Source organism: Cellulomonas sp. HZM, assembly GCF_000708885.1.
Classification (GTDB): Bacteria; Actinomycetota; Actinomycetes; order Actinomycetales; family Cellulomonadaceae; genus Cellulomonas.
Genome location: NZ_JEOE01000014.1, coordinates 1 through 56174 on the forward strand (window position 1 = coordinate 1; position 56174 = coordinate 56174).

At 73.2% G+C, this 56174-nt stretch carries 53 protein-coding genes, 4 tRNA genes and 1 pseudogene (1 of these 58 running past the window's edge); 32 read left to right on the forward strand and 26 right to left on the reverse strand.

The window, feature by feature from the left end:
• From AW16_RS0109735 to AW16_RS0109720, 4 genes are all read left to right on the forward strand, one after another.
• On the forward strand, positions 1–478 hold a 478-nt coding region (locus AW16_RS0109735), incomplete at its 5' end, for a nitroreductase family deazaflavin-dependent oxidoreductase (RefSeq protein WP_231496000.1).
• Positions 475–1818, forward strand: coding sequence for a threonine/serine exporter ThrE family protein (locus AW16_RS0109730; RefSeq protein ID WP_051681825.1), 1344 nt, complete (start codon positions 475–477; stop codon positions 1816–1818). The genes AW16_RS0109735 and AW16_RS0109730, both read left to right, overlap by 4 nt.
• Before the next feature lie 215 nt (positions 1819–2033).
• Positions 2034–4190 carry a discoidin domain-containing protein gene (locus AW16_RS0109725; protein WP_231496001.1) on the forward strand — a complete coding sequence of 719 codons (2157 nt, stop codon included), beginning with the start codon at positions 2034–2036 and terminating at the stop codon, positions 4188–4190.
• 116 nt (positions 4191–4306) lie between these two features.
• Positions 4307–5350, forward strand: a complete 1044-nt coding sequence (locus tag AW16_RS0109720; RefSeq protein ID WP_051681826.1) for a LacI family DNA-binding transcriptional regulator — start codon at positions 4307–4309, stop codon at positions 5348–5350.
• A gap of 162 nt (positions 5351–5512) precedes the next feature.
• Here the strand turns inward: AW16_RS0109720 and AW16_RS0109715 are convergent, their stop codons facing one another.
• Together AW16_RS0109715 and AW16_RS0109710 are read right to left on the reverse strand one after the other, a co-directional pair.
• The gene (locus AW16_RS0109715) at positions 5513–7603 is read right to left on the reverse strand and encodes a glycosyl hydrolase family 28-related protein (RefSeq protein WP_231496002.1); all 2091 of its coding nucleotides are present in this window, start codon (positions 7601–7603) and stop codon (positions 5513–5515) included.
• A 508-nt stretch (positions 7604–8111) separates the two neighbouring features.
• Complete coding sequence (locus AW16_RS0109710; RefSeq protein ID WP_029289865.1) at positions 8112–9680, reverse strand: glycosyl hydrolase family 18 protein; 1569 nt, start codon at positions 9678–9680, stop codon at positions 8112–8114.
• A 433-nt stretch (positions 9681–10113) separates the two neighbouring features.
• Here AW16_RS0109710 and AW16_RS0109705 point away from each other — a divergent pair, with 433 nt between their 5' ends.
• The 6 genes and pseudogenes from AW16_RS0109705 to AW16_RS0109685 all read left to right on the forward strand — a co-directional run bounded on the left by AW16_RS0109705 (position 10114) and on the right by AW16_RS0109685 (position 15955).
• On the forward strand, positions 10114–11028 hold the full coding sequence (locus AW16_RS0109705; RefSeq protein WP_029289867.1) for a pseudouridine-5'-phosphate glycosidase: 915 nt from the start codon (positions 10114–10116) through the stop codon (positions 11026–11028).
• Positions 11028–11888: a carbohydrate kinase family protein gene (locus AW16_RS0109700; protein WP_029289869.1), complete on the forward strand. Its 861-nt coding sequence runs from the start codon at positions 11028–11030 to the stop codon at positions 11886–11888. Before AW16_RS0109705 ends, AW16_RS0109700 begins: the two co-directional genes overlap by 1 nt.
• Positions 11889–11928: 40 nt before the next feature.
• Entirely contained in the window at positions 11929–13032 is a 1104-nt protein-coding gene (locus AW16_RS0109695; protein WP_029289871.1) for a DNA glycosylase AlkZ-like family protein, read from the forward strand.
• Between the two features lie 95 nt (positions 13033–13127).
• A pseudogene (locus AW16_RS18910) lies at positions 13128–13232 on the forward strand (DUF2510 domain-containing protein); the annotation flags it as partial.
• Between the two features lie 186 nt (positions 13233–13418).
• Complete coding sequence (locus tag AW16_RS18780) at positions 13419–13871, forward strand: hypothetical protein (protein WP_231496006.1); 453 nt, start codon at positions 13419–13421, stop codon at positions 13869–13871.
• Positions 13872–13990: 119 nt separating this feature from the next.
• Entirely contained in the window at positions 13991–15955 is a 1965-nt protein-coding gene (locus tag AW16_RS0109685) for a carboxypeptidase-like regulatory domain-containing protein (protein WP_029289874.1), read from the forward strand.
• Between the two features lie 99 nt (positions 15956–16054).
• On the opposite strand, the gene dhaK is transcribed toward AW16_RS0109685, so the two are convergent.
• The 4 genes from dhaK to AW16_RS0109665 form a co-directional block, all read right to left on the reverse strand.
• Positions 16055–17050 (reverse strand): dihydroxyacetone kinase subunit DhaK, encoded by a 996-nt coding sequence (gene dhaK / locus AW16_RS0109680; RefSeq protein WP_029289875.1) that lies wholly within the window; start codon positions 17048–17050, stop codon positions 16055–16057.
• Between the two features lie 97 nt (positions 17051–17147).
• A complete protein-coding gene (gene dhaL, locus AW16_RS0109675; protein WP_231496003.1) occupies positions 17148–17768 on the reverse strand; it encodes a dihydroxyacetone kinase subunit DhaL in 621 nt (206 codons plus the stop codon).
• Positions 17765–18544 carry an HAD-IA family hydrolase gene (locus tag AW16_RS0109670; RefSeq protein ID WP_029289878.1) on the reverse strand — a complete coding sequence of 260 codons (780 nt, stop codon included), beginning with the start codon at positions 18542–18544 and terminating at the stop codon, positions 17765–17767. The genes dhaL and AW16_RS0109670 overlap by 4 nt, the downstream gene beginning before the upstream one ends.
• Positions 18541–19395, reverse strand: a complete 855-nt coding sequence (locus AW16_RS0109665) for a class II fructose-bisphosphate aldolase (RefSeq protein ID WP_051681828.1) — start codon at positions 19393–19395, stop codon at positions 18541–18543. The genes AW16_RS0109670 and AW16_RS0109665 overlap by 4 nt, the downstream gene beginning before the upstream one ends.
• Positions 19396–19521: 126 nt before the next feature.
• Between AW16_RS0109665 and AW16_RS0109660 the strand changes: the two genes are divergently transcribed.
• The 3 genes from AW16_RS0109660 (at position 19522) to AW16_RS0109650 (ending at position 22588) form a co-directional block, all read left to right on the forward strand.
• Entirely contained in the window at positions 19522–20256 is a 735-nt protein-coding gene (locus tag AW16_RS0109660; RefSeq protein ID WP_197021597.1) for a GntR family transcriptional regulator, read from the forward strand.
• Positions 20257–20382: 126 nt separating this feature from the next.
• Entirely contained in the window at positions 20383–22443 is a 2061-nt protein-coding gene (locus tag AW16_RS0109655) for a hypothetical protein (protein ID WP_029289884.1), read from the forward strand.
• 69 nt (positions 22444–22512) lie between these two features.
• A tRNA-Lys gene (locus AW16_RS0109650) sits at positions 22513–22588 on the forward strand.
• A gap of 8 nt (positions 22589–22596) precedes the next feature.
• On the opposite strand, the gene AW16_RS0109645 is transcribed toward AW16_RS0109650, so the two are convergent.
• From AW16_RS0109645 to AW16_RS0109635, 3 genes are all read right to left on the reverse strand, one after another.
• Complete coding sequence (locus tag AW16_RS0109645) at positions 22597–22980, reverse strand: barstar family protein (RefSeq protein WP_029289886.1); 384 nt, start codon at positions 22978–22980, stop codon at positions 22597–22599.
• Positions 22981–23013: 33 nt separating this feature from the next.
• Positions 23014–24456: a collagen binding domain-containing protein gene (locus tag AW16_RS0109640; protein ID WP_029289887.1), complete on the reverse strand. Its 1443-nt coding sequence runs from the start codon at positions 24454–24456 to the stop codon at positions 23014–23016.
• Between the two features lie 100 nt (positions 24457–24556).
• The gene (locus AW16_RS0109635; protein ID WP_231496004.1) at positions 24557–25624 is read right to left on the reverse strand and encodes a C4-dicarboxylate ABC transporter; all 1068 of its coding nucleotides are present in this window, start codon (positions 25622–25624) and stop codon (positions 24557–24559) included.
• 86 nt (positions 25625–25710) lie between these two features.
• Between AW16_RS0109635 and AW16_RS0109630 the strand changes: the two genes are divergently transcribed.
• On the forward strand, positions 25711–26637 hold the full coding sequence (locus AW16_RS0109630; RefSeq protein WP_051681829.1) for a LysR family transcriptional regulator: 927 nt from the start codon (positions 25711–25713) through the stop codon (positions 26635–26637).
• A gap of 8 nt (positions 26638–26645) precedes the next feature.
• On the opposite strand, the gene AW16_RS0109620 is transcribed toward AW16_RS0109630, so the two are convergent.
• Positions 26646–27251 carry a TetR family transcriptional regulator gene (locus tag AW16_RS0109620; RefSeq protein ID WP_029289893.1) on the reverse strand — a complete coding sequence of 202 codons (606 nt, stop codon included), beginning with the start codon at positions 27249–27251 and terminating at the stop codon, positions 26646–26648.
• A gap of 73 nt (positions 27252–27324) precedes the next feature.
• Between AW16_RS0109620 and AW16_RS0109615 the strand changes: the two genes are divergently transcribed.
• From AW16_RS0109615 to AW16_RS0109605, 3 genes are all read left to right on the forward strand, one after another.
• Entirely contained in the window at positions 27325–27744 is a 420-nt protein-coding gene (locus AW16_RS0109615; protein WP_029289895.1) for a hypothetical protein, read from the forward strand.
• An 81-nt stretch (positions 27745–27825) separates the two neighbouring features.
• Entirely contained in the window at positions 27826–28596 is a 771-nt protein-coding gene (locus AW16_RS17690; protein WP_051681830.1) for an STAS domain-containing protein, read from the forward strand.
• Between the two features lie 26 nt (positions 28597–28622).
• Positions 28623–29177 (forward strand): dihydrofolate reductase family protein, encoded by a 555-nt coding sequence (locus AW16_RS0109605; protein ID WP_029289899.1) that lies wholly within the window; start codon positions 28623–28625, stop codon positions 29175–29177.
• Here AW16_RS0109605 and AW16_RS0109600 read toward each other — a convergent pair.
• The 3 genes from AW16_RS0109600 to AW16_RS0109590 are packed head-to-tail and all read right to left on the reverse strand — an operon-like array spanning position 29174 to position 31381.
• Positions 29174–30070 (reverse strand): LLM class flavin-dependent oxidoreductase, encoded by an 897-nt coding sequence (locus AW16_RS0109600; protein ID WP_029289901.1) that lies wholly within the window; start codon positions 30068–30070, stop codon positions 29174–29176. The two genes, AW16_RS0109605 and AW16_RS0109600, sit on opposite strands and share 4 nt — an antisense overlap.
• A 34-nt stretch (positions 30071–30104) precedes the next feature.
• Complete coding sequence (locus AW16_RS0109595; RefSeq protein ID WP_029289902.1) at positions 30105–31037, reverse strand: cation diffusion facilitator family transporter; 933 nt, start codon at positions 31035–31037, stop codon at positions 30105–30107.
• Positions 31037–31381: a metallopeptidase family protein gene (locus AW16_RS0109590; RefSeq protein ID WP_029289925.1), complete on the reverse strand. Its 345-nt coding sequence runs from the start codon at positions 31379–31381 to the stop codon at positions 31037–31039. Before AW16_RS0109590 ends, AW16_RS0109595 begins: the two co-directional genes overlap by 1 nt.
• A gap of 143 nt (positions 31382–31524) precedes the next feature.
• On the opposite strand from AW16_RS0109590, the gene AW16_RS0109585 reads away from it, so the two are divergent.
• The 8 genes from AW16_RS0109585 to AW16_RS0109550 all read left to right on the forward strand — a co-directional run bounded on the left by AW16_RS0109585 (position 31525) and on the right by AW16_RS0109550 (position 36805).
• Positions 31525–31597, forward strand: a tRNA-Glu gene (locus tag AW16_RS0109585).
• A 44-nt stretch (positions 31598–31641) separates the two neighbouring features.
• Positions 31642–31715, forward strand: a tRNA-Asp gene (locus tag AW16_RS0109580).
• Positions 31716–31776: 61 nt separating this feature from the next.
• Positions 31777–31849, forward strand: a tRNA-Phe gene (locus AW16_RS0109575).
• A gap of 75 nt (positions 31850–31924) precedes the next feature.
• Complete coding sequence (locus AW16_RS0109570) at positions 31925–34252, forward strand: SpoIIE family protein phosphatase (protein ID WP_231496005.1); 2328 nt, start codon at positions 31925–31927, stop codon at positions 34250–34252.
• A gap of 65 nt (positions 34253–34317) precedes the next feature.
• On the forward strand, positions 34318–35520 hold the full coding sequence (locus AW16_RS0109565) for a cation:proton antiporter (RefSeq protein ID WP_034648631.1): 1203 nt from the start codon (positions 34318–34320) through the stop codon (positions 35518–35520).
• Between the two features lie 33 nt (positions 35521–35553).
• Positions 35554–35973 carry a phage holin family protein gene (locus AW16_RS0109560; RefSeq protein WP_029289906.1) on the forward strand — a complete coding sequence of 140 codons (420 nt, stop codon included), beginning with the start codon at positions 35554–35556 and terminating at the stop codon, positions 35971–35973.
• Between the two features lie 119 nt (positions 35974–36092).
• On the forward strand, positions 36093–36488 hold the full coding sequence (locus AW16_RS0109555) for a phage holin family protein (protein WP_029289907.1): 396 nt from the start codon (positions 36093–36095) through the stop codon (positions 36486–36488).
• On the forward strand, positions 36485–36805 hold the full coding sequence (locus tag AW16_RS0109550) for a DUF3618 domain-containing protein (RefSeq protein WP_051681831.1): 321 nt from the start codon (positions 36485–36487) through the stop codon (positions 36803–36805). Before AW16_RS0109555 ends, AW16_RS0109550 begins: the two co-directional genes overlap by 4 nt.
• A 132-nt stretch (positions 36806–36937) precedes the next feature.
• Here the strand turns inward: AW16_RS0109550 and AW16_RS0109545 are convergent, their stop codons facing one another.
• On the reverse strand, positions 36938–37144 hold the full coding sequence (locus AW16_RS0109545; RefSeq protein WP_029289909.1) for a BldC family transcriptional regulator: 207 nt from the start codon (positions 37142–37144) through the stop codon (positions 36938–36940).
• 648 nt (positions 37145–37792) lie between these two features.
• Between AW16_RS0109545 and AW16_RS0109540 the strand changes: the two genes are divergently transcribed.
• Entirely contained in the window at positions 37793–38002 is a 210-nt protein-coding gene (locus AW16_RS0109540) for a DUF3073 domain-containing protein (RefSeq protein ID WP_029289910.1), read from the forward strand.
• Between the two features lie 145 nt (positions 38003–38147).
• Here AW16_RS0109540 and purM (AW16_RS0109535) read toward each other — a convergent pair whose 3' ends face one another.
• The 6 genes from purM (AW16_RS0109535) to AW16_RS18890 all read right to left on the reverse strand — a co-directional run bounded on the left by purM (AW16_RS0109535) (position 38148) and on the right by AW16_RS18890 (position 44278).
• On the reverse strand, positions 38148–39302 hold the full coding sequence (gene purM, locus AW16_RS0109535; protein WP_051681832.1) for a phosphoribosylformylglycinamidine cyclo-ligase: 1155 nt from the start codon (positions 39300–39302) through the stop codon (positions 38148–38150).
• Positions 39299–40852: an amidophosphoribosyltransferase gene (gene purF / locus AW16_RS0109530; protein ID WP_029289912.1), complete on the reverse strand. Its 1554-nt coding sequence runs from the start codon at positions 40850–40852 to the stop codon at positions 39299–39301. The genes purM (AW16_RS0109535) and purF (AW16_RS0109530) overlap by 4 nt, the downstream gene beginning before the upstream one ends.
• Positions 40853–40922: 70 nt before the next feature.
• Positions 40923–41420: a histidine kinase gene (locus tag AW16_RS0109525; RefSeq protein WP_197021598.1), complete on the reverse strand. Its 498-nt coding sequence runs from the start codon at positions 41418–41420 to the stop codon at positions 40923–40925.
• 45 nt (positions 41421–41465) lie between these two features.
• Positions 41466–41846, reverse strand: coding sequence for a sterol carrier family protein (locus AW16_RS0109520; protein ID WP_029289914.1), 381 nt, complete (start codon positions 41844–41846; stop codon positions 41466–41468).
• A gap of 17 nt (positions 41847–41863) precedes the next feature.
• Positions 41864–42955 carry a ribosome small subunit-dependent GTPase A gene (gene rsgA, locus AW16_RS0109515; RefSeq protein WP_081861576.1) on the reverse strand — a complete coding sequence of 364 codons (1092 nt, stop codon included), beginning with the start codon at positions 42953–42955 and terminating at the stop codon, positions 41864–41866.
• A 912-nt stretch (positions 42956–43867) separates the two neighbouring features.
• A complete protein-coding gene (locus tag AW16_RS18890; RefSeq protein WP_029289918.1) occupies positions 43868–44278 on the reverse strand; it encodes a hypothetical protein in 411 nt (136 codons plus the stop codon).
• Between the two features lie 925 nt (positions 44279–45203).
• Here AW16_RS18890 and rsgA (AW16_RS0109495) point away from each other — a divergent pair.
• The 5 genes from rsgA (AW16_RS0109495) (at position 45204) to purM (AW16_RS0109475) (ending at position 50011) form a co-directional block, all read left to right on the forward strand.
• On the forward strand, positions 45204–46295 hold the full coding sequence (rsgA, locus tag AW16_RS0109495; RefSeq protein ID WP_081861576.1) for a ribosome small subunit-dependent GTPase A: 1092 nt from the start codon (positions 45204–45206) through the stop codon (positions 46293–46295).
• Between the two features lie 17 nt (positions 46296–46312).
• A complete protein-coding gene (locus tag AW16_RS0109490) occupies positions 46313–46693 on the forward strand; it encodes a sterol carrier family protein (RefSeq protein WP_029289914.1) in 381 nt (126 codons plus the stop codon).
• 45 nt (positions 46694–46738) lie between these two features.
• Entirely contained in the window at positions 46739–47236 is a 498-nt protein-coding gene (locus AW16_RS0109485; protein WP_197021598.1) for a histidine kinase, read from the forward strand.
• A gap of 70 nt (positions 47237–47306) precedes the next feature.
• The gene (gene purF, locus AW16_RS0109480) at positions 47307–48860 is read left to right on the forward strand and encodes an amidophosphoribosyltransferase (RefSeq protein WP_029289912.1); all 1554 of its coding nucleotides are present in this window, start codon (positions 47307–47309) and stop codon (positions 48858–48860) included.
• On the forward strand, positions 48857–50011 hold the full coding sequence (gene purM, locus AW16_RS0109475) for a phosphoribosylformylglycinamidine cyclo-ligase (protein ID WP_051681832.1): 1155 nt from the start codon (positions 48857–48859) through the stop codon (positions 50009–50011). Before purF (AW16_RS0109480) ends, purM (AW16_RS0109475) begins: the two co-directional genes overlap by 4 nt.
• Before the next feature lie 145 nt (positions 50012–50156).
• On the opposite strand, the gene AW16_RS0109470 is transcribed toward purM (AW16_RS0109475), so the two are convergent.
• Positions 50157–50366, reverse strand: a complete 210-nt coding sequence (locus AW16_RS0109470; RefSeq protein WP_029289910.1) for a DUF3073 domain-containing protein — start codon at positions 50364–50366, stop codon at positions 50157–50159.
• 648 nt (positions 50367–51014) lie between these two features.
• Here AW16_RS0109470 and AW16_RS0109465 point away from each other — a divergent pair.
• Positions 51015–51221, forward strand: coding sequence for a BldC family transcriptional regulator (locus AW16_RS0109465; RefSeq protein WP_029289909.1), 207 nt, complete (start codon positions 51015–51017; stop codon positions 51219–51221).
• A 132-nt stretch (positions 51222–51353) separates the two neighbouring features.
• On the opposite strand, the gene AW16_RS0109460 is transcribed toward AW16_RS0109465, so the two are convergent.
• The 5 genes from AW16_RS0109460 to AW16_RS0109440 all read right to left on the reverse strand — a co-directional run.
• Positions 51354–51674, reverse strand: a complete 321-nt coding sequence (locus AW16_RS0109460; protein WP_051681831.1) for a DUF3618 domain-containing protein — start codon at positions 51672–51674, stop codon at positions 51354–51356.
• Entirely contained in the window at positions 51671–52066 is a 396-nt protein-coding gene (locus AW16_RS0109455) for a phage holin family protein (protein ID WP_029289907.1), read from the reverse strand. The genes AW16_RS0109460 and AW16_RS0109455 overlap by 4 nt, the downstream gene beginning before the upstream one ends.
• Before the next feature lie 119 nt (positions 52067–52185).
• Complete coding sequence (locus tag AW16_RS0109450; protein ID WP_029289906.1) at positions 52186–52605, reverse strand: phage holin family protein; 420 nt, start codon at positions 52603–52605, stop codon at positions 52186–52188.
• Positions 52606–52638: 33 nt separating this feature from the next.
• Complete coding sequence (locus AW16_RS0109445) at positions 52639–53841, reverse strand: cation:proton antiporter (protein WP_034648631.1); 1203 nt, start codon at positions 53839–53841, stop codon at positions 52639–52641.
• Between the two features lie 65 nt (positions 53842–53906).
• Positions 53907–56174, reverse strand: partial view of a SpoIIE family protein phosphatase gene (locus tag AW16_RS0109440; RefSeq protein WP_231496005.1) — the 3' portion only. It continues 60 nt past the right edge of the window; the window shows 2268 of its 2328 coding nt (coding positions 61–2328); its start codon lies off the right edge, out of view; the stop codon is at positions 53907–53909.

A 56174-nucleotide genomic window follows, 5' to 3' on the forward strand; every position in this document is an offset into this window, starting at 1 on the left:
GTACGGCGCGGGCGGGGATAGCGTCGACGGCATGGTCGCGCCGTACTGGGTGACGCGGGTGAACCTGCGGTTCACCAACAAGGTCATGGGTCTGCTGTCCGACGACGTGCCGCCGCTCGCGACCCTGCACCACGTGGGCCGGACCTCGGGGCGGCGCTTCCGCACGCCCGTGATGGCGTTCCCCACGCCGCGCGGGTTCGCGATCGCGCTGACCTACGGGCCGGACGTGCAGTGGCTGCACAACATCGAGGCCGGCGGCGAGACCCGGCTGGTGCGCGCTCGGCACGTGCACCGGCTGAGCGACCCGGTCCTGCTGCACGGCGACGAGGGGCTCCGGCTCCTGCCCGCGTGGACCCGCCGGTCGCTGCGGGTGCTGCGCGTGCCGGACGTCGTCGACCTCGCGTCGTCGACCCCTGGCACGACGACACCCGACGACGAGGCGGTCTCCCGCCGGATCCCGCCGCGCGGCGGACGATGAGGCTGCGCGACCGGCTGCGTCGCGCGGCGCACGCGCTCACGGCCCCGCCGGTGGCGCCCGCGGCCGACGAGCCCCCACCGCCGCCACCGGTCCCGGACGACCTCGTCCCGCTGCTGCGCGAGCTCGGCTCGGCGCTGCTGTCGTCGGGGCAGTCGGTGATGGACACCGAGCACCAGCTCACCGCGGTCGCCGACGCGTACGGCGCGGACCAGGTGCGCGTGCTCGTGCTGCCGACGGGCGTGGTGCTGCAGGTCGAGACCGAGCGCGGTCCGGTGTCCGACGTGACCGGCCCCGGCTCGTCCGGCGCGCTGAGGCTGCACCAGGTCGGTGCGGTCGACTCGCTCGTGTCCGAGCTGGTCGCGGGCGACGTGGACCTCGCCGACGCGCGCTCGCGGCTGCGCACCGCGCTCGCGACCCCGCCGCGGTTCGGCCCGTTGCTCGTCGTGCTCGGCCACGCGCTGCTGACGTTCGCGTTCGGCCTGATCCTGTACCCGGTCCCCGAGGCGCTGTGGCTGTACCTCGCGATGGGCGCCGCGGTGGGCGCGCTGCGGCTCGTCGCGACGCGGTGGCAGACCCTCGACGCCGTGCTGCCCGTGGTCGCGGCGTTCCTCGTCACGTGGCTGTGCGTCGACGCCGTCGGGCCGTGGCTCGGCGGTGACCCGTTGCGCCTGCTCACACCCGCGCTCGTGAGCTTCCTGCCCGGTGCGGTGCTCACGGTCGCCGCGATGGAGCTCACCAGCAACCAGGTGGTCGCGGGCGGGTCCCGCATGGTGTTCGGCATCGCCCAGCTGCTGCTGCTCGCGTTCGGTGTCGTCGCAGGGGTCGCGGTGAGCGGCGGGTTCGTCGTCGCGGCGTCGGCGCCTCTGCTCGGCTGGTGGAGCGCCTGGGTGGGAGTGCTCCTCGTCGCCGTGGGGCACCGGTACTTCTCGTCGCCGCCCGCGCACTCGTTCTGGTGGATCGTCCTCGCGCTGTACGCGACGTTCGCCGCGCAGCAGCTCGGTGCGACGTTCCTGCCGAGCGAGCTCGCGGGGTTCGTCGGCGGGCTCGTCATCGCCCCGGTGTCGCTGCTCATCGCGCGGGCCAGGACGGGTCCACCGGTGCTGGTGACGACCCTGCCGGCGTTCTGGCTGCTGGTGCCGGGCGCGCTCGCGTTCCGCGGGCTGTCGGAGATCGCGACCGGCGAGTCCTTCGGCGCTGCGGACCTGGTGAGCACGGCCCTCGCGCTGTTCTCGATCGCGCTCGGCGTGCTCGTCGGGACGTCGTTGACGCGCGACGTGCGGCAGGTGAGCTCGGTGGTGGGTCGCCGCGTCGGGCTCCGGACGGGACGACGAGCGGGCTGACGACCGGACTGACGAGCGAGGCGACGAACGGGTTGGCTCACAGCCCGGCCGTCGGCCGTCGGCCGATGAGATCTCGCGCCGACCCATTCAAGGGAGCGCTCCCCCGCGGTATTGACAGCGGGAATGTCCGGGTTCAAGGTATTCCCTCAGAGAGCGCTCCCTCGCGTTCTCCAGCCCGCCACCCGTGTCAATGACGACCTCTGGGGGTAGTCCGCATGTCCATCACCACGCACCACCCGGCTCGCACCGTGCGCCGGTCCCGCCCCGCCGGCCGCATGGCCGTCGCGGCGCTCACCGCGCTCGCCGCGGCCCTCGCGTTCGCGGCGGTCCGCGCCGACGACGCGCACGCCGCGGCGCCCGTCGTCCTCTCGCAGGGCAAGCCGACGACCGCGTCGTCGTCCGAGTCCGCCGCGACCCCCGCGAGCGCGGCGACCGACGGCGACGCCGGCACCCGCTGGTCGAGCGGCTTCTCCGACAACCAGTGGATCCAGGTCGACCTCGGCTCGGCACAGGCGATCTCCGAGGTCGACCTCACGTGGGAGGCCGCGTACGCGAAGACGTACACGATCCAGACGTCGAACGACGGCACCACGTGGACCAAGGTGCTCGACGGGACCGCGTCGTCGGCCGCCAAGCAGCAGCTCGCCGTCAGCGCGAACGCCCGCTACGTGCGCCTCACCGGGACGTCCCGCGCGACGCAGTACGGGATCTCGCTGTGGGAGCTGCAGGTGCTCGGATCCACCGCACCCGTCACGTCGACGCTCCTGTCGCAGGGGAAGCCGACGACCGCGTCGTCCGCCGAGTCCGCGGCGACGCCCGCGACCGCAGCGACCGACGGCGACGCAGGCACCCGCTGGTCGAGCGCGTTCTCCGACCCGCAGTGGATCCAGGTGGACCTGGGCTCGTCGAAGACGCTCAGCCGCGTGGACCTCAACTGGGAGGCCGCGTACTCCAAGGCGTTCCAGATCCAGGCGTCGTCGGACGGCAGCACGTGGACGACGCTCGCGACGAGCGCCGCGACCGGCGCCGGCAAGCAGTCCGTGAACGTCTCGGGCAGCGGCCGCTACGTGCGCCTCTACTCGACGGCGCGTGCGACCGGCTACGGCGTGTCGCTGTGGGAGCTGCAGGTCTTCGGCTCGGACGGCACGACGACGCCGACCGACCCGCCCACCACCACCCCGCCGACCGGCTCCGCGGTGCTGCTCTCGTACAAGAAGCCGGCGACGGCCTCGTCGTTCCAGGACGACGCGCAGTGCCCCGGCTGCACGCCGGACAAGGCCGTCGACTACGACACCGCGACCCGTTGGGCCGTCAACGCCACGACCGGCTGGACCGATGCCGGCTGGTACCAGGTGGACCTCGGCGCGACCGCGCACGTCTCCCAGGTGGTCCTGCAGTGGGACCCCGCCTACGCGACGGGCTACCAGATCCAGGTCTCGCCGAACGCCAGCACGTGGACGACGATCTACACGACGACCACCGGCAAGGGGCTCAAGGAGACGCTGAACGTCTCGGGCGACGGTCGCTACGTCCGCATCAACATGACGAAGCGCTCGGGCCCGTACGGGTACTCGCTGTACTCGTTCGACGTCTACGGCACCGGTGGCAACCCGGTCCAGCCGCCGACGAGCACGGTCCCCGCCCCGAACTTCACGCGCCTCGCGTGGAGCGACGAGTTCAACGGCGCCGCAGGCACCGGCCCGGACACCTCGAAGTGGACCGTCGACGCGGGCACCGGCCAGAACGGCGAGCAGGAGTACTACACGCCGAGCGGCAACCTCAACATGGACGGCCAGGGGCACCTCGTGATCGAGGCTCGCAAGCAGTCCGCGGGCGGCCGCGACTACACGTCGGGCCGCATGAACACGGGCGGGAAGTTCACGTTCCAGTACGGCCGCGTCGAGGCGCGGATCAAGGTGCCCGCCGGGCAGGGCTACTGGCCCGCGTTCTGGATGATGGGTGCGAACTTCCTCACCGGCACGCCGTGGCCCGCCAACGGCGAGGTCGACATCATGGAGGTGCTCGGCAAGGACACGACCACGTCGTACTCGACGCTGCACGCCCCGGCGTACAACGGCGCCGGCGGGTACGGCGGCTCCTACAAGCTGCCCGACGGCTCGCAGCTGTCGAACGACTTCCACACCTGGGCAGCCGAGTGGGACGCGAACGGCATCCGCTACTACCTCGACAACCGCCTGGTGTTCACGGCCGACAAGGCGACCGTGGAGTCGACCCGCGGCCCGTGGATCTACGACCACGACTTCTACGTGATCCTCAACCTCGCGGTGGGCGGTGACTGGCCGGGCAACGTCGACGCGACGACGCCGTTCCCCGCCAAGATGCTCGTGGACTACGTGCGCGTCTACCGCTGATCCGCACCGGACCCGCTGCACTTGTGACAGGAGCTGCCTCCCGGGAGCTCCGGAGAGTCCCACCAGGCTCACCAGTCACAAGTGCAGCGGGTTGCGTCGGTGCTATAAGAGGGACCATGGCCAGCACGCCCACCGGATCCGGCGCGTCGACGATCGAGGAGGTCGCTCGGCGCGCCGGCGTCTCCCGCTCCACCGTCTCGCGCGTGCTCAACGGCGTCGCCACGGTGGACCCCCGCATGCGGCGGGCGGTCGACGAGGCCGTGCGCGCCACGGGCTACGTCCCGAACCTGGCGGCGCGCTCGCTGGTCACGCGCCGCACCGACTCGGTCGCGCTCGTCATCTCCGAGCCCGCGACCGGATCCGCGGGCGCCGAGTTCCTGCAGCGGATCTTCTCCGACCCGTACTTCGGCCGCGTCACCGCGGGCGCCCAGCAGGTGCTGCAGGCAGTCGGCGTGCACCTCGTCGTCGTGCCCGCCGACCGCGACGCGCACGACTTCGTGCTCTCCTACCTGCGTCAGGGCCACGTCGACGGCGTGCTGTTCCTGTCCGGCGGCGACGAGGCCGGGCTGCCCACCGCGCTGTCCGCCATGAACGTGCCCCTCGTGCTCTCGCACCAGCCGCGGACGTCGCTCGCCGTGAGCTGGGTGGACGCCGACCAGACGATCGGCGGGCGGCTCGCGGCCGAGCACCTCGCGCGTACCGGACGCCGCCGTTGCGCTGTGCTCGCCGGGCCGGCAGAGGTCGCCGCGGCGCGCGACCGCCTCGCGGGCTTCCGGGCAGCGGCCGACGAGGCGGGCATGACGGTCGTCGTCGAGGAGGGCGACTTCAGCGCGCGTTCCGGGACACGGGCCGCGCGGGCCGTGCTCGAGCAGCACCCCGACGTCGACGCGGTGTTCGCCGCGAACGACCTGGTCGCCGACGCGGCCGTGCGCGTCCTGCTCGACGCCGGCCGGCGCGTCCCGGACGACGTGGCCGTGATCGGGTTCGACGACTCCGCGGCCGCGCGCGAGTCGACGCCCGCGCTGACCACCGTGCGTCAGCCCGTCGAGGACATGGCGGGTGAGATGGCGCGCCTGCTGCTCGACCGGATCCGCACGCCCGCGCAGCCCCCGCGCGGCGTGATGTTCACGCCCACGCTCGTCGTGCGCGAGACGGCCTGACGCCGACCTGCCGCACGCAGCACGAGAGGGGCCCGGCGACGCGCGCCGGGCCCCTCTCGTCGTCCCACACCCCGGGACCTCCCCTCCCGCGTCCTGCACGAGGACGCAGGGAGGACGCTCGCGCCCGGCTCGCACCAGGGCCGGGCGCGAGCGCCGTTCAGCTCACCAGGTCGACGGGGCCGGCGGCGTCACGACCGGCGGGGCGTCGTTGCAGGTGATCGCGTTGGGCACGAACGGCGTGAGCCAATTGGTGCCCGGGTGCCACGGGTTGTTGTCCGTGCCGTCGTTGCCGCCGAGGTCCACCAGGGAGAACTCGGAGCCGGTCGACGCGAAGTGGAACGACCCGCAGTTGTTGACGCCGGCCCAGCCGACGTTGCGGACGTCGACGTTCTCGAACGTCGCCGACCCGAAGGCGCGGGCAGACACCACGGACGTCCCCGCGCCGTCGACCTGCACGTCCTTGAAGTGCATGTCGTCGATGCCGTACTGGTCCTTCACGCCCCACTCGGACACCAGCATGATCGCGTTGTACCCGTTGTCGAGGTAGTGGTCCCCCGTGACGTCGATGCCCTGCACCGAGCCCTCGAGCGCGTAGACCCACAGCGCGCCGAGCCCGATCTTCCAGTTGAGGTCGAGCGTGCTGGCGCGCACGGTCGTGTTGTCCTGGAAGGTGGTGCGGCCGGCGAACGGCGTGGAGCCGAAGCGCTGGCCGGCGTGCAGGCCGCTGCCCTCGCGCACGGGGTCGGCGACGACGTTGGCGACGACCTTGTTGTCGTGGCCGCCGTAGATCGCGATGCCGTTGGCGAGCGTCGGGTTGAGCACCGTGTTGTGGGAGAACACGTTGTCGTGGTCCGCATCGGCGGTGGCGGACGTGACCTGGTTCGACCACATGGCCAGCGCGTCGTCGCCCGTGTTCCGGATGAAGTTGTTGGTCACCGTGGCGTGCGAGATGCCGCGGCGCAGGTTCAGCCCGTCGGCGATCTGGTCGACGATGACGTTGTCCTTCACCGTGAGCCCGTCGAACGGCCCGTCGAACCACATGCCGACCTTGGTGTGCTGGATGTACAGCCGCTCCACGGTGGAACCGCCGCCCAGCGCGCCGCCGATGCCGTTGACCTGGTCGTCGTCGACCCGCTCGCGGACGTCGCCGACGATCGCGAAGTCGGACAGGTGCACGCGCTTCGAGCCGCCGTCCTCGACGTACTTGCCGTAGACGCCGACGCCGTCACCGGTGAGCGTCGTCCACCAGCTCCCCGCCCCCTGGATGGTCACGTCGTCGACCACCAGGTGACGGTCGACCTTGTACCGCCCCGGCGGGATGTACAGCGCGACGCCACGCTTCTTGGCCGCGGCGATCGCCTTGTCGAGCGCGTCCGCCGAGCTGCGCCGGCCCGTGGGGTCGGCGCCGTAGAGCCACGCGTTGACCGCACCGCGCGGGGGCGCCTTGGGCAGCCCGACCTGCTCGAAGTCGGCGAGGTCGATCGTCGCCGACGGGAGCTTGCTGCCCGCCGGCAGGGACACCTTGACGGTGTCACCCTTCTTCAGCGGCAGCACCAGCGGGATGCGCAGCTCGCTGTAGAAGTGGAATGGCCGGAACGGCTTGGCGAACACCGGCGCGGGCGTCGTCGCCGAGGGCACGCAGCCGCACTCGGTGAGCCACCAGTCCTGGTTCGGGTCGGCCTGGGGGTCGTTCGAGAACGGGTACGTGCCGTATAGCCACGAGAACTGCGACGTGAGCGTCGCGCTCGTCAGCTTGTGCCCGTTCACCGAGATGTCGACCGGTCCGGTCAGGCCGCCGCCGGTGGCCGAGTCGGGGATCGAGTAGCGCAGCGTCATCGCGTTGGCCGGCCTGGTCAGCGTGAACTGCACGTAGTCCTTGGCGCCCTTGAGCGTCACCGCGCTGCGGCCGGACGCCTCGCTCGCGAGCGTGTACGGCGTGCGGTCGGGGCCGACGAGCGTGCCCTGGTAGGTCGCGTTCTCGGCCTCCTGCTCGACGAACGGGACGCTCGCTCCGCGGCCTGCGGTCAGGGCCGGGGAGATGCCGGCGACGGTCTCGACGCCCGGCTTGGGCTGCTGCGCGGCGAGACCCGGCTGGGCGACGGCGAGCGTCGCGACGAGGGCGAGCGCGCCGGTGGCGGCGACGCGGGACGTGATCCGCGCTCGGTTCGCTGGGGCGTTGCCGCGGGTGTTCTCGCGGGTGTTCTCGCGGGGGTTCTCGCGGGTGATCTCGCGGGTACGGACGATGTTCCTCACGGAGGCGCCTCCTTGCGCACCGGGGGCCGACGCCGGGGGTACGCGGCGTCGCATGACGGACACACGGTACGGATCGGGACAATCACGCGGCAAGACTGAATGGCAAACTGGAAGAACTTACGTCTGCGATGCAAGTTGGCATCATCGTTCGATGCAAACCCCCGCGAACAGCACAACACCCCCAGCCGTCCACGCCCCCACCCGGGTGACACCGTCGCCCCGGCACCGACCACCCCGCCGTCCGGACCGCGTGGAACGTCGACTCACCCCGAGCCACATCCCACCCGCTCGCACCGAGGGCCGCGTGGGGCGCAGCGACGGGGTGTGTGCCGGGGACCCGTGAGCCGTGGCCCGCGACGGGTGCGCGGTGACGCGGCGGGGGCCGGGACGGCCGCAGTGCCGTCCCGGCCCCCGGCCGTCGTGCAGGTGCACCCGGGCACGCCCGGTGCACGCGAACCGCCGGACCCCCGTCCGCCACGCACTGCCGACGGGGGCCCGGCGGTGGTCGTCAGCTCAGACCGCTCTTCATCGCGGAGATGAGCTCACCGTTCGAGGTGTCGCCGGACAGCTCCCAGAAGAAGCTGCCGCCGAGACCCTTGTTCTTCGCCCAGGCCATCTTGCTGCCGATGGTCGCGGGGGTGTCGTAGCTCCACCACTCGCTGCCGCACTTGGCGTAGGCCGTGCCGCCGACGGTCCCCGTCGCAGGGCACTTGTTCTTGAGGACCTTGTAGTCTTCGATGCCCTGCTCGTAGGTGCCGGGGGCTGCGCCGGTGGCCGCCCCGCCGGGGGCCGACTGCGTGACGCCGGTCCAGCCGCGACCGTAGAACCCGACGCCCAGCAGGATCTTGTTGGCGGGCACGCCCTTGGCGATGAACTTGTTGATCGCGTCCTCGGCGTTGAAGCCGGCCTGCGGGATGCCGGGGTACGACGTGAGCGGCGCGTTCGGGGCCGTCGGGCCCTGCGGGTTCCACGCGCCGAAGTAGTCGTACGTCATGGGCATCAGCCAGGACAGCTTCTGGGTCGCCGTGGCGTAGTCGGTGGCGTCGATCTTGCCGCCGTTGCTGCCGTCGGCCGTGACCGCCGCGGTGACCAGGAAGCTGGAGCCGAACTTGTTGCGCAGTGCCGTGATGACGTTGTTGAACGCGTTCGGGCCGCTCGAGTCGCACGACAGGCCGCAGGCGTTCGGGTACTCCCAGTCGATGTCGATGCCGTCCCACAGGCCGGCCCAGCGCGGGTCGTTGAGCAGGTCGTAGCACGACTGCGCGAAGGCGGTCGGGTTGGCCGCGGCCTGCGTGAAGCCGGACGACCAGGTCCAACCACCGAACGACCAGAGGACCTTGAGGTTCGGGTTGGCCGCCTTGAGCTTCTTGAGCTGGTTGAAGTTGCCGCGCAGCGGCTGGTCCCAGGTGTCGGCGACGCCGTCGACGCTCTGGTCGGCCGTGTACGCCTTGTCGTAGTCGGCGTACGAGTCGCCGATCGAGCACTTGCCGCCCGTGGTGTTCCCGAACGCGTACAGGATGTGCGTCAGCTTCGACGCGCTGCCCGAGGTCTTGATGTTGTTGACCTGGTAGTTGCGTCCGTAGACACCCCACTCGGCGAAGTAGCCGACGAGCTTCTTGCCGCTCGGGTCGACCGTCGGCGTGACCGTCGGGGTCACGGTCGGCGTGACCGTCGGGGTCACGGTGGGCGTCGTCGTCGGCGTCGTGGTGGTCGTCGGGCTGGTCGTCACGGTGCCGCCGGTACAGGTGGCGCCGTTGATGGTGCACCCGGTGGGCTGCTTGAACGGGCCGGAGCCCACCCAGCCCCACGTCTGCGAGGCACCCGGCGCGAACGGCCCGGCCCAGCTCTTGGACGTGACCTTGTAGTGGTTCCCGGTCTTGACGACGTCGGCGTCCCACGAGCTGGTGACGGCTGTGCCGGCCGGCAGGTCGAACTCGAGGGTCCAGCTCGCAGCGGACTGCGACGAGCCGTTGGTCACCGTGATGGACGCCTGGTGGCCGGAGCCCCAGTCGCCCGCGGCGGCGAAGCTCGCGGTGAAGGTGCCGGCCGCGTCGGCCGACGAGGGGAGCGCCGCCATGACGGCGACGACGAGCCCACCGGCGACGGTGGACGCGAGGGCAGCGGCACGTCGTCGTGACCGCTGGCGGGGCTGTGCGGGGGTGGTTCCAGCCGGTGTCCCGGCTCGTCTCGCGAAGTGCATCGGTGCCTCCGTGGTGACGCATTTGGAAAGGGGGTTTAGTAAGGATCGGTAACTAATCCTCGTTCCACGAACCTATCCGCACCGGGTGAAATCGGTCAACGATTCCGACAACATCCGGCGAAACGGATTGCAAGCGATCGACAACCCGTTTCGGGCGAACGTCACGTGAACCTGTGCCTGACCTGTGCGAACGCCGTAGCCCGGGTCGGAGGGCCCGGACCGGGACGCACGGGTCACGTAGGTTGGTCCCGACGGCGCTCGTCGCCGTCCTCCGTGACCCGGTACCCCCGCACGAAAGGCGCGCACGACGATGCCCACCCCCGCCATCCACGTCTCCGACGAGGTCTCCTCCGCCGTCCGCGAGGGCCGCCCCGTCCTGGCCCTCGAGTCGACGATCTTCACGCACGGGCTCCCCCGTCCGCGCAACCTCGACGTAGCCCTCGAGGCGGAGGCCGGCCTGCGCGAGCAGGGCGTCGTGCCCGCGACGATCGGCGTCTACCAGGGCGTCCCCACGGTCGGGCTGAGCACCGAGCAGATCACCGACCTCGCCGGCACCGACGGCATCGCCAAGGTCAGCCTGCGCGACCTGCCGGTCGCCTCGGCGCTGGGCCTGCACGGCGGCACGACCGTCGCCGCGACGGCGTTCCTCGCGCACCGCGCGGGCGTGCGCGTCTTCTCGACCGGCGGCCTGGGCGGCGTGCACCGGGGGGCCGCGGAGTCGTTCGACGAGTCCGCCGACCTCACCGTCCTCGCGCGCACCCCGATCCTCGTGATCAGCGCCGGTGTGAAGTCGATCCTCGACGTCGCCGCGACGCTCGAGCGCTTCGAGACCCTCAACATCCCGGTGCTGGGCTACCGCACCACCGCGTACCCGGGCTTCTACGTGTCCGACTCGGGCTTCGAGGTGAACTTCGCGGTGGACTCCCCCGAGCAGACCGCGGACGTCATCTCCGCGCGCGACGAGCTGGGCCTCGAGCAGGCGATCCTGCTGGCCAACCCCGTCGCGGCGGACAAGCAGCTGCCGCCCGAGGAGCTCGACGCGATCCTCCAGCGCGCGTGGACCGAGGCGGACGCCCAGGGGGTGCACGGCAACGCGATCACGCCGTTCCTGCTCGACTTCATCCAGCGGGACACCGGCGGCCGCAGCCTCGACGTCAACGTCGAGGTGTACCGCGGCAACGTCGCGCTCGGGGGCCAGGTCGCCGCCGCGCTCGTCGCGCGCTGATGCTCGCCGTCCTCGGTGACCTGGTCGAGGACGTCGTCGTCTGGCTCGACGAGGACCTGCGGACCGGTACCGACACCAGCTCGCGCGTGTTCCGCACCCGCGGCGGCTCGGGTGCGAACGTCGCCGCGTTCGCGGCCGCCGCGGGCACGCCGACGCGGTTCCTCGGATGCGTCGGCGACGACCGCCTGGGTGCGGCGCTCGTGGACGGGATGACGGTGCTCGGCGTGGACGTCCGCGTCGAGCGCCGCGGTTCGACGGGCACTGTCGTCGTGCTCATCGACGCGTCGAGCGAGCGGACGATGCTGCCCGACCGCGCGGCCGCACGCGAGCTGCGCACGGTGCCCGACGAATGGCTCGACGACGTGTCCCTGCTGCACGTGTCGGGCTACGCGTTCGCGGACGGCCCCGCCGCGGCGGCGGCCCTCGACGCCGCGCGTCGCGCACGTGCGCGCGGAGCGCTGACCAGCGTCGACGTCGCCTCGACGGGGATGATGGAGCACTACGGTGTCGACGAGTTCCATCGCCTGCTCGTCGACCTCGCGCCCGACGTCCTGCTCGCCAACGCCGACGAGGCCGCGTGCCTGGGGCTGCTCGGCCCGGGGCGCGGGGGGCTCGACGCGACGACGGTCGTCGTCAAGGCCGGTGCCGACCCGACGACGGTGCTCGCGCCGGGCGCCGATCCGCTCGTCGTGCCGGTGCCGCCCGTGGCCGACGTCCGCGACTCCACGGGGGCGGGCGACGCGTTCGCCGCCGGGTTCCTCGGCGCGCTCATCGACGGCGCGGACCTGCGCGGGGCGTGCGAGCGCGCGCACGCGAGCGCGGCACGGGTGCTGGCCAACCCAGGGGCGACGCACGCCTGACCCCGGCGCGTGTCAGTGGGCGCGCGTAGGGTCGCGCCGCATGGGACCGCTGGAGCTCAGCCGCGCCGACGCGCGCCGTGTCGCGGTGCGTGCGCAGGCCCTCACGGCGGACCGACCGGACGGCCTGCTCGACGCGGTGGACCGCGTCTCGCTCCTGCAGCTCAACCCCACCGCAGCGATCGCGCCGAGCGCCGACCTGGTGCTGTGGAGCCGGCTCGGCTCGTCCTACGACCCACGCGACCTCGAGGACGCGGTCGCGACGCACCGCCTCTTCGACCTGCGCAACACCCTGCGCCCGGCGACCGACCTGCCGCTCTACCGGGCCGAGATGGCCGAGTGGCCGGGTCCGCCCGAGGGACGCGGCTGGCAGGTCGCGAACGCGCGCTGGCTGCACGACAACCGTCGCTGTCGAGACGACATCCTCGACACCCTGCGCGCCGACGGCCCGCTGCCCGCGGGCGAGCTCCCGGACACGTGCGTGCGCCCGTGGCGCTCGTCGGGATGGAACAACAGCCGCAACGTCACGATGATGCTGGACCTGCTGACGCAGACCGGCGACGTCGCGGTCGCGGGCTGGGACGGGCGCACGCGGCTGTGGGATCTCGCCGACCGCGTCTACCCGTTCCAGGCGTACCCGGACGTCGTCGAGGCGCGGCGACTGCGCGACGAGCGGCGGCTGCATGCGCTCGGCATCGCCCGCAGCCGGGGGCCGCAGTGCCCGGTCGAGCCGCTCGACGTCGGCGAGGCCGGCGAGCCCGCGGTCATCGAGGGCGTGCGCGGCTCGTGGCGCGTGGACCCGGTGTGGCTCGATGCCGGCCCCGCGCGGCCGCGGGTCGCGCTCCTGTCGCCGTTCGACCGCCTGCTGCACGACCGCAAGCGCATGACCGAGATCTTCGAGTTCGAGTACGCGCTGGAGATGTTCAAGCCGGCGGCCGCGAGACGCTGGGGCTACTACGCGCTCCCGGTGCTCGTCGGCGACCGCCTCGTCGGCAAGCTCGACGCGACCGCGGACTCCGCGCGCGGCGTGCTGCGCGTGGACGCCCTGCACCTGGACACGGACCTCACGGCCGACGAGCAACGGGCGGTCGACGACGAGATCACCGACCTCGCGCGGTGGCTCGACCTTCGCATCGAGCGCGCGTGACCTCGGCCTCGGAGTCGGTGCGTCGTTGGTCCGTGCGGGCGGTCCACAGGCGCGCACGGTGACCTGCCGCGTCCGCGTCTGGCACGATCCGACCCGTGGACGACGGACCGGCACCTGGGTGGTACCCCGACGGCGTGACGCCCGGGGTGCTGCGTTGGTTCGACGGGACGGGGTGGACGGAGCACACCGCGCCCGTCGCGCCTGCTGCTCCGGTCGCTCCGGTCGCGCCCGCTGTTCCGGTCGCTCCGGTCGCGGAGCCGCCCGTGCGCGCCGCGTCGCAGTCGTGGGCACCGCAACCGACGAGCTCGCAGGCCGCCGTGTCCCCACCGTGGGCGTCGCAGCCCGACTGGGCGACCGGCGCGACTCAGGCCGGCGGATCGCCGTACGTGCCTGATCCCCGTTTCGACCCCGCTGCGGCCGCAGGCTCCGCGGGCTCGCCCTCGCTGTTCGACCGTCGCAGCGTGGTCGACCAGGTCGAGTCGAGTCCCGAGTTCGCCCGCCACCGGCTCGCGGACGCGCGGCGCCGCCGACGGCGGGCGGTCGGGCTCTACTGCACCGCGGTGGGACTGATGCTGCTCGTCGGCGGGCTGGACGTGCTCATGCGCGGACCGGGCACCGAGTGGTACCTGGCGTGCCTCGGTGTCGTCGTGCTGCTGTCCAAGGCGTCGCGCGACTACCAGCGCGGGGTGTTCCGCGGGGCTCCCCCCTTCTCTGCGCTCACCTGGGTGGTCGCCGTGCTCCTGCTCCTGGCGGGGCTGGCCGCGATGAGCGCTCCGTGGTTCGCGGTGAAGAACGACGTCGACGAGATCAGCCGACTGGTCGACCAGCAGGTCGGCTGACGGTCACGACTCACGACCGGACTCCGACTGAAGGCGCCGTCGGCACGGATCAACGGGCTTTGTCGCAGCAGCTCCGAGAACACGCCCGCAGCCGCGGCCGTGCGCGTATCGTCACGCGAATGACGAGGACCACGCAGGTGGAGCTCGACCGAGCGGTGCGGACGAGGCGCGGGGGGTGGTTGGCGGCCGGCCTCGCCGCCGTGCTCGCCCTCGTCGCGTTCGGGGCCGCACCCGCCGACGCCGCCACCACCGGCACCGCGACCGTGACGGTCCGAGCGACGACTGCCGGCGGCGTGCCGATCCCGGACGCGGCGATCCGGCTCACCGCTCCGGACGGCTCGGCGACGCCAGGCATCCTTGCGGACAGCACCGGGGCCGACGGCACCGTGACCTTCACCGACGTCCCGCTCGGCAGCTACCGGGTGTGGGGCGAGGTCGACTTCGATGCCTCGGACCGGGACGCCGACCGCGCGCTCACCGTCGCGGGCGACACGTCCGTGTCGCTCGCAGTCCCCGGGGTCCAGGCCATCACGGGCACCGTCACCGACGCGGCGACCCGGGCGCCCGTCGCCGGTGCCTACGTCCTGGCCGAGGCTACGCACGCGACCGAGGACTACACCAACTACGCCGGCGCGCAGACCTCGGCGACGGGCACCTACGCGCTCATCGTGCTGCCGGACTCGTACCGGGTGTCCGCGTCCACAGCGCACGCCAGTCCGGTCTACTACCGGAACACGGACCGGACGCTCGCAACGCTCTCGGTCGTCTGGGACAAGGACCGCACCGGCATCGATCTGGCAGTCGCCGCCGACTCGGTCGTGACCGGCAAGGTCACCGGTCAGGGCAAGGCGGTCCGCGGCGCGACCGTGGACCTGCCGCCGATCAGCGAGTCCACGACGAGCTCGTCGGGCGTGTTCACGACGAAGGTCCAGCCTGGCGCCTTCACCGCTCGCGTGTCGACACCTGCCTCGCGCGGCTTCCTGACGACGTACTCCGGCGGCACCGTCCGTGCGCCGGACGCGCGTCCGTTCACGACGTACTCCGGCGCCACCACCAGGCTCGACGTCGCACTCGTGGCGTCCGCTGCCCTGACGGGCAAGGTCGTGACGGCCTCGGGCAAGCCGTTGCGCAACGTGTCCGTCGCAGCGACCAACGGGGACCGAACCGGGAGCGCCCAGGCGATGACCGACAAGCACGGCGTGTACGTGCTCCGCGGGCTCGCCACCGGGAAGGTGCACGTCACGTTCGCGCGCCTCGATCGCAAGATCCCGAGTGCCACCGTCAGCGTGAAGCAGGGCACGACCACCAGGCTCACGACCAGGGTCGCTGCGTGGTCGCCGTTCGTCGTCGTGACGGGCAAGGTCACAGGGCGCGCCGTCGACGACCAGGCGGTCGAGCTGATCAGCTCGTCGCACCGCGTCGTCGCGTCCGCCACACCCGACAGGAGCGGGCGCGTCACGTTCTCCCTCGTTCCCGCCGGCACGTACCACGTGGTCGTCGTCGGCACGAACCTGAGCAAGAAGGTCGTCGTCACGGCGGGCAAGCAGGCGTCCTTCGGCACGATCGCGCGCGGCACGCTGCACAAGATCTCCGGCGTCGTGCGATCGGCCTCCGGCGCGCCGGTCGTCGGCGCGACGGTCACGATCACCGACGCGTCCGGCACACGGACCGATCCCGCCGAGACCGACGCGCACGGCCGGTTCTCGGTGGTCGGCGTCGTGACCGGCACGTACACGGTGCGCGCCAAGAGCAGGAGCACGGCCGACGGAACCGCGACCGTGAAGGTCCTCGTGCACCGTGGCAAGGACCGCACGGGCGTCTCGGTCCGGCTGCCGCGCGCCGCGACCCTTCAGGGCGTGGTCAGGAACAGCCACGGGAAGGTCGTCGCGGGCATCACCGTGAAGGTCGACGGTCGCACGACCACGACCGACGCCCGCGGCCGCTGGGTGCTGCACGGCGTCACGCCGGGTACGCGGACCGTGGCGTTCACCGATCGGTACACGGGCGGCTACCACTCGACGTCGCGCACCGTGAAGGGCACGGCGGCCAAGACGACCACGATGTCGACGGTCCACGTGCACTGACCGGCCGGCTCGTGGACCCGCCGGCGGCGTCGACCATCGTGCCGGGCCGCGCTGATGGGCTGACCTCGCGCGGCCCGGCACGTGTGCACGAAGCGGGGGTCAGAACACCCGGATCGCGATCTCCGCGGGCGCCTCGAGCAGCCGGGCGATCTCGTCGTCCATCTTCACCAGCGTGAGGCTCGCGCCCGCCATGTCCAGCGAGGTGCAGTACTCACCGACGTACGACCGCCAGACCTTGATGCCCTTCTCCTCGAGCTTGCGGTGGGCGATCCCGTAGAGGATGTAGAGCTCGCTGATCGGGGTGCCGCCCAGGCCGTTGATCATGAGCGCGACCTCGTCGCCCGACTCGTACGGCAGGTCCGGCACCACCGCGCCGAGCAGCTCGTCGACGATCTCGTCGGCACTCACCAGCTTCGCGCGGCGCCGCCCCGGCTCGCCGTGGATGCCGACGCCGACCTCCATCTCGTCGTCCCCGAGCTCGAACAGCGGCGAGCCCTTCGCGGGCGGCGTGCACGGCGTGAGCGCGATGCCCATCGTCCGGGTCACGGAGTTGACCTTCTCGCCGATCCGGACGATCTCGTCCAGCTCCGCACCCTCCTCGGCCGCTGCACCGACCGCCTTCATGACGAAGAAGTTGCCCGCGACGCCGCGCCGGCCGACCGTCCACGTCGAGTCCTGCACCGCGACGTCGTCGTTGATGAACAGCGTCTTGACGTTCATGCCCTCGGCCTCGGCGAGCTCCTGGGCCATCTCGAACGCCATCTTGTCGCCTGTGTAGTTGTTCACCAGGAGCAGGACGCCCTTGTCGGAGCGCAGCAGCTTCGCCGTCTCGAGCACGTACTCCATGGGCGGTGCGGCGAACACGTCCCCGGGGCACGCGCCGTCGAGCATCCCCTTGCCGACGACCATGACGTGGGCGGGCTCGTGACCCGATCCGGAGCCCTGGATGATCGACACCTTGTCCTGCCGGGGTGCGTCGGCCCGCATGATGAGGTTGTAGTCGGGCACGTAGGTGAGGGTGTCGGGGTTCGCGAGCGCGATGCCGGTGAGCATCTCGGGCACGAAGTTCCGCGGGTCGTTGACGAACTTCTTCATCGCTGGCTGCCTTTCCGCACGTCGTCGTGGGTCTGCTGCTTGGATCGCGCTCCGTGCCTGCCCCTGCACGCCCTGCACCCGCCTCGTCGGGCGACGATCACCACCCCTCGGCGATCTTCTCCGCGAGCACGGCCACGGCCGTCGCCCCCGGGTCGACCGAGCCGATGCTGCGCTCGCCCGTGTACGCGGCCCGGCCGCGGCGCGCCTGCAGCTCCTTGGTCGCGTCGGCCGCCGTACGTGCGGCGGTCGCCGCAGCCCGCGCGACGTCGGCGGGCGACGAACCCGCGGCGAGCTCCCGCTCGATCGCATCGGTCATCGGCACGAGCGCGTCGATGAGGGTCTTGTCCCCCAGGTCCGCGCCGCCGCGCGCCTTGATCCCCTCGACCGCGGCGCGCAGCATCGCGACGACGTCGTCGCCCGAGACGTCGTGCTTGCCCTTGACCACTCCCGCGGCCCGCAGCACTGCGGTCCCCCAGATCGGCCCCGACGTGCCGCCGATGCGGCCGCTCATCGTCACCGCGACCTTCTGCAGGAAGGTCCCGGCGTCCGCGCGGTCGAACCCGTCCCACTGGTCGCGCACGTTCTCGAATCCGCGCGCGAGCGAGTAGCCGAAGTCGCCGTCGCCCGCGACGGAGTCGAGGTCGCTGAAGTACCGCTCGTTCTCGATGCACTGGTCCGTGATGGTGCGCATCACGTACTCCACGCGTTCCTGGGTCACGCGAGCTCCTTCGTCCGGGCGGTGAGCAGTGCGGTGAGGGTGGCGAGATCGACCCGGCCTGCGGGTTCGACGCCGTACGGGTCGGCGAGCACCGTCGTCGGATCCGCGGGCGGGTCGCCGAGCGAGTCGACGACGAGCGCGGCACCCGTGAAGTCCTCGTCGGCCGTGTAGCTGCTGACCGTGACGACCGTGGTGAGCCCGCCGGCCGCGAGCGCCGCGCGCAGCCCGTTCGAGCTGTCCTCGACCACCACCGTCTCGGCCGGCCCGACGCCGAGCTCGCGCAGGGCCAGGTCGTAGATGTCGGGCGCCGGCTTCTTGGCGGGGACCACGTCCCCCGCGAACACCGCGAAGTCCCGCGCCCGCTCGACCCCGACCGCGTGCTCGAGCACCGCGCGGACCGACGCCTCGGCGGACGTGGACGCCACCGCGAGCGCCCAGCCCGCGGCGGCCGCCTCCTCGACGATCCGCGCGATCCCCGGCCTGGCGGGCAGCACCCCGTCGGCGACCATCCGTGTGTAGATCTCGGTCTTCGTGCGGTGCCAGCGTGCGACCAGCTCGCGGCGCTCGTCGGGGTCGGTGGGCATCCCCGGCGCGTCGTCGAGCACCGTCGCCAGCCGCTCCTTTCCCCCGCCGATCGCCAGCAGCTCGCCGTACCTCTCCTGCGTCCAGCGCACGGGCACCCCGAGCCGCTCGAACATGGCGTTGAACGCGGGCAGGTGCCCGTCGCGCTCGGTGTCGGCCAGCACGCCGTCGCAGTCGAACACGAGCGCGTTCATGCCCGACCTGCCGAGCCGAACTCCTCGATGTGACCCGCGACCGCGGCCTGCACCGCTGCCGAGATGTCGCGGAACATGCTGGGCGGGTCCCACCTCCCGCTCGCCCGGGCGCCCGCCAGGTGCTCCTCCGCCGAGCGCATGTACGACGTCTTCACGGCCGTGGAGATGTTGATCTTCGAGCAGCCCGCGTCGATGAACGCCCTGAAGTCCTCCGCCCGCAGCCCCGTGCCGCCGTGCAGCACGATCGGCCGGTCGGTGAGCGCCGCCAGCTCGCGCGCGCGGTCCGGCCGCAGCACCGGCGCGGCCTTGTACTCGCCGTGCGCGGTGCCCAGCTGGGGCGCGACCAGGTCGACGCCCGTCCGCTGCGCCACGTCCGCGAGCTCCTGCACCGAGTACGCGTGCAGCGCGACGTCCGACCCGACGCCGTCCTCGACGCCGATGATGTTCTCGATCTCCGACTCCACCTCGACGCCCGCGGCGTGCGCCTGCGCGACCACCTCCGCGGTCTCGCGCTCAGCGGTCGCGAGGCCGCGGTCGGACGCGTCGAACAGCACCGACGACCACCCCGCGGCGACCACGTCGGAGATGACCGCGCGGTCCGGGCAGTGGTCGAGGTGCAGCGCGACGGGTACCGGCGCGTCCTTCGTCGCCAGCCGGAACATCGTCGTCATGAGCTCGGTGCCCACGGACCGCACCGTCTTCACCGAGACCTGCACGATCAACGGCGAGCGAGCCGCGACAGCGGCCTCGACCACCGCCCGCAGGCTCAGGTCGTCGAGCACATTGACCGCCGGCACGGCGTACCCGTGCTCCCGGCCGGCCCGGGCGAGCTCCAGCGTCGATGCGAGCACGCGACCCCCTCGTCCGTCTCGTCGTTTGCATCCCGATCCGGCGGCAGTCTATACAGGTGCAGTCAGGTGCGGTCAACGGGTCGGATGGTCCGGCTACGATGCGGGGACGACGAAGGGGGCGGACGCGTGACCGAGGTGCTGGAACGAGACTCCGCGGTGCCCCTGTACGTCCAGCTCGAGCAGATCCTGCACGCCAAGATCGTCGACGGGCAGTGGCTGCCCAACCAGCGCATCCCGTCCGAGAACGAGCTCAACCGCATGTACGGCCTGAGCCGCATGACGGTCCGCGGCGTCCTGACCAAGCTAGTCAACGACGGCCTGCTCGTGCGCGTCCCCGGCAAGGGCACGTACGTCGCGCCGCAGAAGATCGACACCCTCTCCCCCGCCTACGGCGGCGTGCGCGAGCAGCTCGAGGGCCTCGGCTACCCCACCACCACGCGCCTCGTGTCGTTCGATCTCGAGAGCCCGTCGTCGGGCGTGCGGTCCGAGCTGGGGCTGGGCGAGGGCGAGCAGGTCTGGACGATCGTGCGCGTGCGGTCCGTGCAGGACGAGCCCGTCAGCCTGCACCGCTCGCACGTCCCGGCCACGCTCGCACCTGACCTCGACCGCCACGACGTCGTGTCCGAGCAGCTGTGCGTCGTGCTCGAGACGAACTACGGGCTGCCGATGAAGCACGTCAACGAGCACCTCGAGGCGCACGCCGTGAGCCCGATCGAGGCGAAGCTGCTCGAGATGCGGCGCGGCGAGCCGGCCCTGCTGCTGCACGACGTGATCTCCGACGGGCGGTCGGCGCCGTTCGAGTACTCGTCGATCGTGTTCCGCGGGGACAAGATGCGGCTCCGGTTCGACTACGAGCGCTAGTCGCACCGCTCCGCCCGATGCTGTCTGAGGGCAGACGTCAAGGCACAATGACGCGCTGCCGATGACATCGGTACCCCGATCGACAGGACGACAGTGCCCTCCACCCGCCGCGCTCCGCGCACTCTGTTGACCCTCGCGCTCGCGATCCTCGCTTCCACCGGCGCGATCAGCCCGACCGTCGCCGACGACACGACGACCGACCGGCTCACCTGGGCCGTGACCGTGCCGGACGGTCTCGACTCGATCGACGCACGCGTCACCGACTCCGACGGCACACAATGGGGATACCCCACCGTGCGCACGCTCGACGGTGTCGCGACGTTCACGCTCGACTGGCCGCGCGTCGGCCCGCACGGGGATCCCGTGGTGCAGGTCCTGGTGAGCACCGACGACTACGTCGGCGGCTACGTCGGCGACGGAGCACTCGTCGGACCTCGCGAGCGCGCGGTCCCCGTCCACGCGCCGGCCGACCTCGGCACGTTCTCGCTGCGTGCTGCCGGGACGATCACGGTTCGCACGCCCGCGGGCTCCGATCCCGCTCAGGTCGGGGTCAGCGCGATCGGGCCCGACGGCAACTCGGGCTTCTCGTATCCGATGGCCGACGACGGCACCTACCGCGTCCGGCGCCTCGACCCCGAGCTCACCTACCGCCTCCAGGTCACGACCGGCCCCGCCTCGACAGTCGTCGGCGGGTGGGTGACGTCCGACGGACGGACCTCGGACCTGGCGACCGACGCCGGCGCGTTCACGGCGGGGTCCGACGTGGACGTCGTGCCGGACCCAGCGGCGACGATCTCCGGCACCCTGCGCCACGCGGACCGCCCCCTGAGCGCCGGGGTGCGCTGGACCGTGCTCACGACCGCCTCGTACGGCGGCCGCGTGTCCAGCAGCACGGTCGCATCCGACGGCACGTGGTCGGTCGGCGGTCTGCGCGCAGGCGCCCGGTACACCGTCTGCTTCCGCGGCTGGGAGAGCAGCGACAACGGATGTGTCGGCGAGGTCGGCGCGCGCGTCACGACCCTCGGGACCGAGCTCGCGGCGCCGGCGTCGGGTGTCGACGCCGTCGTCTGGCAGTCGATCAACATCGCGGGCTCACACCCCGCGATGGTGGGTGATCTCGTCGTCGACGGAGTGCTCTCCGTCGCGGCCCCGACCTGGGACACACCAGAAGCCACGACGAGCTACACGTGGTACTCAGACGGGCGCGTCGCTCACGGCACCGTCACGTCCGACGCTTCGGGGTCGTCTTACCGCGTGGCACCCGACGATGTCGGGCACATCGTCTGGGTCACCGCGACCGCGACCGCTCCAGAGCACCTCGACGGCAGCTATACCCCCGCCTCGTGGTGGACGGTCAGCGCGGGCGCGTCTCCGAGCGGACTCGTCGACATCTCCGGCGAGCCGCGCGTCGGGTCCCGGATCACGGCAGCGCCCAGCGGCTGGGACGCTGGAACCGCACTCACCTACACCTGGTCGATCGATGGCCGAACCGTCGGCACCGGTGCGACGTTCACGCCCACGCCCGCCCAGCTGGGCAAGCTCGTCGAACTCAAGGCGACCGGCACCCGCCCGGGCCACGATGTCGGGGGCGCGACCGCAGCCTTCGGCGTCCTCGAGGGCAAAGCCCCGCGCGCGCTCGTCGCGCCCCGGTTCGTCGGCACCGCTCGTTCTGGGTCCACGATCACCGTCTCGCCGGGCACCTGGGACTCGCCCGACGTCCGCTTCGCCTACTCCTGGAAGTCCGGCAACGTCACCAGCTCGGACAACCACTCGGCCAAGAAGCTGATCGACCTGTCCGACGTGGGCCGCAAGATCCATGCGCACGTGGTCGTCTCCCGCCCGGGGTACGCGTCGACGTCGTTCGACCTCACGTCGGTCACCATCCCGAAGGTGCGACCGACCGTCACCGCAAAGCTCGCCGACCGCACCGTACGCACGTCGTCGCGCGCCAAGGTGGTCGTCAAGGTCACCGGCAGGATCTGGTCGAGCGGCACCGTCAAGGTCCGGTACGGATCGCACTCGGTGACGGCGAAGATGACGAGCGCGTCGAAGAACAAGGTCACCGTGACGCTCCCCCGCCTCAAGCACGGGACGTACAAGGTCTCCGCGTCGTTCACCCCGTCCGGGACGACGGCCAAGGTGCTCACGTCCGGCAACTCGGCGACGACGAAGCTCGCGGTGCGCTGACCGCGACCGAGGCGAGCGCCACGCGGCGGCGTCCTCACGGGCCGGGAGGTAGTTACGCTCGCCTGGTCAGGGCCTCTAGCTCAATCGGCAGAGCAGCGGACTTTTAATCCGCGGGTTGTGGGTTCGATCCCCACGGGGCCCACCACCGCACGGCTACTCCAGCCGCAGCTCGATCTCCGGGTACTCCCCGAAGATCTCCAGCACGATGTCGAAGTACGTCCGCCCGCCGCGCTCGAGCTCGTCGAGGTCCGCCTGCAGCCGTGCTGGGTCGTACCCAGGGCGGGACGCGCGCGACGCGATCCACCCCCGCGTCGCCTGGACCCCGAGGGCGGCCCGGCTGGCGGGGTGATCGCGCCACACGACGACCGGCGCGGGATCGTCGAGCAGCGCCCCGAACCCGCCGTGCAGCATGTCCGCGAGCGCGTCGAGGCTCTGCCCGAGGCGCCAGTCTTCGTCTGCCATGAATACCCGGTTGAGCTCGTCGTAGAACGTGCGGATGTCGCGGACGTGCGACCCCTCGATCGTGTGCACGGCCATCGCCCGAGTCTCACAGGTGGGTGAGGGCGTCGCTCAGTGCAGCGTGACCGACAGCGTCGTCGTCTTCCCGGCGGTGACCGTCGCGGACCGCGAGGCGTTCCGGTAACCGCCCGGGTACCAGTCCTCGAAGCCGACGGTCCACTTCCCCTTGCCGAGACCCGTCAGCGTCCAGCGTCCGTGGTCGTCCGTCTGCACCTGGAGCGTGCGGTCGGTCGCGCTCGCGGCCCGGACGTAGACACCCTCGACGGGTTCGCCATGGGCGTTCTTCACGACGCCGCTGACGGTCCCGCCCGTGTGCGTGGAGACGACGACACCGGTGACGTCCTGGTGGCCGGTCGCCTTGACGGTCTTCGTGCCGGTGGCGTAGCCGGCGGAGGGGCGCGAGGCAGTGACCGTGTACGTCCCGCCGAGCACCCAGATGACCGAGAAGCGCCCCTTCGAGTCGGTCGTCGCGGTTCCGGATCTCGTTCCGTACGCGTCCGTCACTGCGACGTCCGCGTGCGCCAGGGGCTTGCCGGAGGGCGTGCGCACGGTGCCGGAGAGCTTCTTGCGGTTCGCGCGCTCGATCGTCCCGAAGGAGGCGGTGCTGCTCGCCGAGACGACGACCCGCTTGCTGACGTTCGTCCCACTCAGGACGACGCGGTACGCGCCGTGCGGGAGCCCTGTGAACCGGACGTTCCCCGAGCGGTCCGGGGTCCCCGTGCGGACCTGGCGCCACTTCGTGTCGAGGAGCACGACCTTCTGGTCGTACGGACGGGTCGCCTTGATCCGGCCCGTGATCGTCGAACCCTGGTGGATCGAGATGCGGCCGACCTGCACGGTCGAGCCCTGCACCGCGGTAACGGTCCTGGTCGACGTGACGGTCTGCGCGCCCGGTGCCGAGACGACGACCGGGCCCGCGGGCAGACCATCAAGCTCGTACGCGCCGGTCGCGTCGGTGGTGCCCGCGACCTCACCGACGCGGTCGAGGTTGCTCGCCACGACGTTCGCACCCTTGACGGGCTTGCCATGGTCGTCGACGACCGTTCCGGCGACCGAGGCACCGGCGATCAGCTCCACGTCGGCGGTCACGGCCGAGCCGGGCGTGACCTTCAGCAGACGCGCGTCCCAGTCGCGGACGGTCCCGCCGTAGAACGTCCAGAGCGAGGACTCGGGCGTGCCGCCCGTCGCGCCCACGGTGTACGTGTGCGGGTACGCCCCTGAGTCCACCTCGATCGCGTAGTGCCCGTCGGCGTCCGCACTTCCGTGCGCCACCGTCTCCCACACGTCGTCGTCGGTGTACCAGTCCATCACCTCGACGTCGGCACCGGGCACGGGGCTGCCGTGCATCGTGATGGTGCCCGAGACGGTGACGGTCGGCGTGTCGGCGGCAAGGGCCGGCGCGGTCCCGCTCAGGCCGAGGACGAGCGCCCCGACCGCGACGGCCGCCGCGGTCGCCGTCGCCTGGTGTCGCACCGACAGGTCTCGCACCTTCATGGTTGCCCCCCGCAGTCGTCGTCGTCAGGCTGACGGTACCGCGGCCGGGAGCCCACCGGTGGCGCTCATGTGCAGGAGCTGTGGGGCCACCGTGGACGCTTCACGCCGGCAGCAGCACGCGCGTCACGACGACGCCCCGCCAGGTGCGCGCCGCCACCGTCGCCCAGACCACGACGAGCACGAGGTACGCCGCGAGCGCGACGTCGGCGAGCGGGCGCGCCCCCGTCCGCACCGCGAGCGCCGAGAGCCCCGTGACGCACGTCCCGACGGGGAACGTGAACGACCACCACGGCAGCCCGAACGGCGGACGGGCGGCGAGCGTCAGCCGCAGCGCGACACATGCCCACACCGCGGCGGCGGTCAGCACGACGACGCCGAACGCGACCGCGACACCGCGCGCGAGCCGGGCGGCGGACGGGTCGACGAGCGCCGCGTCGCCGGCCATGAGGTTGGCCGCGGTCACCGACTGGCCGAGCGGGCCGAGCACGATCCACAGCGTCGGCACGAGCGCCACGGTCCCGAGGTGGCCGCCCCGGACGGCGCGCACCACCCCGGGCAGCACGAGGAGCGTCCCGACGAGCCCCGCGACGAACAGCACGACGAGCGCCACCCCGAACGGCCCGCGCTGGTGGGGCGGGACGTGCGGCAGGAGCACCGCGCCGGTGGCCGCGGAGACCATGGGCGGGACGACGGGCATGAGCCTGCCGGCGAACGGCGGGTGCGGCTCGTGCCGGGTCGCGGCGACGACGGGGACGACGACGGCGGTCGCGAGCCCGAGCACGGTGCCGACCGACCACAGCGCGGCGTCGACGAGCACTGCCGTACGAGCGCCGAGCAGCGGTGGGCCGACGACGAGCGCACCCGCCCCGACCGTCATGATCGCCATCGGCGGCGCGCCGTAGAAGTGGGCCATCACCGGGTCGAGCACGTGGGCGCGCGCGGCGTCGCGGTGCCGCACCCAGTGCACCGCGGTCGCGACGACGAGCACGAGCAGCAACGTCGCGGCGAGCACCCACACTGTCGTCGCGAACGGTCGCACGCCAGGGAGCGCGCGCGGGAGGCCGGCGCCGGCGGTCGCGACGATGCCCGTGCCCATGACGGAGGCGAACCAGTTGGGTCCGAGCCGGCGGACGCCGATCCGAGGGCGCGTGGGGAGCTGCTGGAGCACGTGCTCAGCCTGGTCGGGCGCCGAGGCGGCCGGTAGACGAGAGACGTTGTCCGGGCACAAGCGTTACTTGTGACACCCTGGGCGCCATGACGGACCTGACGGCGATGCGCGTGCTGGTCGCGGTGGACGAGCAGGGCAGCATCTCGGCTGCGGCGCGGGCACTCGGGATGAGCCAGCAGGCGGTCAGCCAGCGCGTCCGGGCCACCGAGCGAGAGGTCGGCGCGCGGCTCGTCGACCGGTCCGCGCGCGGGTCCGAGCTGACGACGACCGGACGCGTCGTGGCGTCGTGGGCCGCCGAGGTCGTCGAGGCCGCGACCCGCTTCGACGTCGCGGTCGCCAGCCTGCGCGGCGAGGGTGCGGCGGCGCTGCGGGTCGCCGCGAGCCTGACCGTCGCGGAGCACCTGCTGCCCGCGTGGCTCGTGCGCCTGCGCGCGACCGGCGTTCCCGGGACGCAGGACGTCGAGCTCACCGCGGCGAACAGCGCTCGCGTGCTCGAGCTCGTGCGCGACGGCGCGTGCGACATCGGCTTCGTCGAGACCCCGCACGTCCCGGACGACGTCCGCTCGCGCGTCGTCGCACGCGACGAGCTCGTCGTGGTCGTCGCGCCCGACCACCCCTGGGCCTCGCGCGATGCGATCACCGGCGCCGAGCTGTCTGCCGCGCCCCTCGTCGCACGCGAGGCGGGTTCGGGCACGCGCGCCGCGTTCGAGGCGGCGCTCGCCGGAGCTCTCGGCGCCGACGCCGTCCGCACCCCCGCCGCGCAGCTCCCGACGACCGCCGCGGTCCGCGCCACGGTCGCCGCCGGCAGCGGCCCGGCGGTGCTGAGCCGGCTCGCCGTCCGCGAGGCGCTCGCCGCCGGCAGCCTCGTCGAGGTCTCGGTCACCGACGTCGCGCTGGACCGCCCGCTGACGCTCGTCTGGTCCCGGTCGCTCCCCCGCGTCCCGGACTCGGCCCGCGCGCTCGCCCGCATCGTCGACGAGGCCCACGGCCCGTCCACCGGCGGGCGGCTCTGACCGGGCACTCAGCGCAGGATCAGGTGCAGCCCGGCGTCGAACGCGTCGTCCGGCGTCGCGCCTGACGACACCGCCAGCGCGAGCAGCCGCGCCACGGCGGGGTACCGCTCGTGGAACGACGCCGCCGTCTCGTCGTCCATCCGCCCGACAGCGGCCGAGTCCTGCTCCTCGATGACGTGGCCGAACGTGTAGTGCAGCGAGGTGTAGACGCGCACGGCCGCGTCGAGGAGGTCGAGGCCCGCGACCTCGGCGGCCGCGAGACCGTCGTCGACGAGCCGCTCGAGGGTCGGAACCCGCAGGGGCGTGGCGCCCGTGACGAGCCGGGCGCCGTCCGGGTAGGCGAGCATCGCTGCGCGCAGCGCCCGGAGCCGGTCCGCCCACCACGGCGCCCACGGCTGCACCCCGTCGAACGGCGGGAGGCCGGGCACGCGCTCGGCGAGCACCGACTCCGCGACTGCGTCCAGCAGCTCTCGCTTGCCCGCGAAGCGCCAGTACACGGCGGGCGCCTGCACGCCGAGGCGCGTCGTGAGCGCGCGCACCGTGACGGCATCGAGCCCTCCCTCGCGCAGGAGGTCGAGGGCCGCGTCGAGGATCTGCTCGGTGTCGATCGCCATGTCGGGGTTGACTCTATAACACCGCTATACCTATCGTCGGCATCGTTGCTATAACACCGCTATAGGAGGAACGATGACGACGCTCGTGGACGCCATGCAGGACTACCTCGACGCCGGGGTAACGATGGACCTCGCGCGGCTCGACGCGGTGTACGACGACGAGTTCGAGAACCTGCGGATCGACCAGGCCGGTCAGGTCGTGCGGATCACCAAGCCCCAGCTCATGGCGCGGTTCGGCCAGCTCGCGGCGCAGGGCCTCACGATGGAGCCGGCGGACGACGCGTCGTTCCCGACGACGACGGTCGTGGGCGACACCGGCATCGTCGTCATGCGCCGCGTGAAGGACGGGCGTCCGGTGCTCTACGCGTTCGTCTGGCGCATGCGTGACGACCGCCCGACGACGATGCTGCGCGAGCTCACGTTCGAGGAGGACCTCACGGCCCTCGTCCGGATGATCGAGGAGGCGACCCGCGCCGCGGGCGCGACCGCCTGACGGACCCGCGAGGACGCGCGCCGGCGCTCGCCACGACGTACGCTCGGCGGGCCGCCCCCCTCCACCCCGGGAGTACCTCCGGTGCCGATCGACGTGACCGAGACCGACGACGACCTGCCCATGGCACGGCCGCCCGCGGGGTACACGCTGCTCGACGAGTGGACGCTCGGCTCGGCCGACGAGCTCGCGTCGCTCCGGTCGGACCTCGGCCGTCGGCTGGAGGCCGAGGGCGCGTCGCCCACGGAGTCGCTCGACGACACCCCCAGCAAGATCGTGCTCATCGCGTCCGAGCTCGCGACGAACGCGCTGCACCACGGCCTGCCCCCGACGCTCGTGCGGCTGCACCGGCGGGCCGGGTCGTACCTGCTCGAGGTGGCCGACCACGACGTGGCGGTCACGCCGGTGTTCGCCGGCCGCCGGGTGCTGGGAGCCGGCGGGCTCGGGCTGCACCTCGCGCGCGAACTGTCGCTCGACGTGGGCTGGTTCGCCGACGCCAGCTCGAAGACGGTGTGGGCGGTCTTCGACGAGGCACCCGACGCAGCGATGCGCCAGGCCGGGTCGGTGAGCGTGCGCGACGACGGCGTCGTCGTGCTCGTCGGCGAGATCGACGCCGCGCTGAGCGAGCGCCTCGAGGACGTCGCGCACGGCGCCGAGGACGGACACCTGCGGCCCGCGCTGACGATCGACGCGTCGGACGTGACGTTCGTCGACTCGACGGTCGTGCGCTTCATCGCGCTCACGTACCGGTCGTCGGGCGAACGCGTGCGGATCGTGGGCGCGCCCGAGCGCCTGCGCTTCCTCGTCGAGGTCATGGGCGTGCGCGACCTCGTCGACCTCGTCGACCAGCCCTGAGCCGTTCCGAGCGCAGGAGAGCCCGCATGCTGACCTACTCCGCGATCACCTCGCTCGACGGGTACGTGAACGACGCGTCCGGCGGGTTCGGCTGGGCCGCACCCGACGACGAGGTGCACCGGTTCGTCAACGACCTCGAGCGCACCGCCACCACCTACCTCTACGGCCGGCGCATGTACGAGGTCATGGCGGTGTGGCAGACGATCGGCGACGACGACCCGACGACCGCCGACTACGCACGCATCTGGCGCGACGCGGACAAGGTCGTCTTCTCCTCGACGCTCGCCGCGACGACGACCCCGCGCACGCGGCTCGAGCGCCGCTTCGACCCGGACGCGGTGCGGGCCATCCCCGGCCACGTCACCGTCGGCGGCCCCACGATCGCGGCGCACGCCCTGCGGGCGGGGATCGTCGACGAGATCCGGCTGTTCCTGCACCCGGTGGTCGTCGGCGGCGGCACCCGCGCTCTGGCCGACGACCTGCACGCCAGACTCACGCTCGTCGACGAGCGCCGGTTCGGCAGCGGGGTGGTGCACGTGCGCTACCGCGTGGACCGCGACGATCGCGACGGCGAGAGCTAGGCCGCCCGGATCGACGGCAGCCGCGACGCGAGCTCCTCCAGCACGCGCTCGGAACCCGCGTACACGCCCTCGGCGCGCGGCCAGTGCACGACGACGTCGTCGAACCCGAGCGCCGCCGCCCGCTCGATGCCCTCGAGCACGAGGTCGGTCGAGGTGAGCGAGTAGATCGGCGCGCCGTCGAGAGACAGGTAGCGCCGCAGCGGCACGTCCCGCCCCACGGACGCCTCGATCGCGCTGACCTGCGACGACACCTCCGCGAGCCCGCTCCACCACGCCTCCTGCGCCGCGGCGGGGTCGTCCTGCTCGTCGGGTCCGAAGCTCGGTCCGTAGGTCACCCACCCGTCGCCGAGCCGCGCCGCGAGCGTCATGGTCCGCGGGCCGGCGGCGGCGACGACGAACGGCGGTCGCCGCTCGGGCACCGGGATCATCCGCGCCTCGTCGGCCGTGTAGAACTCGCCCGCATGGCTCGTCACGGGCTGCGTGAGCAGCTGGTCGAGCACGCCGACGAACTCCTCGAACCGGCGCGTGCGCTCGCCGCGCGTCGGCGCGGGCCCGAGCACGCGCGCGTCGAACCCCTCACCCCCGGCTCCGAGCCCGAGCAGGAACCGGCCGCCCGACACGTCGTCGAGCCCGAGCACGTCCTTGGCGAACGGGACCGGGTGGCGAAAGTTGGGGGACGCGACGAACGTGCCCAGATCGATGCGCTCGGTGACGGCCGCCGCGGCCGCGAGCAGCGGCACGGTCGCGAACCACGGCTCGTCGGCGAGCGAGCGCCACGCCAGGTGGTCGTAGCTCCAGGCGTGGTCGAAGCCCCACTCCTCGACCTGGCGCCACCGGTCACGCGCGACCGACCAGCGCTCCTGCGGGAGCAGCACCACCCCGACCCTCACCATGCGACCGACCCTAGCGAGCGGGTCCGACACCCGCTCACGCGTGCGTGCGCTGCTCCTCGCCGGCCGACGGCGGCTCGAGCTGGAACGTGCAGTGGTCCACGTCGAAGTGCCCCGCGAGGCAGCCGCGCAGGTCGTCGAGCACGCGGCCGGCCTCGCCACGCTCGAGGACCTCGTCGGGCACCTCGACGTGCGCGGAGAGCACCGGCACACCCGACGTGATGGTCCACGCGTGCAGGTCGTGCACGCCGACGACGCCGCGGACCCCGCAGATGTGCGCGCGCACCGCGCCCAGGTCGACCCCGGCGGGCGTGGCCTCGAGCAGCACGAGCGCGACCTGCCGCAGCAGCCCGACCGCGCGCGGCAGGATCATCACGCCGATCGCGACGGACGCGATGCCGTCGGCTCGCTCGAACCCCGTGGCGAGCAGCACGAGCGCCGCGACGATGACCGCCGCGGACCCCAGCAGGTCGCCGAGCACCTCGAGGTACGCGCCGCGCAGGTTCAGCGAGTCGCGCTGCCCGGGGACCAGCAGCACGAGGCCCACGGCGTTGGCGGCGAGGCCCACCGCGGCGACGACGAGCATGAGACCGCCCTCGACGGGCTCGGGGGCCACGATGCGCCGCACGCCCCCGACGAGCACGAGCACGCCGACGACCGCGATGAGCAGCCCGTTGACCAGCGCCGCCAGCATCTCGGCGCGCTGCCACCCGAACGTGCGCGTCTCGGTCGCGGGCCGCGCGGCCAGCACGGTCGCTCCGAGCGCGAGCGCGACGCCCGCGGCGTCGGTGAGCATGTGTCCCGCGTCGGCGACGAGCGCGAACGAGCCCGAGACCACGCCGCCAACGACCTCGACCGCCATCACGACGAGCGTGAGCGCGAGCACGGCCACGAGTCGCCCGCGGTGCGCGTGCGCGGCGGTCACGTGGTCGTGCGCGTGGGAGTGGCCGCTGCCGTGCGCGTGGCCCATCAGTCCCACCCCAGCTCGTGCAGGCGGTCGTCGTCGATGCCGAAGTGGTGCGCGATCTCGTGGACCACGGTGATCGCGACCTCCTCGACGACGTCGTCGCGCGTCTCGCAGATCTCGAGCGTCGGCAGCCGGTAGATCGTGATCCGGTCGGGCAGCGAGCCCGCGGCGTAGAAGGAGGTGCGCTCGGTGAGCGGGATGCCCTCGTACAGCCCGAGCAGCGTCGGGTCGTCGGCGGGCGCGTGGTCCTCGACGAGCACGACGACGTTGTCCATGAGCGCGGTCAGCTCGGGCGGGACCTCGTCCAGCGCGTCACGGACCGCGTCCTCGAACTCGGCGCGCGGCATCTCGAACACGGCACCATCCTGCCTGGTCGGCCGGGTGCGAACGAGGGTGGCGCAGGCCACGTCGACCTCGCTTTGGAGATCGGGCGCGCGACCCCGTATGCTCTACCACGGTCATCCGGCGCCTCGACGTCAGGGGCGGACTCGCCCTCATCGTCTAGCGGCCTAGGACCCCGCCCTTTCACGGCGGTAGCACGGGTTCGAATCCCGTTGGGGGTACGAGCAGTTCAGCAGTACAGCAAGAAGGTCTTGATTCACACCAAGGCCCCGTAGCGCAGTTGGTTAGCGCGCCGCCCTGTCACGGCGGAGGTCGCGGGTTCAAGTCCCGTCGGGGTCGCTCGAAGCGCCGGTCCTCGGACCGGCGTTCTCGTTCCGGGGGTCCGGCACAGGTCCCCCACGGCTCTGTAGCTCAGTTGGTAGAGCGTTCGACTGAAAATCGAAAGGTCACCGGATCGACGCCGGTCGGAGCCACCGCGGGAGGCCCGTACGCGAGCAGCGTGCGGGCCTTCGTCGTGCTCGGGCGTCACCACCCTGGGTTACGGTTCGGTGGCGCGGCGACGACGGCGCGCATCGCTGTCCAGACGTACCGCGGTCCACCAGAGAGGCACGACGACGAGCGACGACCTGCTGGCCCCGGGCGTTCCGGTCGACCTCGACAACTGCGCTCGCGAGCCCATCCACATCCCCGGCAGCATCCAGCGCTGGGGTGTGTTCCTCGCGGTCACCGAGCCGGACCTCGTGGTGCGGCACGTCTCCGCCAACGTCGCGGACCTGCTCGGCGTGGGCGTCGACGACGTGCTGGGCTCGTCGCTCGACGACGTGCTGGGGCGCGAGGCCACCGACCCGCTGCGCGCGCACCTGCAGACCTGGGGCGACCTGCGCGCACGCAACCCGCTGGTGGTCACGGCCGGCACGGTCGACGGCCCGCTCGAGGTCGACGCGGTGCTGCACCGCGTCGCCGTCGGGCAGGGCACGCTGCTCGTCGTCGAGCTCGAGGCCTCCCGCGGCCCACGCCCGTTCTCCTTCCCCAACACCTACCAGGCGGTGCGCGGTGCCGTGGAGCGCCTCAACCGCGCGCTCACGCTCCCGGAGCTGTACGACGTCGCGGCGAACGAGGTCCGCGCGCTCACCGGCTTCGACCGCGTGATGGTCTACCGGTTCGACGAGCAGTACAACGGCGAGGTCGTCGGCGAGGCGAAGCGCGACGACCTCAACTCGTTCTTCGGCCTGCACTACCCCGCGAGCGACATCCCGCCGCAGGCCCGCGCGCTGTACGAGAAGAGCTGGATCCGGCTCATCGCGGACGTCGCGTACCAGCCCGCGCCGCTCGTCCCCGGCCTCGACGAGAGCACCGGGCTCCCGCTCGACCTGACGTACTCGACCCTGCGCAGCGTCTCGCCGATCCACTGCGAGTACCTCGGCAACATGGGCGTCGCGGCGTCGATGTCGATCTCGCTGCTGCGCGAGGGCCGGCTGTGGGGCCTCGTCGCGTGCCACCACTACTCGGGACCGCACTGCCCGCCGTACGCCGTGCGCGCGGCGGCGGAGTTCCTGGGCTCGACGCTGTCCCTGCGGTTCGTCGCCCGCTCGCAGGAGGCCGACCTCGAGGCGGAGCTCGCGGCCGCGGGCACCCTCGAGCGGCTGCTGGTCGCGGCCCGTGACGGGGACCTCGCGCTCGCCGACGCCCTGGTGGGGCGCACGGGCTCGGCGCGGCCCTCGGTCCTCGACCTCGTGCCGGCGCAGGGTGCGGTCGTGCGCGTGGAACGTCGCGTGGCCTCGACGGGTGACGTCCCGGAGGACGTGGCACCGCTGCTCGCGTGGGTCGACGCCCAGGACCAGGAGCTCGTGGTCCGGACGTCGCTCGTCGCCCAGGAGCCCGAGCTGGCTGCGGCGCTCCCGGGGGCCGCCGGCCTGCTCGCGGTGCGCCTGCCCGACGGGCAGTGCGTGGTCTGGCTGCGGCACGAGGCCGTGCGCAGCGTCGACTGGGGCGGGGACCCGCACAACAAGGCGATCGCCCGCCTCGAGGGCGATGCCGTGCGGCTCAGCCCGCGCAAGTCGTTCGACCGGTGGAGCGAGCTGGTGCGGGACACGAGCGAGCCGTGGACCGAGCAGCAGCTGCGCTCGGCCTCCGAGCTTCGTCCGCGCCTGCTCGAGGTCCTGCTGCTGCGCAACCGCTGGCAGCTCGCGACTGCGCTCGCGGTGCAGCGCAGCCTCCTGCCGGCAGAGATCCCCGCCGTGCCCGGATGGACGATCGAGGCACGCTACGAGCCCTCCGCGGGCGGCCAGGTGGGCGGCGACTGGTACGACGCGCTCACGCTGCCCGACGGCAGGGTCGCCGTCGTCGTCGGCGACGTCGCGGGCCACGGCCTGGCCGCGGCCGCGTCGATGGGACAGCTGCGCAACACGCTGCGCGGCTACCTGCTGCGGGGCGACGACGCCGCGACGACCGTCGCGTGGCTCGACCGCGTCGTCCGGCACACGATGCCGACGGAGATGGCGACGGTCGTCGTCGCGGTGCTCCACCCCGCCACGGGCGAGGTGGACATCGCCGTCGCGGGCCACCCGCGCCCCCTGCTGCTGGCGCCGGGGCGCCGGCCCGCACTGGTCGACGGCGTCGTCGAGCGACCGCTCGGCGTCGGGTCCGGCTCACCGCGGTCGGCGCCGGCGACGATCGAGCCCGGCGGTGCGCTGGTGCTGTACAGCGACGGCCTGGTCGACTCGCGCCAGACCGGGCTGCGCGCGGGCCTCGCGCGGCTCGAGGAGCTCTTCGCGGGTCCGCTGGGCTCCGACGTCGACGCCGTCATGGCGGCGTGCCGCGACGACGCCGCGACCGACGACCTGACCCTCCTCGTGCTGCGGCGCGACCCCGTCTGACATCATCCGGTGAGACGGCCCGCAGACCCCACCGCGGGCCTGATCGCACCGACAGGAGACGGTTCGTGGAGTTCGACACGCTGCTCCCCGTCGTCGCGGTCAGCGTCCTCACGCTCGTCGCGGTCAGCACGATGCCGGCGCGCTGGAGGCTGCCCCAGGTCGTCGTGCTCCTGGCAGGCGGCGTGCTCATCGGCCCCGAGTGCCTGCACTGGTCGTCGCCCGAGGCCGTCGGCCTGCTGTCCGACCTCGGCATGGGGTTCCTGTTCCTGCTCGCGGGGTACGAGATCGACCCCGGGATCGGCCGGCAGCCCGCCGGGCGGCTGGGCGTGCGGGCCTGGCTGACGTCGATCGTCCTCGGGGCGCTGCTCCTGGTCGCGCTGTCGATCACGCGCGACGTCCCGGCGATCGTCGCGATCACGATCGCGCTCTCGACCACGGCGCTCGGCGTCCTGGTCCCCGTGCTCAAGGAGGAGGGGCTCACCGACCGGCCTCTCGGCAGGTACGTCATGGCGGGCGGCGCGGTGGGCGAGCTGGGGCCGATCGTCGCGATGGCCCTCTTCCTGGGGACGCGCGGGACGCTCGTCGCACTCGTCGCGCTCGTCCTGTTCGCCGCCGCGGTCGTCGTCCTCGGCACGCTGCCTCGCCGGTTCGCGTTCGGCCGCACCCGCGGGCTGCTGCGTCCCCTCGGCGACGGCACCGGCCAGGGCCCGGTGCGGGTGTCGCTCCTGCTGCTCGTCGGCCTGCTCGCGCTGTCCAGCTCGATGGGGTTCGACGCGGTGCTCGGCGCGTTCCTCGCGGGCATGGTGCTGCGGTCGTGGGTCCCGGCGCAGGACGACGACCTCTCGCACAAGCTCGAGACCGTCGGCTGGGGCGTGTTCATCCCCATCTTCTTCGTGTCGTCCGGCATGGCGCTGCAGCTCGACGCGATCGCCGAGCAGCCGTGGCTGCCGATCGTGTTCGTCGTGCTCATCGGTGCCGTTCGCGGCGGCCCGGCGCTGTTCTGGTACCGACGGCACCTGGTGCCGCGCGAGCGCGTGCAGCTCGGCCTGTACACGGCGACGACCCTGCCGATGCTCGTCGCGCTCACACAGCTGGCCGTCGACGAGGGCAGCCTCCCGGTCGGCACCGCCGGCTGCCTGGTCTTCGCGGGCGCCCTCACCGTGCTGCTCTTCCCGCTGCTCGCACGCACGCTGGGCGCGACCGACCGCACCGAGGCGGCCGGCACGTCTGGGGCCGACGACCCAGGTGACCTGCGCGACGCTCAGTAGGGTGGAGGCACCGAACCCGACGAGGAGAGAGCCGTGCCCAGCGACGAGCCCCGCAGCTTCTTCGACCGCCTCACCGACCCGATCGCCGAACGCGCCCGGGAGAAGATCTCGCAGGCCGAGGACCGCGTGCGTGCCTCGATCCAGGCCGAGGTCAACGCCGTGCAGGCGAGCGTCCGCGCGCGCGTCGTCGAGGTTCGCCCGTCGGCCATCGGGTTCGGCGCCGCGCTCCTGCTCACGTTCTTCGGGCTGGCGCTCCTGGTGACGTCGGTGGTCCTGGCGCTCACCCAAGCGGGCATGCACCCGTGGCTCGCCGCGCTGCTGGTCGGCGTCGCGCTCATCCTGGTCGCGGGCGGGCTCGCGGCGTGGGCGCGCCACCGCCTGCCCAGGCCCGCGGCCCGCACCGCACCCGTCGTGCACCCGGCGGGCGACCAGGTCCACCCGTGGGCGGACTGACCGCCTGACGCCCACCGCGCCGCCCGCTGCGAAGGTGCGACGTGCGGCGTCGACCTGCAGACTTGCCGGGAGGCCGGCCGTCCGTGCGGCCCGGCCGACGTGCACGACGGGAGGACGCCATGACGACGCAGGACACGAGGAGCATCGGCGAGCTGTTCAGCGAGGTCGCCGAGCGCACGGCGCGCCTGGTCCGCGCGGAGATCGACCTCGCGAAGGCCGAGATCAGCGGTCGCCTGCAGAAGCTGGGCACGGGCGGGGCGCTCATCGCGGCCGCCGCGTTCTTCGCGCTCTACCTGCTCGCAGCCGTCATCGCGCTCGCGATCATCGTGCTCGACCTCTGGCTCCCGCTGTGGGCCGCGGCCCTCATCGTGACGGGGGCGCTGCTGCTGCTGGTCGTCGTCCTCGCGCTCGTCGGTCTCTCGATGGTCAAGAAGGGACGTACCCCCGTGCCCACCAAGGCGGTCGCCAGCATGAAGTCGGACGTCGAGGTCGTCAAGGAGGCGGTCAAGCGATGAGCCACGAGCCCGACGAGAAGGCCGCCGGCACGCCGAGGCCGGACCCGTTCACGACGCCCCGGATGGCGGAGCTCGAGCTGGAGATCGGCGCGACCCGGGCGGAGCTCGCGGAGAGCATCGACGCGCTCGTCGCGCGGCTCACGCCCGGCGCGGTGCTGCACGACGCCCAGGCCGCCGCGCGCGGCCTGGTCACGGATGCCTCGGGCTCGGGCGACGACCCCGCGGCGGCACGGCGTGCGCGGATCGTGCTGGGCGGCGTCGCCGCCGGCGTCGCACTGGTCGTCGGACTGGTGGTGCTGCGCGCCCGTCGTCGTTGACGTCGCGCGTCATCGACGACGCGGTGGTGCGGTGCGCGCCTCACCAGCGCGCGCGCCCGTCACGGCCTGTCGGGCGCATCGCGGCCCGCGCACCGACCTCGTCGGGTCGGCTGCGGGCCGGTCGTGCGGGCCTCAGCCCCGGCTGTCGCGCTGGTTGGGCACGCCGAGCAGCTCCATGACCTCGGACTCCCGGTAACGGCGGTGGCCACCGAGAGTGCGGATCGACGAGAGCTTGCCGGCCTTGGCCCAGCGCGTGACGGTCTTGGGGTCGACGCGGAAGAGCGTGGCGACCTCGGACGGAGTCAGCAGGACCTCGGACTGAGCGGGCTGGACGGACATGCTTGCCTCCTGGCGAGCGTTCGGTCGAGGGGCGAACCCGACGACCAGGGTGGAAGCGCTGGTCAGACCGTACGAGCGCGGCCTCACTAGCACAGACACTGCTGTCATGCAGATCATTCGCGAAACAGAATGATAACGAAATGGTACACATCACCCGGACGGACGAACGACCCGGGCGCGACGTGACGTCGATCTCAGCCTAACTCGGACATTTCGTCACGTCGCCGCGAGCCGTGCGAGCGGCTGGACGGCGTGTCGCACGACGGTTCACCCGAACGGGCGCGCCATGCACGCCCGGACCGGTCGAGCCGGCGCACACGGCGCCGCCCTGCACGCATGTGCACGCTCGCACGCACGCATGGTCCGGCGTCGACAGGCGGAGAAGATTCTCGCTCCGTCCGCCATGCGGACCCTGGGACCGCCACGAGAAGCACCCCGGGCGCGGGAGACCCCCGCCCGGACGTACCGACGGGCACGGCGTCCGGCCGTGCGAGGCAGACCGCCGGGTGACGCGCGTCGCGCCCGATCAAGTGGCCGGAATAGCGATCGAACATGTACCGTTGCGGCACGAAGAGACGATTCAGCACCCCGGGGCCGCACGTGTCAGCACGGAGCCGCCCCGCATCCACGTAAGAGGGGGTCGATGCCATGGGGCGCGGCCGTCAGAAGGCTAAGCAGACGAAGGTCGCCCGGGAGCTGAAGTACTTCAGCCCCGAGACGAACTACCGGGCTCTCGAGCAGGAGCTCACGTCGCACAGCCACAACGATCTCAGTGACCGACGCGGCGGCGCCGCGGTCGACACGGATGACACGGACGACGGCGACTACGGTCGCTGGCTCGACGACGACGAGCGCTGAGTCCCGATCACTTCGGTCCACGCCTGAACGACGGCCCTCCGGGGCCGTCGTTCTCGTGCTCCCGTCCGTCCCTCACGGCAGCGCGTGGGCCGTGCCGTGACGGACGGGGCTCGCGCATGCGTGGCCTCTCGGCGTGCGCCGCTGGTCAGACCCGGTAGTCGCCCGTGAGCCGGACTGCCCCGCCGTGCACGCCCTTGGTCCCCGCGACGAACCCCGGGGAACCGACGACGTCGGTCGTCGGGTCGGCATCGCGCACGCGCCCCAGCTCCCACGCCGGAAGGCCCAGCTCCGCAGCGTGCGAGAGCACGCCGTCGAGCGCGTCGGGGGCGACGATCGCGACCATGCCGACGCCGAGGTTCAGGGTGCCCTCGAGGTCCGTCCACGGCACCTGACCGAGCCGCTGCACGAGCGAGAACACCGGCGGGAGCTGCCAGCCCCCGCGGTCCACGTCCGCCACCAGCCCCACCGGGAGCACGCGCGCGACGTTCGAGGCGAGACCGCCGCCGGTCACGTGGCTGAACGCGTGCAGACCCGCGACGCCGGCACGCCGGGCGAGCGCCAGGCAGTCCGTCGCATACACGCGCGTGGGCTCGAGCAGCTCCTCGCCGAGCATGCGGCCCAGCTCGTCGACGTGCCGGTCGAGCGACCAGCCGGCCTGGCGCACCACGGCACGGACGAGCGAGTAGCCGTTGGAGTGCAGCCCGCTCGAGGCGAGCGCCACCAGGAGGTCGCCCGCACGCACACGCTCGGGGCCGAGCAGCTCGTCGGCCTCGACCACGCCGGTCGCGGCACCGGCCACGTCGTACTCGTCGGGCGCGAGCAGCCCCGGGTGCTCTGCGGTCTCGCCGCCCACGAGCGCGGTCCCCGCGACCGAGCATGCCGCCGCGATGCCGCGCACCACGTCCGCGATCCGCTCGGGGACCACGCGCCCTGTCGCGATGTAGTCGGTCATGAACAGCGGCTCGGCGCCCACGACGACGATGTCGTCGACCACCATGCCGACGAGGTCGAACCCGATCGTGTCGTGCACGTCGAGCTGCTGGGCGATCGCGACCTTGGTGCCGACGCCGTCGGTCGACGTCGCGAGCAGCGGGCGGCGGAACCGGGTGAGCGCGCTCGCGTCGTACAGTCCCGCGAAGCCGCCCACGCCGCCCAGCACCTGGGGGCCGTGCGTCGCGCGCACGGCGTCCTTCATGAGCTCGACGGCCTTGTCGCCGGCCTCGGTGTCGACGCCGGCGGTCGCGTACGTGACCGGGCCGTCGAGCGTGGCGTCCACCGCCGCGTCCAGGGGCGTGCTCACGGGTGCTCCAGCGCGGACGCGCCACCGGTCGCGGGCAGGATCGACATGAGTCCGTCCTCGGGTGCCCCCAGCGGGAGCTCGTTCTGCTCGAGCAGGTGCTTGCCCAGCCGGTCGGCGGGCGGCAGCTCGATGGGGTACTGGCCGGAGAAGCAGGCGGTGCACAGCTGCGAACGAGGCTGCTCGGTCGCCGCGACCATGCCGTCCTCGGAGATGTAGCCGAGCGAGTCGGCGCCCAGCGACGCACCGATCTCGTCGATCGCCAGCCCGTTCGCGATGAGCTCGGCGCGGCTCGCGAAGTCGATGCCGTAGAAGCACGGCCACTTCACGGGCGGCGACGAGATGCGCACGTGCACCTCGGCGGCCCCCGCCTCGCGCAGCATCCGCACGAGCGCGCGCTGCGTGTTGCCGCGCACGATCGAGTCGTCGACCACGACGAGCCGCTTGCCGCGGATGACCTCGCGCAGCGGGTTGAGCTTGAGGCGGATACCGAGCTGGCGCAGCGTCTGCGACGGCTGGATGAACGTGCGTCCGACGTACGCGTTCTTCGTCAGCCCCTGCCCGAACGGGATGCCGGACTCCTGCGCGTAGCCGACGGCCGCGGGCGTCCCCGACTCGGGGACCGGGATCACGAGGTCGGCATCCACCGGGTGCTCCATCGCGAGCCGGCGGCCCATCTCGACGCGAGCCGCGTGGACCGACCGACCGGCGATCGTCGTGTCCGGGCGCGCGAGGTAGACGTACTCGAACACGCAGCCGGCACGCGGCTCGTCGCGCGGCGCGAAGCGGTGCGAGCGCAGGCCGTCCGCGTCGATCGCGACGAACTCGCCGGGCTCGATCTCGCGCACGAAGCTCGCACCGACGATGTCGAGCGCCGGCGTCTCGCTCGCGACCACCCAGCCGCGCTCGAGCCGCCCGAGCACGAGCGGGCGCACGCCCTGCGGGTCGCGCGCGGCGTACAGCGTGTGCTCGTCCATGAACACCAGGCAGAACGCGCCGCGCAGGCGCGGGAGCACCTCGAGCGCGGTGGCCTCGAGCGTGTGGTCCGGGTCGCCCGCGAGCAGCGCGGTGACGAGAGCGGTGTCGGTGGTGTTGCCGCGTGCGAGCTCGCCGCGACGCTGGCTGCCGTACCGCTCCGCGACGAGGTCGACGAGCTCGGCGGTGTTGGTCAGGTTGCCGTTGTGGCCGAGCGCGACGGTGCCCGCCGCGGTGGCGCCGAGGGTGGGCTGCGCGTTCTCCCACGTCGACCCACCGGTCGTCGAGTAGCGCGTGTGCCCGATCGCGATGTGCCCCTGCAGGGCGTTCAGCGCGGTCTCGTCGAACACCTGCGAGACCAGGCCCATGTCCTTGTAGACGAGGAGCTGCTGGCCGTTGCTCGTCGCGATGCCCGCCGACTCCTGGCCACGGTGCTGCAACGCGTAGAGGCCGAAGTAGGTGAGCTTGGCGACCTCCTCACCGGGAGCCCAGACCCCGAAGACGCCGCAGGCGTCCTGGGGGCCCTTCTCGTTCGGGAGGAGGTCGTGGTTCAGACGTCCGTCTGCGCGGGGGGCCACGCGCCCATGGTCGCACACGCGCGAGACGCGTCGCCAAGCCGTCCGCGAGCCGTCGCCACCCGCGCGGCCGTCAGCGCGGGCTGCGGCTGCGACGGTCCGCGAGCACCGCGAGCGCCCCACCCGCGAACGCCCCGACGACCGCTCCGGTCACCGCGAGCACCCAGCGGATGGCCCCCTCCCCGTCGAGGAACGAGACGAACCCCGTGCCGGCGCCCACGCACGACGCGGGGCCGTCGGGGCGCGAGCAGTCGCCGCCGTGCACGAGCACCGCGAGCACCAGCGCGACGACGATGCCGACGAGCGCGCCGACGATCATGAACGCGGAGAACTTGGGAGCGCGCCGGACCGTCGCGGGCGTCGCGGTGCGCTCGAGCTCCGCCTCGGAGGGGACGGGCGGCTCTTCGTCGCCCGGCTCTTCGTCGCGCGGCTCTTCGTCGCCCGGCTCTTCGTCGGCCGGCCCTGCGTCAGCCGCCTGGTCGGCAGTCCCCTCCGTGCCGGACGGCTCAGCGTCGGCCCGGTCCGGCTCGACAGGGGCGGTCGGGTCGTCGTCGGGCAGCTCGCTGGGCACCCGCAGATCGTAGGCCAGCACCGCGGTCCGCCCTGAACCCCCTGGTCAAGGGCGCACACGCGTGGCCTGCAGCGGGAGCCAGTGCTCGAGGTCGGCGCGCTCGCCCGACGCCTGCACGCGCCCTCCGTCGACCGCGTCGGCCCACGCCAGCTCACCGGTCGCGAGCTCGAGCCACGTCTGCGGATCGGTCTCGACGACGTTCGGGGGCGTGCCCCGGGTGTGCCGCGGGCCCGCGACGGCCTGCACGACACCGTCGGGGGGCACCCGGACCTCGACGGCGTTGCCCGGTGCGACGTCGGCGAGCTCCTCGAGCGTGAAGCGCACGGCGGTCCGGCGGGACTGCGTCGCAGCCGCGGCACGCTCAGCGCGCCACACCGCGAGCGCTGCGCGCCCGTCGGCGGGGTCGGTGCGACGGCGAGGCGGCATGTGACGATCATGCCCCGTCAGGTCCGCGGGCGCCCCGGCCCGCGCATCCCGCGCTGGTACTCCTTGGTGACCTGCTTCCAACGGGCGCGCTCCTGCGCCGCGAGCCTGCTGTCCACGCGGCGCGCCTGGTAGGCCGCCTCGCGTGCGAGCTTGCGCCACGAGTCGAGGCGGCGCTGTGGCAGGTCGCCCGCCGCGATCGCCGCGAGCACCGCGCAGCCGGGTTCGCCGCGGTGCTCGCAGTCCGCGAACCGGCACGTGCCGGCGAGCGCCACGACGTCGGAGAACGTGTGCTCGAGCGCGTCGTCGTCCGCGACCAGACCGATGCCTCGGATGCCAGGGGTGTCGATGAGGCATGCGCCGCCGGGGAGCGCGACGAGCTCGCGGTGGGTCGTCGTGTGACGGCCGCGCCCGTCGGCGTCACGACGCTCGCCCGTCGCCATGACCTCGCAACCCGCGAGTGCGTTCACGAGCGTCGACTTGCCCGCGCCCGACGGGCCGACGACGACGAGCGTCGCGCCCGGGCACACCAGCGCGCGGAGCGGCTCGAGGCCCTCGTCGCGGGCCACGCTCACCGCGTGCACGTCGACCGCGGGTGCGACGTCCGCGACCTCCGCCGCCATGCCGGCGGCGTCCGGCACGAGGTCCGCCTTCGTCAGCACGACGACCGGCCGGGCACCCGACCGCCACGCGAGCGTGAGGAGCCGCTCGACGCGGCCGAGGTCCGGGTCGGGGTCGAGGTGCTCGACGACGAGCACCACGTCGACCCCCGCCGCGAGGACCTGCTCGCGCGACGTCGTGCCGGCCGAGTCGCGCACCAGTGCCGAGCGACGCGCGGCCACCGCCACGACGTGGTCGTCGCGCACGCTCACGTGATCGCCGACGGTGGGCACGAGCCGCTCGTCTTCCGGCCCTGGCGCGAGGCCGTCGCGGTCGAGGGTCGCGCGGCGGGGCTCGGCGTGCAGGTCGTCCGCGGGTACGACGAGCACCGCGCCGCGGTCGGCCCGCACCACGCGGGCGCGTACGCCCCCGGGCGCCGTGTCGGCGCAGTCGCCGTGGTCGGCTCCGGGAACGTGGTCGGCGCCGGGGTCCGCACCGCGAGCGTGGGGCATACGAGCGACCGTACGAGCCGCGCCGCGCGCTCGACCAGCGCTTATCCGGGGGCGCCCCTGACGGTCGACCCCGACGCCCCACGACCCTCCCCTGACCGCGGGCGCGACGCCCTCGTCGCACCCGCCCTCGCTGGCCCGAGCACGCCCCGGTCGGCGAGCGCGGGTCTGGCGCGGCGAGCGCGGGTCTGCCGCGGCGAGCGCGCGTCGCGCGCGGTGCGCGGCGGCGTGCGATGCGCGCTCGGTGGAGATGGGAGTGGTTGGGAGGAGGCGGCGTGCGGTGGGCGGTGGGCCAGGTGCGCACAGGTGATCCGTTCGGGTGAACTTGGACAAACGTTCCGGTAACCGGTGGATATCCTCCCCGTTCGTCCGATTTCTCCCCTATGGTCTGACGCGGCCCCGGCAGTGGACGGGCGCCGGCAGCGCAGCCCACGCGCACCCCCGACCCTCCTGGAGGCTCCACGATGCTGCGTCGCGCCCTTGCCGCCGCCACCGTCTCGTCCGTCCTGCTGATCGCCGTCCCCGCCGCCGCCCAGGCGCACGGGTCGTCGGACGGCCACGGCTCCCAGGGCGGGTCGTGGGGCAGCAGTCACGGGGGCCGCGGGAACGGGTCCGGGAACGGGAACGGCGGCGGGTCCGGCGGCGGGTCGCGCGACGCGGGGTACGTCGAGGTGGTGTGGGCGACGCCGGTGTCGTCGGCGCTGCCGCAGCCGCAGGACGGTGCCTCCGCGCTCTGGCCGCAGCGGATCGCGACCGACGACACGTGCGGCGTGTGGCTGCAGCTCGACCGCTACGTGCCGGGTTCCGTGACCGACTCGCTCGTCAAGGGTGGCGTGCTCTACGGACCGAACAACCCCACCGAGGTGCTGGCGACGCGCTACCCGTACCCCGAGACGGGGCACCCGTGGAAGCTCGTCAAGGCGCCGGCGTGCCGTTCGACGCCTGCGACACCCACACCGAAGCCGTCGTCCAGCACCCCCTCTGGCCCGCACCACCCGTGCCCGACGCCGACCCGCACGTCGCCCCCGACGCGGACATCCTCCTGCCGGTCGCCGGCGGCGGCGCGCTCGACGCCCCGACGGCCGCGAAGGCCACCCCGGGCACGCCCGTCCTCCGGCTCGACCCGGCCGGGTCGAGCCGGAGGACGGGCGTGCCCGGGGTGGCCTTCGCGGCCGTCGGGGCGTCGAGCGCGCCGCCGCCGGCGACCGGCAGGAGGATGTCCGCGTCAGGGTCGACGTGCGGGTCGGCGTCGGGCACGGGTGGTGCGGGCCAGAGGGGGTGCTGGACGACGGCTTCGGTGTGGGTGTCGCAGGCGTCGAACGGCACGCCGGCGCCTTGACGAGCTTCCACGGGTGCCCCGTCTCGGGGTACGGGTAGCGCGTCGCCAGCACCTCGGTGGGGTTGTTCGGTCCGTAGAGCACGCCACCCTTGACGAGCGAGTCGGTCACGGAACCCGGCACGTAGCGGTCGAGCTGCAGCCACACGCCGCACGTGTCGTCGGTCGCGATCCGCTGCGGCCAGAGCGCGGAGGCACCGTCCTGCGGCTGCGGCAGCGCCGACGACACCGGCGTCGCCCACACCACCTCGACGTACCCCGCGTCGCGCGACCCGCCGCCGGACCCGCCGCCGTTCCCGTTCCCGGACCCGTTCCCGCGGCCCCCGTGACTGCTGCCCCACGACCCGCCCTGGGAGCCGTGGCCGTCCGACGACCCGTGCGCCTGGGCGGCGGCGGGGACGGCGATCAGCAGGACGGACGAGACGGTGGCGGCGGCAAGGGCGCGACGCAGCATCGTGGAGCCTCCAGGAGGGTCGGGGGTGCGCGTGGGCTGCGCTGCCGGCGCCCGTCCACTGCCGGGGCCGCGTCAGACCATAGGGGAGAAATCGGACGAACGGGGAGGATATCCACCGGTTACCGGAACGTTTGTCCAAGTTCACCCGAACGGATCACCTGTGCGCACCTGGCCCACCGCCCACCGCACGCCGCCTCCTCCCAACCACTCCCATCTCCACCGAGCGCGCATCGCACGCCGCCGCGCACCGCGCGCGACGCGCGCTCGCCGCGGCAGACCCGCGCTCGCCGCGCCAGACCCGCGCTCGCCGACCGGGGCGTGCTCGGGCCAGCGAGGGCGGGTGCGACGAGGGCGTCGCGCCCGCGGTCAGGGGATGGTCGTGGGGCGTCGGGGTCGACCGTCAGGGGCGCCCCCGGATAAGCGCTGGTCGAGCGCGCGGCGCGGCTCGTACGGTCGCTCGTATGCCCCACGCTCGCGGTGCGGACCCCGGCGCCGACCACGTTCCCGGAGCCGACCACGGCGACTGCGCCGACACGGCGCCCGGGGGCGTACGCGCCCGCGTGGTGCGGGCCGACCGCGGCGCGGTGCTCGTCGTACCCGCGGACGACCTGCACGCCGAGCCCCGCCGCGCGACCCTCGACCGCGACGGCCTCGCGCCAGGGCCGGAAGACGAGCGGCTCGTGCCCACCGTCGGCGATCACGTGAGCGTGCGCGACGACCACGTCGTGGCGGTGGCCGCGCGTCGCTCGGCACTGGTGCGCGACTCGGCCGGCACGACGTCGCGCGAGCAGGTCCTCGCGGCGGGGGTCGACGTGGTGCTCGTCGTCGAGCACCTCGACCCCGACCCGGACCTCGGCCGCGTCGAGCGGCTCCTCACGCTCGCGTGGCGGTCGGGTGCCCGGCCGGTCGTCGTGCTGACGAAGGCGGACCTCGTGCCGGACGCCGCCGGCATGGCGGCGGAGGTCGCGGACGTCGCACCCGCGGTCGACGTGCACGCGGTGAGCGTGGCCCGCGACGAGGGCCTCGAGCCGCTCCGCGCGCTGGTGTGCCCGGGCGCGACGCTCGTCGTCGTCGGCCCGTCGGGCGCGGGCAAGTCGACGCTCGTGAACGCACTCGCGGGTTGCGAGGTCATGGCGACGGGCGAGCGTCGTGACGCCGACGGGCGCGGCCGTCACACGACGACCCACCGCGAGCTCGTCGCGCTCCCCGGCGGCGCATGCCTCATCGACACCCCTGGCATCCGAGGCATCGGTCTGGTCGCGGACGACGACGCGCTCGAGCACACGTTCTCCGACGTCGTGGCGCTCGCCGGCACGTGCCGGTTCGCGGACTGCGAGCACCGCGGCGAACCCGGCTGCGCGGTGCTCGCGGCGATCGCGGCGGGCGACCTGCCACAGCGCCGCCTCGACTCGTGGCGCAAGCTCGCACGCGAGGCGGCCTACCAGGCGCGCCGCGTGGACAGCAGGCTCGCGGCGCAGGAGCGCGCCCGTTGGAAGCAGGTCACCAAGGAGTACCAGCGCGGGATGCGCGGGCCGGGGCGCCCGCGGACCTGACGGGGCATGATCGTCACATGCCGCCTCGCCGTCGCACCGACCCCGCCGACGGGCGCGCAGCGCTCGCGGTGTGGCGCGCTGAGCGTGCCGCGGCTGCGACGCAGTCCCGCCGGACCGCCGTGCGCTTCACGCTCGAGGAGCTCGCCGACGTCGCACCGGGCAACGCCGTCGAGGTCCGGGTGCCCCCCGACGGTGTCGTGCAGGCCGTCGCGGGCCCGCGGCACACCCGGGGCACGCCCCCGAACGTCGTCGAGACCGATCCGCAGACGTGGCTCGAGCTCGCGACCGGTGAGCTGGCGTGGGCCGACGCGGTCGACGGAGGGCGCGTGCAGGCGTCGGGCGAGCGCGCCGACCTCGAGCACTGGCTCCCGCTGCAGGCCACGCGTGTGCGCCCTTGACCAGGGGGTTCAGGGCGGACCGCGGTGCTGGCCTACGATCTGCGGGTGCCCAGCGAGCTGCCCGACGACGACCCGACCGCCCCTGTCGAGCCGGACCGGGCCGACGCTGAGCCGTCCGGCACGGAGGGGACTGCCGACCAGGCGGCTGACGCAGGGCCGGCCGACGAAGAGCCGGGCGACGAAGAGCCGCGCGACGAAGAGCCGGGCGACGAAGAGCCGCCCGTCCCCTCCGAGGCGGAGCTCGAGCGCACCGCGACGCCCGCGACGGTCCGGCGCGCTCCCAAGTTCTCCGCGTTCATGATCGTCGGCGCGCTCGTCGGCATCGTCGTCGCGCTGGTGCTCGCGGTGCTCGTGCACGGCGGCGACTGCTCGCGCCCCGACGGCCCCGCGTCGTGCGTGGGCGCCGGCACGGGGTTCGTCTCGTTCCTCGACGGGGAGGGGGCCATCCGCTGGGTGCTCGCGGTGACCGGAGCGGTCGTCGGGGCGTTCGCGGGTGGGGCGCTCGCGGTGCTCGCGGACCGTCGCAGCCGCAGCCCGCGCTGACGGCCGCGCGGGTGGCGACGGCTCGCGGACGGCTTGGCGACGCGTCTCGCGCGTGTGCGACCATGGGCGCGTGGCCCCCCGCGCAGACGGACGTCTGAACCACGACCTCCTCCCGAACGAGAAGGGCCCCCAGGACGCCTGCGGCGTCTTCGGGGTCTGGGCTCCCGGTGAGGAGGTCGCCAAGCTCACCTACTTCGGCCTCTACGCGTTGCAGCACCGTGGCCAGGAGTCGGCGGGCATCGCGACGAGCAACGGCCAGCAGCTCCTCGTCTACAAGGACATGGGCCTGGTCTCGCAGGTGTTCGACGAGACCGCGCTGAACGCCCTGCAGGGGCACATCGCGATCGGGCACACGCGCTACTCGACGACCGGTGGGTCGACGTGGGAGAACGCGCAGCCCACCCTCGGCGCCACCGCGGCGGGCACCGTCGCGCTCGGCCACAACGGCAACCTGACCAACACCGCCGAGCTCGTCGACCTCGTCGCGGAGCGGTACGGCAGCCAGCGTCGCGGCGAGCTCGCACGCGGCAACACCACCGACACCGCTCTCGTCACCGCGCTGCTCGCGGGCGACCCGGACCACACGCTCGAGGCCACCGCGCTCGAGGTGCTCCCGCGCCTGCGCGGCGCGTTCTGCCTGGTGTTCATGGACGAGCACACGCTGTACGCCGCGCGCGACCCGCAGGGCGTGCGCCCGCTCGTGCTCGGGCGGCTCGAGCGCGGCTGGGTGGTCGCGAGCGAGACGCCGGCGCTCGACATCGTCGGTGCGAGCTTCGTGCGCGAGATCGAGCCCGGCGAGTTCGTCGCGATCGACGCGGACGGCCTGCGCTCGCACCGCTTCGCGCCGCGCGACGAGCCGCGTGCCGGCTGCGTGTTCGAGTACGTCTACCTCGCGCGCCCGGACACGACGATCGCCGGTCGGTCGGTCCACGCGGCTCGCGTCGAGATGGGCCGCCGGCTCGCGATGGAGCACCCGGTGGATGCCGACCTCGTGATCCCGGTCCCCGAGTCGGGGACGCCCGCGGCCGTCGGCTACGCGCAGGAGTCCGGCATCCCGTTCGGGCAGGGGCTGACGAAGAACGCGTACGTCGGACGCACGTTCATCCAGCCGTCGCAGACGCTGCGCCAGCTCGGTATCCGCCTCAAGCTCAACCCGCTGCGCGAGGTCATCCGCGGCAAGCGGCTCGTCGTGGTCGACGACTCGATCGTGCGCGGCAACACGCAGCGCGCGCTCGTGCGGATGCTGCGCGAGGCGGGGGCCGCCGAGGTGCACGTGCGCATCTCGTCGCCGCCCGTGAAGTGGCCGTGCTTCTACGGCATCGACTTCGCGAGCCGCGCCGAGCTCATCGCGAACGGGCTGGCGATCGACGAGATCGGTGCGTCGCTGGGCGCCGACTCGCTCGGCTACATCTCCGAGGACGGCATGGTCGCGGCGACCGAGCAGCCTCGTTCGCAGCTGTGCACCGCCTGCTTCTCCGGCCAGTACCCCATCGAGCTGCCGCCCGCCGACCGGCTGGGCAAGCACCTGCTCGAGCAGAACGAGCTCCCGCTGGGGGCACCCGAGGACGGACTCATGTCGATCCTGCCCGCGACCGGTGGCGCGTCCGCGCTGGAGCACCCGTGAGCACGCCCCTGGACGCGGCGGTGGACGCCACGCTCGACGGCCCGGTCACGTACGCGACCGCCGGCGTCGACACCGAGGCCGGCGACAAGGCCGTCGAGCTCATGAAGGACGCCGTGCGCGCGACGCACGGCCCCCAGGTGCTGGGCGGCGTGGGCGGCTTCGCGGGACTGTACGACGCGAGCGCGCTCACCCGGTTCCGCCGCCCGCTGCTCGCGACGTCGACCGACGGCGTCGGCACCAAGGTCGCGATCGCCCAGCAGCTCGACGTGCACGACACGATCGGGTTCGACCTCGTCGGCATGGTGGTCGACGACATCGTCGTCGTGGGCGCCGAGCCGCTGTTCATGACCGACTACATCGCGACAGGGCGCGTGGTCCCCGAGCGGATCGCGGACGTGGTGCGCGGCATCGCGGCGGCATGCTCGGTCGCGGGGACCGCGCTCGTGGGCGGCGAGACCGCAGAGCACCCGGGGCTGCTCGCGCCCGACGAGTACGACGTGGCCGGTGCCGCGACCGGCGTGGTCGAGGCCGACGAGCTGCTCGGCCCCGAGCGTGTGCGTGCGGGCGACCTCCTGGTGGCGCTCGCCTCGAGCGGGCTGCACTCCAACGGCTACTCGCTCGTCCGTGCCGTGGTGCGCCAGGCCGGCTGGTCGCTCGACCGGCACGTCGACGAGCTGGGCCGCATGCTCGGCGAGGAGCTGCTCGAGCCCACGCGCGTGTATGCGACGGACTGCCTGGCGCTCGCCCGGCGTGCCGGCGTCGCGGGTCTGCACGCGTTCAGCCACGTGACCGGCGGCGGTCTCGCCTCGAACGTCGCGCGCGTGCTCCCGGTGGGGCTGGTGGCGGACGTGGACCGCGGGGGCTGGCAGCTCCCGCCGGTGTTCTCGCTCGTGCAGCGGCTCGGTCAGGTGCCGTGGACGGACCTCGAGGGCACCCTGAACCTCGGCGTCGGCATGGTCGCGATCGTCGCCCCCGACGCGCTCGACGGCGTGCTCTCGCACGCTGCGGAGCTGGGCCTTCCGGCGTGGGAGCTGGGGCGCGTGCGCGATGCCGACCCGACGACCGACGTCGTCGGTTCCCCGGGGTTCGTCGCGGGGACCAAGGGCGTGCACGGCGGGGCAGTCCGGCTCACGGGCGACTACCGGGTCTGACCAGCGGCGCACGCCGAGAGGCCACGCATGCGCGAGCCCCGTCCGTCACGGCACGGCCCACGCGCTGCCGTGAGGGACGGACGGGAGCACGAGAACGACGGCCCCGGAGGGCCGTCGTTCAGGCGTGGACCGAAGTGATCGGGACTCAGCGCTCGTCGTCGTCGAGCCAGCGACCGTAGTCGCCGTCGTCCGTGTCATCCGTGTCGACCGCGGCGCCGCCGCGTCGGTCACTGAGATCGTTGTGGCTGTGCGACGTGAGCTCCTGCTCGAGAGCCCGGTAGTTCGTCTCGGGGCTGAAGTACTTCAGCTCCCGGGCGACCTTCGTCTGCTTAGCCTTCTGACGGCCGCGCCCCATGGCATCGACCCCCTCTTACGTGGATGCGGGGCGGCTCCGTGCTGACACGTGCGGCCCCGGGGTGCTGAATCGTCTCTTCGTGCCGCAACGGTACATGTTCGATCGCTATTCCGGCCACTTGATCGGGCGCGACGCGCGTCACCCGGCGGTCTGCCTCGCACGGCCGGACGCCGTGCCCGTCGGTACGTCCGGGCGGGGGTCTCCCGCGCCCGGGGTGCTTCTCGTGGCGGTCCCAGGGTCCGCATGGCGGACGGAGCGAGAATCTTCTCCGCCTGTCGACGCCGGACCATGCGTGCGTGCGAGCGTGCACATGCGTGCAGGGCGGCGCCGTGTGCGCCGGCTCGACCGGTCCGGGCGTGCATGGCGCGCCCGTTCGGGTGAACCGTCGTGCGACACGCCGTCCAGCCGCTCGCACGGCTCGCGGCGACGTGACGAAATGTCCGAGTTAGGCTGAGATCGACGTCACGTCGCGCCCGGGTCGTTCGTCCGTCCGGGTGATGTGTACCATTTCGTTATCATTCTGTTTCGCGAATGATCTGCATGACAGCAGTGTCTGTGCTAGTGAGGCCGCGCTCGTACGGTCTGACCAGCGCTTCCACCCTGGTCGTCGGGTTCGCCCCTCGACCGAACGCTCGCCAGGAGGCAAGCATGTCCGTCCAGCCCGCTCAGTCCGAGGTCCTGCTGACTCCGTCCGAGGTCGCCACGCTCTTCCGCGTCGACCCCAAGACCGTCACGCGCTGGGCCAAGGCCGGCAAGCTCTCGTCGATCCGCACTCTCGGTGGCCACCGCCGTTACCGGGAGTCCGAGGTCATGGAGCTGCTCGGCGTGCCCAACCAGCGCGACAGCCGGGGCTGAGGCCCGCACGACCGGCCCGCAGCCGACCCGACGAGGTCGGTGCGCGGGCCGCGATGCGCCCGACAGGCCGTGACGGGCGCGCGCGCTGGTGAGGCGCGCACCGCACCACCGCGTCGTCGATGACGCGCGACGTCAACGACGACGGGCGCGCAGCACCACCAGTCCGACGACCAGTGCGACGCCGGCGGCGACGCCGCCCAGCACGATCCGCGCACGCCGTGCCGCCGCGGGGTCGTCGCCCGAGCCCGAGGCATCCGTGACCAGGCCGCGCGCGGCGGCCTGGGCGTCGTGCAGCACCGCGCCGGGCGTGAGCCGCGCGACGAGCGCGTCGATGCTCTCCGCGAGCTCCGCCCGGGTCGCGCCGATCTCCAGCTCGAGCTCCGCCATCCGGGGCGTCGTGAACGGGTCCGGCCTCGGCGTGCCGGCGGCCTTCTCGTCGGGCTCGTGGCTCATCGCTTGACCGCCTCCTTGACGACCTCGACGTCCGACTTCATGCTGGCGACCGCCTTGGTGGGCACGGGGGTACGTCCCTTCTTGACCATCGAGAGACCGACGAGCGCGAGGACGACGACCAGCAGCAGCAGCGCCCCCGTCACGATGAGGGCCGCGGCCCACAGCGGGAGCCAGAGGTCGAGCACGATGATCGCGAGCGCGATGACGGCTGCGAGCAGGTAGAGCGCGAAGAACGCGGCGGCCGCGATGAGCGCCCCGCCCGTGCCCAGCTTCTGCAGGCGACCGCTGATCTCGGCCTTCGCGAGGTCGATCTCCGCGCGGACCAGGCGCGCCGTGCGCTCGGCGACCTCGCTGAACAGCTCGCCGATGCTCCTCGTGTCCTGCGTCGTCATGGCGTCCTCCCGTCGTGCACGTCGGCCGGGCCGCACGGACGGCCGGCCTCCCGGCAAGTCTGCAGGTCGACGCCGCACGTCGCACCTTCGCAGCGGGCGGCGCGGTGGGCGTCAGGCGGTCAGTCCGCCCACGGGTGGACCTGGTCGCCCGCCGGGTGCACGACGGGTGCGGTGCGGGCCGCGGGCCTGGGCAGGCGGTGGCGCGCCCACGCCGCGAGCCCGCCCGCGACCAGGATGAGCGCGACGCCGACCAGCAGCGCGGCGAGCCACGGGTGCATGCCCGCTTGGGTGAGCGCCAGGACCACCGACGTCACCAGGAGCGCCAGCCCGAAGAACGTGAGCAGGAGCGCGGCGCCGAACCCGATGGCCGACGGGCGAACCTCGACGACGCGCGCGCGGACGCTCGCCTGCACGGCGTTGACCTCGGCCTGGATCGAGGCACGCACGCGGTCCTCGGCCTGCGAGATCTTCTCCCGGGCGCGTTCGGCGATCGGGTCGGTGAGGCGGTCGAAGAAGCTGCGGGGCTCGTCGCTGGGCACGGCTCTCTCCTCGTCGGGTTCGGTGCCTCCACCCTACTGAGCGTCGCGCAGGTCACCTGGGTCGTCGGCCCCAGACGTGCCGGCCGCCTCGGTGCGGTCGGTCGCGCCCAGCGTGCGTGCGAGCAGCGGGAAGAGCAGCACGGTGAGGGCGCCCGCGAAGACCAGGCAGCCGGCGGTGCCGACCGGGAGGCTGCCCTCGTCGACGGCCAGCTGTGTGAGCGCGACGAGCATCGGCAGGGTCGTCGCCGTGTACAGGCCGAGCTGCACGCGCTCGCGCGGCACCAGGTGCCGTCGGTACCAGAACAGCGCCGGGCCGCCGCGAACGGCACCGATGAGCACGACGAACACGATCGGCAGCCACGGCTGCTCGGCGATCGCGTCGAGCTGCAGCGCCATGCCGGACGACACGAAGAAGATGGGGATGAACACGCCCCAGCCGACGGTCTCGAGCTTGTGCGAGAGGTCGTCGTCCTGCGCCGGGACCCACGACCGCAGCACCATGCCCGCGAGGAACGCGCCGAGCACCGCGTCGAACCCCATCGAGCTGGACAGCGCGAGCAGGCCGACGAGCAGCAGGAGCGACACCCGCACCGGGCCCTGGCCGGTGCCGTCGCCGAGGGGACGCAGCAGCCCGCGGGTGCGGCCGAACGCGAACCGGCGAGGCAGCGTGCCGAGGACGACGACCGCGGCGGCGAACAGGACGAGCGCGACGAGTGCGACGAGCGTCCCGCGCGTCCCCAGGAAGAGGGCCATCGCGACGATCGGCCCCAGCTCGCCCACCGCGCCGCCCGCCATGACGTACCTGCCGAGAGGCCGGTCGGTGAGCCCCTCCTCCTTGAGCACGGGGACCAGGACGCCGAGCGCCGTGGTCGAGAGCGCGATCGTGATCGCGACGATCGCCGGGACGTCGCGCGTGATCGACAGCGCGACCAGGAGCAGCGCCCCGAGGACGATCGACGTCAGCCAGGCCCGCACGCCCAGCCGCCCGGCGGGCTGCCGGCCGATCCCGGGGTCGATCTCGTACCCCGCGAGCAGGAACAGGAACCCCATGCCGAGGTCGGACAGCAGGCCGACGGCCTCGGGCGACGACCAGTGCAGGCACTCGGGGCCGATGAGCACGCCGCCTGCCAGGAGCACGACGACCTGGGGCAGCCTCCAGCGCGCCGGCATCGTGCTGACCGCGACGAGCGTGAGGACGCTGACCGCGACGACGGGGAGCAGCGTGTCGAACTCCACGAACCGTCTCCTGTCGGTGCGATCAGGCCCGCGGTGGGGTCTGCGGGCCGTCTCACCGGATGATGTCAGACGGGGTCGCGCCGCAGCACGAGGAGGGTCAGGTCGTCGGTCGCGGCGTCGTCGCGGCACGCCGCCATGACGGCGTCGACGTCGGAGCCCAGCGGACCCGCGAAGAGCTCCTCGAGCCGCGCGAGGCCCGCGCGCAGCCCGGTCTGGCGCGAGTCGACCAGGCCGTCGCTGTACAGCACCAGCGCACCGCCGGGCTCGATCGTCGCCGGCGCCGACCGCGGTGAGCCGGACCCGACGCCGAGCGGTCGCTCGACGACGCCGTCGACCAGTGCGGGCCGGCGCCCCGGCGCCAGCAGCAGGGGGCGCGGGTGGCCCGCGACGGCGATGTCCACCTCGCCCGTGGCGGGGTGGAGCACCGCGACGACGACCGTCGCCATCTCCGTCGGCATCGTGTGCCGGACGACGCGGTCGAGCCACGCGACGGTCGTCGCGGCGTCGTCGCCCCGCAGCAGGTAGCCGCGCAGCGTGTTGCGCAGCTGTCCCATCGACGCGGCCGCGGCCAGGCCGTGGCCCGCGACGTCGCCGACGACGACGGCGACCCTGCCGTCGGGCAGCGTGAGCGCGTCGTACCAGTCGCCGCCCACCTGGCCGCCCGCGGAGGGCTCGTAGCGTGCCTCGATCGTCCATCCGGGCACGGCGGGGATCTCTGCCGGCAGGAGGCTGCGCTGCACCGCGAGCGCAGTCGCGAGCTGCCAGCGGTTGCGCAGCAGCAGGACCTCGAGCAGGCGCGGACGAAGCTCGGAGGCCGAGCGCAGCTGCTGCTCGGTCCACGGCTCGCTCGTGTCCCGCACCAGCTCGCTCCACCGGTCGAACGACTTGCGCGGGCTGAGCCGCACGGCATCGCCCTCGAGGCGGGCGATCGCCTTGTTGTGCGGGTCCCCGCCCCAGTCGACGCTGCGCACGGCCTCGTGCCGCAGCCAGACCACGCACTGCCCGTCGGGCAGGCGCACCGCGAGCAGGCCGGCGGCCCCCGGGAGCGCCGCAGCCAGCTCGGGCTCCTGGGCGACGAGCGACGTCCGGACCACGAGCTCCTGGTCCTGGGCGTCGACCCACGCGAGCAGCGGTGCCACGTCCTCCGGGACGTCACCCGTCGAGGCCACGCGACGTTCCACGCGCACGACCGCACCCTGCGCCGGCACGAGGTCGAGGACCGAGGGCCGCGCCGAGCCCGTGCGCCCCACCAGGGCGTCGGCGAGCGCGAGGTCCCCGTCACGGGCCGCGACCAGCAGCCGCTCGAGGGTGCCCGCGGCCGCGAGCTCCGCCTCGAGGTCGGCCTCCTGCGAGCGGGCGACGAACCGCAGGGACAGCGTCGAGCCCAGGAACTCCGCCGCCGCGCGCACGGCGTACGGCGGGCAGTGCGGTCCCGAGTAGTGGTGGCACGCGACGAGGCCCCACAGCCGGCCCTCGCGCAGCAGCGAGATCGACATCGACGCCGCGACGCCCATGTTGCCGAGGTACTCGCAGTGGATCGGCGAGACGCTGCGCAGGGTCGAGTACGTCAGGTCGAGCGGGAGCCCGGTGCTCTCGTCGAGGCCGGGGACGAGCGGCGCGGGCTGGTACGCGACGTCCGCGATGAGCCGGATCCAGCTCTTCTCGTACAGCGCGCGGGCCTGCGGCGGGATGTCGCTCGCGGGGTAGTGCAGGCCGAAGAACGAGTTGAGGTCGTCGCGCTTCGCCTCGCCGACGACCTCGCCGTTGTACTGCTCGTCGAACCGGTAGACCATCACGCGGTCGAAGCCGGTGAGCGCGCGGACCTCGTTCGCCGCGACGTCGTACAGCTCCGGGAGCGTGAGCGCGCGGTTGAGGCGCTCCACGGCACCGCGCACCGCCTGGTAGGTGTTGGGGAAGGAGAACGGGCGTGGGCCGCGGGAGGCCTCGAGCTCGACGACGAGCAGCGTGCCCTGCCCGACGGCGACGCGGTGCAGCACCGCGTCGACCTCGAGCGGGCCGTCGACCGTGCCGGCCGTGACCACCAGCGGGTTGCGTGCGCGCAGGTCGCCCCAGGTCTGCAGGTGCGCGCGCAGCGGGTCGGTGGCCTCGCGCCCCAGCACGTCGTCGAGCGACGAGCCCAGCACGTCGTCGACGCCCACGCCGAGCAGGTCCGCGACGTTGGCGGAGACGTGCCGCACCACGAGGTCCGGCTCGGTGACCGCGAGGAACACACCCCAGCGCTGGATGCTGCCGGGGATGTGGATGGGCTCGCGAGCGCAGTTGTCGAGGTCGACCGGAACGCCCGGGGCCAGCAGGTCGTCGCTCGTCGTCGT

What these genes read in the sequence shown, in the direction of transcription:
- dhaK (WP_029289875.1), bottom strand. Translation starts at nt 17,050, where the DNA reads ATGAAGAAGTTCGTCAACGACCCGCGGAACTTCGTGCCCGAGATGCTC.
- AW16_RS0109630 (WP_051681829.1), top strand. Translation starts at nt 25,711, where the DNA reads ATGACGGACCTGACGGCGATGCGCGTGCTGGTCGCGGTGGACGAGCAG.
- AW16_RS0109700 (WP_029289869.1), top strand. Translation starts at nt 11,028, where the DNA reads ATGCTCGCCGTCCTCGGTGACCTGGTCGAGGACGTCGTCGTCTGGCTC.
- rsgA (WP_081861576.1), bottom strand. Translation starts at nt 42,955, where the DNA reads ATGCCCCACGCTCGCGGTGCGGACCCCGGCGCCGACCACGTTCCCGGA.
- AW16_RS0109720 (WP_051681826.1), top strand. Translation starts at nt 4,307, where the DNA reads ATGGCCAGCACGCCCACCGGATCCGGCGCGTCGACGATCGAGGAGGTC.
- AW16_RS0109695 (WP_029289871.1), top strand. Translation starts at nt 11,929, where the DNA reads ATGGGACCGCTGGAGCTCAGCCGCGCCGACGCGCGCCGTGTCGCGGTG.
- AW16_RS0109725 (WP_231496001.1), top strand. Translation starts at nt 2,034, where the DNA reads ATGTCCATCACCACGCACCACCCGGCTCGCACCGTGCGCCGGTCCCGC.
- AW16_RS0109710 (WP_029289865.1), bottom strand. Translation starts at nt 9,680, where the DNA reads ATGGCGGCGCTCCCCTCGTCGGCCGACGCGGCCGGCACCTTCACCGCG.
- AW16_RS0109595 (WP_029289902.1), bottom strand. Translation starts at nt 31,037, where the DNA reads ATGGGCCACGCGCACGGCAGCGGCCACTCCCACGCGCACGACCACGTG.
- AW16_RS0109645 (WP_029289886.1), bottom strand. Translation starts at nt 22,980, where the DNA reads ATGGCCGTGCACACGATCGAGGGGTCGCACGTCCGCGACATCCGCACG.
- AW16_RS0109455 (WP_029289907.1), bottom strand. Translation starts at nt 52,066, where the DNA reads ATGACGACGCAGGACACGAGGAGCATCGGCGAGCTGTTCAGCGAGGTC.
- AW16_RS0109620 (WP_029289893.1), bottom strand. Translation starts at nt 27,251, where the DNA reads ATGGCGATCGACACCGAGCAGATCCTCGACGCGGCCCTCGACCTCCTG.
- AW16_RS0109685 (WP_029289874.1), top strand. Translation starts at nt 13,991, where the DNA reads ATGACGAGGACCACGCAGGTGGAGCTCGACCGAGCGGTGCGGACGAGG.
- AW16_RS0109730 (WP_051681825.1), top strand. Translation starts at nt 475, where the DNA reads ATGAGGCTGCGCGACCGGCTGCGTCGCGCGGCGCACGCGCTCACGGCC.
- AW16_RS0109600 (WP_029289901.1), bottom strand. Translation starts at nt 30,070, where the DNA reads ATGGTGAGGGTCGGGGTGGTGCTGCTCCCGCAGGAGCGCTGGTCGGTC.
- AW16_RS0109520 (WP_029289914.1), bottom strand. Translation starts at nt 41,846, where the DNA reads ATGCCGCCTCGCCGTCGCACCGACCCCGCCGACGGGCGCGCAGCGCTC.
- AW16_RS0109640 (WP_029289887.1), bottom strand. Translation starts at nt 24,456, where the DNA reads ATGAAGGTGCGAGACCTGTCGGTGCGACACCAGGCGACGGCGACCGCG.
- AW16_RS0109465 (WP_029289909.1), top strand. Translation starts at nt 51,015, where the DNA reads ATGTCCGTCCAGCCCGCTCAGTCCGAGGTCCTGCTGACTCCGTCCGAG.
- AW16_RS0109550 (WP_051681831.1), top strand. Translation starts at nt 36,485, where the DNA reads ATGAGCCACGAGCCCGACGAGAAGGCCGCCGGCACGCCGAGGCCGGAC.
- AW16_RS0109490 (WP_029289914.1), top strand. Translation starts at nt 46,313, where the DNA reads ATGCCGCCTCGCCGTCGCACCGACCCCGCCGACGGGCGCGCAGCGCTC.
- AW16_RS0109605 (WP_029289899.1), top strand. Translation starts at nt 28,623, where the DNA reads ATGCTGACCTACTCCGCGATCACCTCGCTCGACGGGTACGTGAACGAC.
- AW16_RS0109670 (WP_029289878.1), bottom strand. Translation starts at nt 18,544, where the DNA reads ATGAACGCGCTCGTGTTCGACTGCGACGGCGTGCTGGCCGACACCGAG.
- AW16_RS0109705 (WP_029289867.1), top strand. Translation starts at nt 10,114, where the DNA reads ATGCCCACCCCCGCCATCCACGTCTCCGACGAGGTCTCCTCCGCCGTC.
- AW16_RS0109590 (WP_029289925.1), bottom strand. Translation starts at nt 31,381, where the DNA reads ATGCCGCGCGCCGAGTTCGAGGACGCGGTCCGTGACGCGCTGGACGAG.
- AW16_RS0109470 (WP_029289910.1), bottom strand. Translation starts at nt 50,366, where the DNA reads ATGGGGCGCGGCCGTCAGAAGGCTAAGCAGACGAAGGTCGCCCGGGAG.
- AW16_RS0109555 (WP_029289907.1), top strand. Translation starts at nt 36,093, where the DNA reads ATGACGACGCAGGACACGAGGAGCATCGGCGAGCTGTTCAGCGAGGTC.
- AW16_RS0109460 (WP_051681831.1), bottom strand. Translation starts at nt 51,674, where the DNA reads ATGAGCCACGAGCCCGACGAGAAGGCCGCCGGCACGCCGAGGCCGGAC.
- rsgA (WP_081861576.1), top strand. Translation starts at nt 45,204, where the DNA reads ATGCCCCACGCTCGCGGTGCGGACCCCGGCGCCGACCACGTTCCCGGA.
- AW16_RS0109545 (WP_029289909.1), bottom strand. Translation starts at nt 37,144, where the DNA reads ATGTCCGTCCAGCCCGCTCAGTCCGAGGTCCTGCTGACTCCGTCCGAG.
- AW16_RS0109540 (WP_029289910.1), top strand. Translation starts at nt 37,793, where the DNA reads ATGGGGCGCGGCCGTCAGAAGGCTAAGCAGACGAAGGTCGCCCGGGAG.
- AW16_RS0109615 (WP_029289895.1), top strand. Translation starts at nt 27,325, where the DNA reads ATGACGACGCTCGTGGACGCCATGCAGGACTACCTCGACGCCGGGGTA.